General features: G+C 69.8%; 38 protein-coding genes and 1 pseudogene (1 of these 39 running past the window's edge). 13 read left to right on the forward strand and 26 right to left on the reverse strand.

The annotated features are described in order from the left end of the window. Nucleotides 1–141 precede the first annotated feature (141 nt). The 3 genes from AB0D12_RS30615 to ngcE form a co-directional block, all read right to left on the reverse strand. Nucleotides 142–1059: a carbohydrate ABC transporter permease gene (locus tag AB0D12_RS30615; RefSeq protein WP_362689846.1), complete on the reverse strand. Its 918-nt coding sequence runs from the start codon at nucleotides 1057–1059 to the stop codon at nucleotides 142–144. Between the two features lie 91 nt (nucleotides 1060–1150). Then, entirely contained in the window at nucleotides 1151–2074 is a 924-nt protein-coding gene (locus AB0D12_RS30620) for a sugar ABC transporter permease (RefSeq protein WP_362689849.1), read from the reverse strand. 49 nt (nucleotides 2075–2123) lie between these two features. Further along, nucleotides 2124–3572, reverse strand: a complete 1449-nt coding sequence (gene ngcE / locus AB0D12_RS30625; protein ID WP_362689852.1) for an N-acetylglucosamine/diacetylchitobiose ABC transporter substrate-binding protein — start codon at nucleotides 3570–3572, stop codon at nucleotides 2124–2126. A 420-nt stretch (nucleotides 3573–3992) separates the two neighbouring features. On the opposite strand from ngcE, the gene AB0D12_RS30630 reads away from it, so the two are divergent. Both AB0D12_RS30630 and AB0D12_RS30635 read left to right on the forward strand, forming a co-directional pair. Next, nucleotides 3993–7826 (forward strand): GH92 family glycosyl hydrolase, encoded by a 3834-nt coding sequence (locus AB0D12_RS30630; protein ID WP_362689855.1) that lies wholly within the window; start codon nucleotides 3993–3995, stop codon nucleotides 7824–7826. 201 nt (nucleotides 7827–8027) lie between these two features. Further along, nucleotides 8028–8954 carry a VCBS repeat-containing protein gene (locus AB0D12_RS30635; RefSeq protein ID WP_362689858.1) on the forward strand — a complete coding sequence of 309 codons (927 nt, stop codon included), beginning with the start codon at nucleotides 8028–8030 and terminating at the stop codon, nucleotides 8952–8954. 94 nt (nucleotides 8955–9048) lie between these two features. Here AB0D12_RS30635 and acnA read toward each other — a convergent pair whose 3' ends face one another. Then, nucleotides 9049–11763, reverse strand: a complete 2715-nt coding sequence (gene acnA / locus AB0D12_RS30640; protein ID WP_362689861.1) for an aconitate hydratase AcnA — start codon at nucleotides 11761–11763, stop codon at nucleotides 9049–9051. 264 nt (nucleotides 11764–12027) lie between these two features. Here acnA and AB0D12_RS30645 point away from each other — a divergent pair, with 264 nt between their 5' ends. After that, nucleotides 12028–12222, forward strand: coding sequence for a hypothetical protein (locus tag AB0D12_RS30645; RefSeq protein WP_362689864.1), 195 nt, complete (start codon nucleotides 12028–12030; stop codon nucleotides 12220–12222). A gap of 49 nt (nucleotides 12223–12271) precedes the next feature. Next, entirely contained in the window at nucleotides 12272–13801 is a 1530-nt protein-coding gene (locus tag AB0D12_RS30650; protein ID WP_362689866.1) for a UDP-N-acetylglucosamine 1-carboxyvinyltransferase, read from the forward strand. Between the two features lie 237 nt (nucleotides 13802–14038). On the opposite strand, the gene AB0D12_RS30655 is transcribed toward AB0D12_RS30650, so the two are convergent. From AB0D12_RS30655 to AB0D12_RS30680, 6 genes are all read right to left on the reverse strand, one after another. Continuing rightward, nucleotides 14039–15517 carry an alpha/beta fold hydrolase gene (locus AB0D12_RS30655; protein ID WP_362689869.1) on the reverse strand — a complete coding sequence of 493 codons (1479 nt, stop codon included), beginning with the start codon at nucleotides 15515–15517 and terminating at the stop codon, nucleotides 14039–14041. 319 nt (nucleotides 15518–15836) lie between these two features. Next, nucleotides 15837–17201 (reverse strand): carotenoid oxygenase family protein, encoded by a 1365-nt coding sequence (locus AB0D12_RS30660; protein ID WP_362689872.1) that lies wholly within the window; start codon nucleotides 17199–17201, stop codon nucleotides 15837–15839. Between the two features lie 37 nt (nucleotides 17202–17238). Then, nucleotides 17239–17679, reverse strand: a complete 441-nt coding sequence (locus AB0D12_RS30665; RefSeq protein ID WP_362689875.1) for an SRPBCC family protein — start codon at nucleotides 17677–17679, stop codon at nucleotides 17239–17241. 76 nt (nucleotides 17680–17755) lie between these two features. Next, nucleotides 17756–19228: an MFS transporter gene (locus AB0D12_RS30670; RefSeq protein ID WP_362689878.1), complete on the reverse strand. Its 1473-nt coding sequence runs from the start codon at nucleotides 19226–19228 to the stop codon at nucleotides 17756–17758. 115 nt (nucleotides 19229–19343) lie between these two features. Next, a complete protein-coding gene (locus AB0D12_RS30675; RefSeq protein ID WP_362689881.1) occupies nucleotides 19344–21344 on the reverse strand; it encodes an ATP-binding protein in 2001 nt (666 codons plus the stop codon). Nucleotides 21345–21608: 264 nt separating this feature from the next. Beyond that, nucleotides 21609–22850, reverse strand: a complete 1242-nt coding sequence (locus tag AB0D12_RS30680; RefSeq protein ID WP_362689884.1) for a cytochrome P450, cyclodipeptide synthase-associated — start codon at nucleotides 22848–22850, stop codon at nucleotides 21609–21611. A 935-nt stretch (nucleotides 22851–23785) separates the two neighbouring features. Here AB0D12_RS30680 and AB0D12_RS30685 point away from each other — a divergent pair. The 7 genes and pseudogenes from AB0D12_RS30685 to AB0D12_RS30715 all read left to right on the forward strand — a co-directional run bounded on the left by AB0D12_RS30685 (nucleotide 23786) and on the right by AB0D12_RS30715 (nucleotide 29918). Then, nucleotides 23786–24292, forward strand: a complete 507-nt coding sequence (locus AB0D12_RS30685) for a SigE family RNA polymerase sigma factor (protein WP_362689887.1) — start codon at nucleotides 23786–23788, stop codon at nucleotides 24290–24292. Between the two features lie 11 nt (nucleotides 24293–24303). Beyond that, a complete protein-coding gene (locus AB0D12_RS30690) occupies nucleotides 24304–24774 on the forward strand; it encodes a hypothetical protein (protein WP_362689890.1) in 471 nt (156 codons plus the stop codon). A gap of 104 nt (nucleotides 24775–24878) precedes the next feature. Further along, complete coding sequence (locus tag AB0D12_RS30695) at nucleotides 24879–26102, forward strand: glycosyltransferase (RefSeq protein ID WP_362689893.1); 1224 nt, start codon at nucleotides 24879–24881, stop codon at nucleotides 26100–26102. After that, a complete protein-coding gene (locus AB0D12_RS30700; protein WP_362689896.1) occupies nucleotides 26099–27379 on the forward strand; it encodes a glycosyltransferase family 39 protein in 1281 nt (426 codons plus the stop codon). The genes AB0D12_RS30695 and AB0D12_RS30700 overlap by 4 nt, the downstream gene beginning before the upstream one ends. Before the next feature lie 26 nt (nucleotides 27380–27405). Continuing rightward, nucleotides 27406–28659: a glycosyltransferase family 39 protein gene (locus AB0D12_RS30705; RefSeq protein WP_362689899.1), complete on the forward strand. Its 1254-nt coding sequence runs from the start codon at nucleotides 27406–27408 to the stop codon at nucleotides 28657–28659. A 70-nt stretch (nucleotides 28660–28729) separates the two neighbouring features. Beyond that, nucleotides 28730–28936: pseudogene (locus tag AB0D12_RS30710) on the forward strand (IS5/IS1182 family transposase); the annotation flags it as partial. A gap of 166 nt (nucleotides 28937–29102) precedes the next feature. Continuing rightward, nucleotides 29103–29918 (forward strand): VOC family protein, encoded by an 816-nt coding sequence (locus tag AB0D12_RS30715; RefSeq protein ID WP_362689902.1) that lies wholly within the window; start codon nucleotides 29103–29105, stop codon nucleotides 29916–29918. Nucleotides 29919–29921: 3 nt separating this feature from the next. On the opposite strand, the gene AB0D12_RS30720 is transcribed toward AB0D12_RS30715, so the two are convergent. From AB0D12_RS30720 to AB0D12_RS30735, 4 genes are all read right to left on the reverse strand, one after another. Further along, on the reverse strand, nucleotides 29922–31469 hold the full coding sequence (locus AB0D12_RS30720) for an MFS transporter (protein ID WP_362689905.1): 1548 nt from the start codon (nucleotides 31467–31469) through the stop codon (nucleotides 29922–29924). A gap of 87 nt (nucleotides 31470–31556) precedes the next feature. Then, complete coding sequence (locus AB0D12_RS30725) at nucleotides 31557–32402, reverse strand: alpha/beta hydrolase (RefSeq protein WP_362689908.1); 846 nt, start codon at nucleotides 32400–32402, stop codon at nucleotides 31557–31559. A 61-nt stretch (nucleotides 32403–32463) separates the two neighbouring features. Beyond that, complete coding sequence (locus AB0D12_RS30730; RefSeq protein ID WP_362689911.1) at nucleotides 32464–32862, reverse strand: RidA family protein; 399 nt, start codon at nucleotides 32860–32862, stop codon at nucleotides 32464–32466. Next, entirely contained in the window at nucleotides 32859–34133 is a 1275-nt protein-coding gene (locus AB0D12_RS30735) for an acyl-CoA dehydrogenase family protein (protein WP_362689914.1), read from the reverse strand. The genes AB0D12_RS30730 and AB0D12_RS30735 overlap by 4 nt, the downstream gene beginning before the upstream one ends. A gap of 131 nt (nucleotides 34134–34264) precedes the next feature. Between AB0D12_RS30735 and AB0D12_RS30740 the strand changes: the two genes are divergently transcribed. Further along, the gene (locus AB0D12_RS30740; protein ID WP_362689917.1) at nucleotides 34265–35881 is read left to right on the forward strand and encodes an AMP-binding protein; all 1617 of its coding nucleotides are present in this window, start codon (nucleotides 34265–34267) and stop codon (nucleotides 35879–35881) included. Nucleotides 35882–35885: 4 nt separating this feature from the next. After that, on the forward strand, nucleotides 35886–36692 hold the full coding sequence (locus AB0D12_RS30745; RefSeq protein WP_362689920.1) for a PaaX family transcriptional regulator C-terminal domain-containing protein: 807 nt from the start codon (nucleotides 35886–35888) through the stop codon (nucleotides 36690–36692). 28 nt (nucleotides 36693–36720) lie between these two features. On the opposite strand, the gene AB0D12_RS30750 is transcribed toward AB0D12_RS30745, so the two are convergent. The 12 genes from AB0D12_RS30750 to AB0D12_RS30805 form a co-directional block, all read right to left on the reverse strand. Beyond that, nucleotides 36721–39042, reverse strand: coding sequence for a bifunctional salicylyl-CoA 5-hydroxylase/oxidoreductase (locus AB0D12_RS30750; RefSeq protein WP_362690082.1), 2322 nt, complete (start codon nucleotides 39040–39042; stop codon nucleotides 36721–36723). Nucleotides 39043–39173: 131 nt separating this feature from the next. Next, entirely contained in the window at nucleotides 39174–40001 is an 828-nt protein-coding gene (locus AB0D12_RS30755; protein WP_362689923.1) for an enoyl-CoA hydratase family protein, read from the reverse strand. Between the two features lie 423 nt (nucleotides 40002–40424). After that, the gene (gene argF / locus AB0D12_RS30760; RefSeq protein WP_362689926.1) at nucleotides 40425–41432 is read right to left on the reverse strand and encodes an ornithine carbamoyltransferase; all 1008 of its coding nucleotides are present in this window, start codon (nucleotides 41430–41432) and stop codon (nucleotides 40425–40427) included. A gap of 66 nt (nucleotides 41433–41498) precedes the next feature. Further along, nucleotides 41499–42731 carry an arginine deiminase gene (locus AB0D12_RS30765; protein ID WP_362689929.1) on the reverse strand — a complete coding sequence of 411 codons (1233 nt, stop codon included), beginning with the start codon at nucleotides 42729–42731 and terminating at the stop codon, nucleotides 41499–41501. Between the two features lie 53 nt (nucleotides 42732–42784). Next, nucleotides 42785–44818, reverse strand: coding sequence for a hypothetical protein (locus tag AB0D12_RS30770; RefSeq protein WP_362689932.1), 2034 nt, complete (start codon nucleotides 44816–44818; stop codon nucleotides 42785–42787). Continuing rightward, nucleotides 44818–46944 (reverse strand): hypothetical protein, encoded by a 2127-nt coding sequence (locus AB0D12_RS30775; RefSeq protein WP_362689935.1) that lies wholly within the window; start codon nucleotides 46942–46944, stop codon nucleotides 44818–44820. The genes AB0D12_RS30770 and AB0D12_RS30775 overlap by 1 nt, the downstream gene beginning before the upstream one ends. After that, nucleotides 46941–49532 (reverse strand): hypothetical protein, encoded by a 2592-nt coding sequence (locus AB0D12_RS30780; protein ID WP_362689937.1) that lies wholly within the window; start codon nucleotides 49530–49532, stop codon nucleotides 46941–46943. The genes AB0D12_RS30775 and AB0D12_RS30780 overlap by 4 nt, the downstream gene beginning before the upstream one ends. An 8-nt stretch (nucleotides 49533–49540) precedes the next feature. After that, nucleotides 49541–52963 (reverse strand): tubulin-like doman-containing protein, encoded by a 3423-nt coding sequence (locus AB0D12_RS30785; protein WP_362689940.1) that lies wholly within the window; start codon nucleotides 52961–52963, stop codon nucleotides 49541–49543. Between the two features lie 41 nt (nucleotides 52964–53004). Beyond that, nucleotides 53005–55410 carry a vWA domain-containing protein gene (locus AB0D12_RS30790; protein WP_362689943.1) on the reverse strand — a complete coding sequence of 802 codons (2406 nt, stop codon included), beginning with the start codon at nucleotides 55408–55410 and terminating at the stop codon, nucleotides 53005–53007. A gap of 6 nt (nucleotides 55411–55416) precedes the next feature. Then, on the reverse strand, nucleotides 55417–55863 hold the full coding sequence (locus tag AB0D12_RS30795) for a Pycsar system effector family protein (RefSeq protein ID WP_362689945.1): 447 nt from the start codon (nucleotides 55861–55863) through the stop codon (nucleotides 55417–55419). Between the two features lie 56 nt (nucleotides 55864–55919). Continuing rightward, nucleotides 55920–57236 (reverse strand): hypothetical protein, encoded by a 1317-nt coding sequence (locus tag AB0D12_RS30800; RefSeq protein ID WP_362689948.1) that lies wholly within the window; start codon nucleotides 57234–57236, stop codon nucleotides 55920–55922. Further along, nucleotides 57233–57671, reverse strand: the final stretch of a protein-coding gene (locus tag AB0D12_RS30805; RefSeq protein ID WP_362689951.1) for a hypothetical protein. 1859 nt of this gene lie beyond the right edge of the window; 439 of the gene's 2298 nt are visible here — the last part of the coding sequence; its start codon lies beyond the right edge, outside the window; its stop codon occupies nucleotides 57233–57235. The genes AB0D12_RS30800 and AB0D12_RS30805 overlap by 4 nt, the downstream gene beginning before the upstream one ends.

The following is a 57671-nucleotide window of genomic DNA, read 5'->3' on the forward strand; positions in this document are numbered from 1 at the left end:
CTCGCTCGCCACCGAGTCGTGGCTGTCGGCGGCGTCCTTCCAGGAGACGACCAGGGTTCTGTCCCCGTCCGGGACCGGGCCGCGGCATACAGGCTCGGCTGTCGCGGACCGCGAATGCCATTCGCTGCCATTACGTGACCGCTACTTGACCGCGCCCGCCGTCAGGCCCGCCACCACCTGCCGCTGGAAGATGATGTACGCCGCGAGCACCGGCAGCATCGCCATCACCAGACCGGCGAAGAGTCCGGACCAGTCGCCCTTGTAGCCCTGGCTGACGGCCAGCTCCACCAGACCCTGCGAGAGCACCTTCTTGTCCGGGTCGGTGTTCAGCACGGTCGGAAGCATGTACTGATTCCACTGCCCGAGGAAGTTGAAGATGCCGACGCTGATCAGTCCGGGCCTGGCCATCGGCAGCATGACCTGGAAGAAGGTCCGGGTGTGCGAGGCCCCGTCGATCATGGCCGCCTCGGCCACCGAGGTCGGCAGCGTACGGAAGAACGCGGTCAGGAAGAACACCGTGAACGGCAGTGAATACGCAATGTAGACCAGGATCAGGCCGTGCAGCGTGTTCAGCAGTGCGATGTTGTTCAGTACAAAGAAGAGCGGCACCAGCGCCAGCATGATCGGGAAGCTCATTCCTCCGATGAAGAGGAAGTAGATGAAGCGGTTCCCCGGGAAGTCGAAGCGCGCGAGGACATACGCGGCCATCGATCCGAGCAGCAAGGTGCCGACCAGCGAACCGCCCACCACCAGAACGGTGTTGAGGAAGTAGTCGCTCATGTGCGCCTGGCTCCAGGCCCGCGACCAGTTCTCGAAGTGCAGCGAGTCGGGCAGTGACCACGGCGAAGTGAAGATCGCCTTGTCGCTCTTGAAGGAGGTCATCACCGACCAGAGCAGCGGCATGATGACCATGATCGCCCAGACGACGAGCACGCCGTGCGAGAAGAGATTGAGGACACCGCCCTCACTGCTCTTCACCTTGGAGGGCGCAGCGTTCGTCTTCGCCACCGGCGGGCGCTCCTGGGAGGCGCCGGCGGGCGGGGCGTCAGTGGTTTTCACCGGGATTCACCTCGTGCTGTCATGCCGGCCACCGCGACCGAGCTGCTTTTCTGCCGGGGGTCCGGGGGGTGTCCCCCGGGAAGACACAGCATCAGAACTCCAGCCGCTCACGCCTGCCCAGCTTCATCACGAGGGCTGCGAAAGCCAGCGTGACGACGAGCAGGGCGACACCGATCGTGGTCGCATATGCCGCCTGGCCGTCCCGGAAGGCGGTCTGGTAGACGTACAGCGTGAGAACCGTGGTCGAGTAGTCGGGTCCGCCGGGCCCCACGGTCATGATCTGGACGACCGCGAAGGACTCCGCGCCCAGAGCCAGGATTCCCATGTAGACCCAGCCCGACTGCACGGTGTCCCACAGGAGCGGCAGGGTGATACGGAAGAAGGTGGTGAACCGGTTCGCGCCGTCCAGCAGCGCCGCCTCGTAGAAGTCCTTGGGGATGGACGCCATCCCCGCCGAGAACAGGACGACGAAGAAGCCGACCGTGCTCCACACCAGGACCGCCATGACACACCAGAGCGCCAGGTCGGGGTCGCCCAGCCACTGCGGCTGTACGTCGTCGAGGCCGACGGCCTTCAACGCTCCGTTGATCGCACCGTCGTTGGGGTTGTACGCGAATTGGAACAGCAGGGCGACAATCGCGATCGACAGCACCTGCGGGAAGAAGTACGCGATCTTGTAGAAGGACGAACCGCGCACACCGGCGATGGCGGCGCCCTTTCGGCGCCGCCCGCCGACATTGAGCATAAAGGCGAAGAACAGCGCAAGGCCGATCGTCACCAGCGGCAGCAGTAGCGCGAACCACAGGCTGTGCTGCAGCGACTTCCAGAAGACGTCGTCGTCCAGCATTCGACTGTAATTGTCGAAGCCAACCATTTTGAAGTCCGGGCTCAGGCCTGTCCAGTCCGTGAACGAGTAGTAGATGGACTGGATGAACGGCCAGATGACGAAGATTGCGTACAACGCCAAGGGGGTCGCCAAGAACCCCACAATGAACCGGTACTTGCCGTGTTGCATGGTTACCGACCCCGATCTTCCGGCGAGTGCCGCCGCTGGTGACGCCTGCTCACTGGTGCTTGTAGTGCTTGATCGACTGGTCCTTGGCCGCCGCGTCGGCGAAGCCCTGGATCTTCTTGATGGTTTCCGCGGGGGTCGCGCGGCCGGCCATCATCTCGCCGAGACCGGCGACGCCGATCTGCTCCTTCTGGAGCTTCACGTACCAGTCCTGAAGACGCGGGTTGACGACATTGTCACCGGCCTTCTTCAGCGCGTCGACGCCGGACTGCATCGCCGTCGACAGGGTGAGGCCGTCGGTGCCGCCGTTGAATGCGGTCAGCGACTTCACCTGCTGGGTGAAGCTCTTCGACGAGGCCTCGCTGAGCATGATGCGCAGCTGCTCCATGCCACCCTCGGCGTTCTTCGCCTTCGCCGGGACGACGAAGGGCTCACCGCCCGAGGCCCAGATGGTGCCGAACGGCAGCTTGTCGGACTTGTCGAGGCTGGAGGGCGCGGCCACCATCATCTTGAAGTCCTTGGGCGTGGTCTTCGCCGCCTCGTTCTCCACCCAGGAGCCGTTGGGGATGAAGAGCGCCTTGCCCTGGGTCCAGGCCGTCTGGGACTGGATGTGGTCGATGCCGGGCGTGCCCTTGAGGATGTAGCCCTTCTGGTAGAGCTCGTAGTACGCCTCGAACGCGGCCTTGACAGCCGGGTGCTCCCAGGCCTTCGGCTCCAGGTTGTCGATCGCGTCGAGGACCTCACGGCCACCGATCTTGGCGATGAAGGGGTACAGCGAGAACGGCAGGTAGTACGGGTACTTGCCCGCGTAGGTCCAGCCGGCGATGCCCTTCTTCTTCGCCTTCTCGCACAGGGCGAGCATGTCGTCCCAGGTCTCCGGGTACGTGGCGTCGAGCTTCTCCAGCGCGGTCTGGGAGTACCACACGCCGTACACGGTGTAGGCGTAGTAGAGGATCCAGACCGGGTCGCCGTCGAACTGGCCCATCTCGACGATGCCCGGGCGCAGGGTGTCGCGCACCTTCTTGTTCGGGTCGTCGATGGACGGAGCGTCCAGCAGCGGAGTGAGGTCGGCGAGCTGCTTCTTGCCCACCAGGACGCCCATGTCCATCTGCTGGGCGCCGGAGTTGTCGATCAGGTCCGGCGGGGTTCCACCGTTGAAGCGCGGCTGCAGCTCGGACTGGATCTTCTGCGTCGCGCGGTGCTTGACCTTGGGGGCCTTCGGGAAGGCCTCCTGGTACTTCTTCTCGGCGTCCAGGGCGTACTGCTGGCCGAAACCGCCGTCGAAGATGACGACCTCGAGCTGCGCCGTCTCATTGACGCTGAGCGGATTCTTGGCAGTCTTCTTGCCCTTGTCGACCTTCTTGCCGCCGCCGCTGTCGCTGCTCGCACAGGCGGACAGGAAGCTCATCGTCGGAACGGCGATCAGGCCGAGTGCGGCAGACCGCTTGATCAGATCGCGACGGCCAAGGCCCTCATTGTTGTGAGCGGAGGTGGATCCCATGCTCAAGTCCTCGCCTTCTCCAGGACTCAGGCGGTGTACCGGTCACCCGTTCGTATTCGCCTAGGCGAAGGGCCCCGCCACCGCGGTCAGTTGCGCTTGGGTCGTGCAGGGTTGGGCATGAGGGACGGGCGGAATACCGGCAGGTGTAGTACTGAGGCATCCGCCATCCCCCGTCCCCCGTGTCCGCCGCCGAGCGACTGTGCCAAGGCTATGCAGACGCCGACAGGTATAGTCCACTTCCCGCCAGCTGGGCAAGATCGAATGCAGGTTTGAGCGGCAGTCTTTCCCGAGTTGAGACCTCGCGGATATCCCGGATATTCAACACCCTTGACACCACCGCGCACTTGCCTCCCTACTGGATCCTGCGGATCGCGCCTGACAACGTTGTCCAACACTTTTCCACGGGAGGAAAAGATCAGGATGCAGCCCAGAACCGGACCTCGGCACAGACACGCCCATACGGCCGCGGCCGTGGTGGCCGCATCACTTCTCGTGGTGACGGCCCAGTCGGCCGCCATCGCCCGGCCCGCCCAACCCGCCGGACGCGACGGGGAGTTCCGCTCCTCCTTCGAAGCGGACGAACCCCAGCCGGACTGGCGCAATACCGTTGATATCGGAGCGGACGGACAGAAACGGGCAGAAGGAGTCGATGGCGGATTCGCCAGTGGAATTCCGGGCAACGTCACCGACAAGGTAATAGAACTGCGCGCCAGCGACGAAAACTCCGGCGCAGGCGAGACCAAGGAGAATCTGGTCGATCTCCAGCCGGGCACCAAATGGCTGGGATTCGAGCCCACCGCCTGGATCGAGTTCGACGCGGATGCGCCGGTCAAGGTCGTCACCTATGCGCTGACATCCGCGAACGACCACGCCGAGCGCGACCCCAGGGACTGGACCCTGAAGGGCTCCGCCGACGGCAAGGAGTGGAAGGTCCTGGACACCCGCGAGGGCCAGACCTTTGAAAAGCGCTTCGAGACCAAGACGTACGACATCGCCGATCCCGCGAACGTGACGGCGTACGCGCACTATCGCCTGGAGATCACCAAGAACAACGGCGCCTCCGATGCCACCCAGCTCGCCGATGTCCAGTTCTCCAACGGCGACACCAGCACGCCCGTGCCGGTGGATATGCGTACCCAGGTCGACCGCGGTCCCGGCGGCTCCCCCACCGCCAAGGCGAATGCCGGATTCACCGGCAAGCGGGCTCTGAAGTACGCCGGTACCCACAAGCCGGACGGCCGGGCCTACTCGTACAACAAGGTCTTCGACGTCAACACGGCCGTACGCCGTGACACCGAACTCTCGTACCGGATCTTCCCGTCCCTGCCGGAGACGGATCTCAACTACCCGGCCACGAATGTGTCGGTGGATCTTGTCTTCACCGACGGCACCTATCTGAGTGATCTGAAGGCCACCGACTCCCACGGCGGGCTGCTGACCCCCCAGGGCCAGGGCGCCGCCAAGCGGCTCTACGTCAACCAGTGGAACCAGGTCGCGTCCAGGATCGGCACGGTCGCGGCCGGCAAGACGGTCGACCGGATCCTGGTGGCGTACGACTCCCCCAAGGGCCCGGCGAAGTTCCAGGGCTGGATCGACGACATCGCCCTGGCGTCCAAGGCTCCGGAGAAGCGGCTTGCCCACCTTTCGGATTACGCCTCGACCCTCCGCGGCACCAACTCCAGCGGCTCCTTCTCGCGCGGCAACACCTTCCCCGCCACCGCCGTCCCGCATGGCTTCAACTTCTGGACTCCGGCGACGAACTCCGCGTCCAAGAGCTGGCTGTACGAGTACGCGCGCGGCAACAACGCGGACAATCTGCCGACCGTGCAGGCCTTCAGCGCCAGCCATGAGCCGAGCCCGTGGATGGGTGACCGGCAGACCTTCCAGCTGATGCCGTCCGCGGCCGCCGGCACCCCGGACACCGACCGGGCCAAGCGCGCCCTCCCCTTCCGCCACGAGAAGGAGACCGCGCGTCCGCACTACTACGGCGTCACGTTCGAGAACGGCCTCAAGGCGGAGCTGGCCCCGACCGATCACGCGGCGATGATGCGGTTCACCTATCCCGGTGACGATGCGAGCGTCATCTTCGACAACGTCACCAAGGAAGGCGGCCTGACCCTCGATCCGGGCACCAGCTCCTTCACCGGCTTCTCGGACGTCAAGAGCGGGCTGTCCACGGGCGCCACCAGGCTCTTCGTGTACGGCGTCTTCGACGCGCCGGTCACCGCGTCGGGCGCCGACGGCGTCACCGGCCATCTCCGCTTCGCGGCGGGCACGGACCGCACGGTCAATCTGCGCCTGGCCACGTCACTGATCAGTGTCGACCAGGCGAAGAAGAACCTCGCCGACGAGATTCCGGCCGGCACCCGCTTCGATCGGGTGAAGGAGCGCGCGCAGGGCGCCTGGGACGATCTGCTCGGCAGGGTCGAGGTGGAGGGCGCCAACCGGGACCAGCTCACCACGCTCTACTCCAGCCTGTACCGGCTCTACCTCTATCCCAACTCCGGGTTCGAGAACACCGGCACCGCGTCCCGTCCCAAGCAGCAGTACGCGAGCCCGTTCTCGCCGATGACGGGCCCCGACACGCCGACCCGTACCGGCGCGAAGATCGTCGACGGCAGGGTCTATGTCAACAACGGCTTCTGGGACACCTACCGGACGACCTGGCCCGCGTACTCCTTCCTCACTCCGAAGAAGGCGGGCGAGCTGGTGGACGGCTTCGTCCAGCAGTACAAGGACGGCGGCTGGATCTCCCGCTGGTCCTCGCCGGGCTATGCCGACCTGATGACCGGCACCAGCTCGGACGTGGCCTTCGCCGACGCGTACGTCAAGGGCGTGGACTTCGACGCCGAGGCTGCGTACGAGGCGGCGCTGAAGAACGCGACCGTGGTACCGCCCAGCTCGGGCGTCGGCCGCAAGGGCATGGAGACCTCACCGTTCCTCGGCTACGCCTCCACCGACACGCATGAGGGCCTGTCCTGGTCGCTGGAGGGCTACCTCAACGACTACGGCCTGTCGAAGATGGGCCAGGCCCTCTACAAGAAGACCAAGAACGCCCGTTACAAGGAGGAGTCCGAGTACTTCCTCAACCGGGCCCGTAACTACGTCACGCTCTTCGACTCCAAGGCCGGCTTCTTCCAGGGCCGTGATCCCAAGGGCGACTGGCGGGTTCCGTCCGACCAGTACGACCCGCGGGTGTGGGGCTATGACTACACCGAGACAAACGGTTACGGATACGCGTTCACCGCACCTCAGGACTCCCGCGGTCTGGCCAATCTCTACGACGGCCGCTCCGGTCTCGGCAAGAAGCTCGACACCTACTTCTCCACCCCGGAGACGGCCTCGCCCGAGTTCGTCGGCTCCTACGGCAGCGTCATCCATGAGATGACGGAGGCCCGTGACGTACGGATGGGTATGTACGGCCACTCCAACCAGGTCGCGCACCACGTCACGTACATGTACAACGCCGCCTCGCAGCCCTGGAAGACCCAGGAGAAGGTGCGCGAGGTGCTCTCCCGCCTCTACACCGGCAGCGAGATCGGACAGGGCTACCACGGCGACGAGGACAACGGCGAGCAGTCCGCGTGGTATCTCTTCTCCGCGCTCGGCTTCTATCCGCTGGTGATGGGCAGTGGCGAGTACGCGATCGGGTCGCCGCTCTTCACCAAGGCGACCGTCCATCTGGAGAACGGCCGCGACCTGGTGGTCAAGGCCCCGAAGAACAGCGCGCAGAACATCTATGTCCAGGGCCTGAAGGTGAACGGCAGGACCTGGAACTCCACGGCTCTGCCGCACGATCTGATCGCGCGGGGCGGCACGCTGGAGTTCGCGATGGGCCCGGAGCCGTCCTCCTGGGGTACGGGCAAGAACGCCGCCCCGGTCTCCATCACCCAGGACGACAAGGTGCCGTCGCCGCGCCACGATGTGATCGCGGCGGACGGTCCGCTCTTCGACAACTCCTCCGCGACTCAGTCGTCGTTCCAGTCGGCGGAGCTGCCGGTGGCGTCGAGGACCCGCGCGGTGCAGTACACCCTCACCTCGGCCACGAAGGACAAGGCCCCGGCGGGCTGGGTGCTGCAGGGCTCGAATGACGGGACGGCCTGGCAGGACCTGGACAAGCGGACCGGTCAGACCTTCGCATGGGACAGGCAGACCCGCGTCTTCACCGTCGGGAACCCTGGTGCGTACTCGAAGTACCGCCTTGTGGCGGCAGGTACGGCGGCGACGCTCGCGGAGGTCGAGCTGCTCTCCTGACGTATCGAGTTCGTCACACATCACCACAGGCCCGCACCCGGTCCCACCGGGTGCGGGCCCTTTTGTCCCCTACCGGGCCCGCCGCGGACCCACTCATTCCCCTTCAAATCGATTGACTCGTAAGGATGTTGTGCAACGATCACGAAGATCCTGCGATGACCACTGAGGTATATCGCGCCTCATCACACATGGAGTGCATACGTGGCCAATCTTCCCGGCCGTAAGCGCGGACGCGTGCTGTCGCGTCTCGCCGTCGCAGCCATAGCCGCTGCCCTGGTCGGAACCTCAGCCGGGGCAGCCATGGCCGACACCCCGGCTCCTCAGCCGCTGAAGGACGTCGACGTCAGCCGCCTGCTTGCGGCGCCGTCGAACGCGCCCGCCGCGGCACAGGCCGCCGCCGCCCCGGTCTACCTGCTCTGGGCGGTGGACAAGAAGTCCGACGCCTACCTCTACGGCCCCAACGGGAAGGGCAGCTTCGCCGCCCGCAGCTACGTCTCGAGCGGCTGGGGCCCGGTCAAGAACGTGGCCTCGATGGACCTCAATGCGGACGGCAAGTACGACGGCGCCTGGAGCTGGGACACCGCCGGCAACGTCTTCTTTGCCGACGACACGAGCAGCCGCCAGGTGGGCAAGGGTTGGAACATCTACAACCTGGTCCTGTCGCCGGGCAACCTCGGCGGTACGGTGCAGGACGACATCCTCGCCCGGGACAACTCCGGTGTGCTCTGGCTCTACAAGGGCAACAGCAACGGCACGGTCACCGCGCGGGTGAAGGTCGGTCCCGGCTGGAACGCCTACTCACACATCACCGGCAAGGCCGACCTGTCAGGCGACGGCCGCACGGACATCCTCGCCAAGGACAAGACCGGCGCGCTGTGGCTCTACAAGGGCACAGGCAACGCCGCCGCGCCCTTCTCGGCCCGCACCAAGGTCGGCGCCGGCTGGAACATCTACAACAAGGTCATCGCCAACGGTGACCTGAACCTGGACGGCCTGGCGGACGTCGTCGTGCGCGACGCCGCGGGCGCGCTGTGGATGTACAAGGGCAGCGGCAAGGCCACCGCCCCGTTCAACACCCCTCGCGTCAAGGTCGGCTCGGGCTTCAACGTCTACCCCAAGCTGTTCTGATCCGGCAGCTGCCGGCACCGTAGCCCACACAAAAGGGCCGCACCCCCGTCACCGGGGACGCGGCCCTTTTGCTGCCTACGCCGTACTGCCGTGCTTACTTGCGGATCAGGTTCCGCAGCACGTACTGCATGATGCCGCCGTTGCGGTAGTAGTCCGCCTCACCCGGGGTGTCGATACGGACAACCGCGTCGAACTCCACACCCGTGTCGGTGGTCACCTTGACCGTGCGCGGCGTTGTGCCGTTGTTCAGCTCGGTCACACCGGTGAAGGAGAAGGTCTCCTCGCCGGTCAGACCGAGGGCCTGCGCGGAAGCGCCCTCCGGGAACTGCAGCGGCAGGACGCCCATGCCAATGAGGTTCGAGCGGTGGATGCGCTCGTACGACTCGGCGATGACGGCCTTGACGCCGAGCAGCGCGGTGCCCTTGGCGGCCCAGTCGCGGGACGAGCCGGAGCCGTACTCCTTGCCCGCCAGGATCACCAGCGGGGTGCCGGCGGCCTGGTAGTTCTGCGAGGCGTCGTAGATGAACGACACCGGAGCGCCGTCCTGGGTGAAGTCGCGGGTGTAGCCGCCTTCGGTGCCCGGCGCGATCTGGTTGCGCAGCCGGATGTTGGCGAACGTGCCGCGGATCATGACCTCGTGGTTGCCTCGGCGTGAGCCGTAGGAGTTGAAGTCGCGGCGCTCGACGCCGTGCTCCGTGAGGTACTTGCCGGCCGGGGTGTCGGCCTTGATGGCACCGGCCGGGGAGATGTGGTCGGTGGTGACCGAGTCGCCGAGCTTGGCGAGCACCCGGGCGCCGGTGATGTCCTCGACCGGGGTGGTCTCCATCGTCATGCCCTCGAAGTACGGGGGCTTGCGCACGTAGGTGGACTGCGGGTCCCACTCGAAGGTGTTGCCGGTCGGGATCGGCAGAGCCTGCCACTGGGCGTCGCCCGCGAAGACGTCCTGGTAGGACTTGTTGAACATGTCCTCGCCGATGGAGTTGGCGACGACGTCGTTGACCTCGGCCTCGGTCGGCCAGATGTCCTCGAGGAAGACCGGCTTGCCGTCCTGGTCGATGCCGAGCGCGTCCTTGGTGATGTCCACCTTCATGGAGCCGGCGAGGGCGTACGCGACGACCAGCGGCGGGGAAGCCAGGTAGTTCATCTTGACGTCGGGGTTGATCCGGCCCTCGAAGTTGCGGTTGCCGGAGAGCACCGACGTCACGGCCAGGTCGTGGTCGTTGACGGCCTTGGAGACCTCGTCCGGCAGCGGGCCGGAGTTGCCGATGCAGGTGGTGCAGCCGTAGCCGACGAGGTTGAAGCCGACCTTGTCGAGGTACGGGGTCAGACCCGCCTTGTCGAAGTAGTCGGTGACGACCTTGGAGCCCGGGGCGAGGGTGGTCTTGACCCACGGCTTGCGGGTCAGGCCCTTCTCCACGGCCTTCTTCGCGACGAGCGCGGCGGCGACCATGACGTACGGGTTCGAGGTGTTGGTGCAGGAGGTGATCGCGGCGACGGTGACGGCGCCGTGGTCGATCTCGTACGTCGAGCCGTCAGGGGCGGTGACCGTGGTCGGGCGGGTCGGGACGCCGTTGTGCTCGGCCGGCGCGTCGGAGGCCGGGAAGGACTCCTTGCCCGCCTCGTCGTCGTCCTCGACGTAGTTGCGGACGTCCTGGGCGAACTGCTGGGCGGCGTTGGCGAGGACGATACGGTCCTGCGGGCGCTTCGGGCCGGCGATGGAGGGGACGACCGTCGCGAGGTCGAGCTCCAGCTTCTCGGAGAAGTCGGGCTCGGCGGACGGGTCCAGCCAGAGGCCCTGCTCCTTGGCGTACGCCTCGACCAGCGCGACCTGCTGCTCGTCGCGGCCTGTCAGGCGCAGGTACTTCAGGGTCTCGTCGTCGATCGGGAAGATCGCGGCGGTGGAGCCGAACTCCGGCGACATGTTGCCGATGGTGGCGCGGTTGGCGAGCGAGGTGGCGGCGACACCTTCACCGTAGAACTCGACGAACTTGCCGACGACGCCGTGCTTGCGCAGCATCTCGGTGATCGTGAGCACCAGGTCGGTGGCGGTGGTGCCGGGCTTCAGCTCACCGGTCAGCTTGAAGCCGACGACGCGCGGAATGAGCATCGAGACCGGCTGGCCGAGCATCGCGGCCTCGGCCTCGATGCCGCCGACGCCCCAGCCCAGCACACCGAGGCCGTTGACCATGGTGGTGTGCGAGTCGGTGCCGACAAGAGTGTCGGGGTACGCCTGGCCGCCCCGGACCATGACCGTACGCGCAAGGTGCTCGATGTTGACCTGGTGGACGATGCCGGTGCCGGGCGGGACGACCTTGAACTCGTCGAAGGCGGTCTGACCCCAGCGCAGGAACTGGTAACGCTCCTTGTTGCGGCCGTACTCCAGCTCAACGTTCTGCGCGAAGGAGTCCTTCGTACCGAACTTGTCGGCGATCACGGAGTGGTCGATGACCAGCTCGGCGGGCGCGAGCGGGTTGATCCTCGCCGGGTCGCCGCCGAGCTCCTTCACGGCCTCACGCATGGTGGCGAGGTCCACGACACAGGGCACACCGGTGAAGTCCTGCATGATCACGCGGGCCGGCGTGAACTGGATCTCCTGGCTGGGCTGCGCCTGGGAGTCCCAGCCGCCGAGCGCCCGGATGTGGTCGGCGGTGATGTTCGCGCCGTCCTCAGTGCGGAGAAGGTTCTCCAGCAGCACCTTCAGGCTGTAAGGGAGGCGCGCGGAGCCCTCGACCTTGTCCAGCTTGAAGATCTCGTACGACTCGTCGCCCACGCGCAGCGTGCTGCGGGCGTCGAAGCTGTTCGCCGACACGACAGTCTCCTTCATCAATATGCGCGTACCTACCACAATGCTGCCGCCACGGCTCCTCGCCGATCCGCTAAGGTAAGGCTTAGTTAGGTAACCCTTATCGATTGGCGGCCGCGGTACGCCTTCGGCAGATATCTCGATGTCGAGATAACTCTAGTACATGACCGCTGCCGGGTCATGCCCGGACCTCGCCCGAAGACACGGGCCGGGCGCCCGTACGGCGGCGGTGCGCTTGCCGCGCCCCTGCGCCCGACTCAGTATCGGAGCATGTTCGGCGGTGCGCATGTGCTCCTCTACAGCCGGGACGCGGACGCGGACCGCGCCTCCATCAAGGATGCGCCCGGATTCACTCATCTCGACGCCGGACGCGACCGCCTCGTCTTCGAACCGCCACCGGCGGAGATGGCCGAACTCCCGCTGCACGAACCGCGACGCCCGGCTGCCCACCGGCTGCCACCCTGACGGCCTACCCATGCACGATCACATCTCATATCTGAGATAGCGTGCAGCCATGGCAGACGACTACCTCGTACGCATCGGCAAGCTCATCCGTGACGCCCGTCAGCATCGGGGCTGGACACAGACGCAGTTGGCCGAGGCACTCGGCACCAGCCAGAGCGCGGTGAATCGCATCGAACGCGGCAACCAGAACATCAGCCTTGAGATGATCGCGCGCATCGGTGAGGCGCTCGACAGCGAGATCGTCTCGCTCGGCTACGCCGGGCCCATGCACCTTCGGGTGGTCGGCCGACGCCGGCTCTCCGGCGCCATCGATGTCAAGACGAGCAAGAACGCGTGTGTGGCGCTGCTCTGCGGCTCGCTGCTCAACAAGGGCCGTACGGTGCTGCGCCGAGTCGCCCGTATCGAGGAGGTCTTCCGGCTGCTCGAGGTGCTCAACTCCATCGGGGTGCGCACCCGTTGGATCAACGAGGGCGTGGATCTGGAGATTGTGCCGCCCGCGCAGCTCGACATGGACGCCATCGACGCGGAGGCCGCCCGCCGGACCCGGTCGATCATCATGTTCCTCGGTCCGCTGCTGCACCGGATGGACACGTTCAGGCTGCCGTATGCCGGCGGCTGCGACCTCGGTACGCGGACCATCGAGCCGCACATGATCGCGCTGCGCCGCTTCGGTCTCGACATCACCGCGACCGAGGGGCTGTACCACGCGAAGGTGGAGGGCACGACCGTGCCCGACCGCCCGATCGTCCTGACCGAACGCGGCGACACCGTGACCGAGAACGCGCTGCTGGCCGCGGCCCGGCACGACGGTGTGACCGTCATCCGCAACGCCTCCTCCAACTACATGGTCCAGGATCTGTGCTTCTTCCTGGAGGCGCTGGGCGTCAGGGTCGAGGGCATCGGGACGACCACGCTCACGGTGCACGGCGTGCCGACCATCGACGTGGACGTCGACTACTGCCCCTCCGAGGACCCGGTCGAGGCGATGAGCCTGCTCGCCGCCGCGGTCGTCACCGAGTCCGAACTCACCATCCGCCGTGTCCCGATCGAGTTCATGGAGATCGAGCTCGCGGTGCTGGAGGAGATGGGCCTCGACCACGACCGCTCGCCGGAGTACGCGGCGGACAACGGCCGTACCCGGCTGGTGGACCTGACGGTCCGGCCCTCCAAACTGGAGGCCCCGATCGACAAGATCCACCCGATGCCCTTCCCCGGTCTGAACATCGACAATGTCCCGTTCTTCGCGGCGATCGCGGCGGTCGCCGAGGGCAAGACGCTGATCCACGACTGGGTCTACGACAACCGCGCGATCTATCTGACGGACCTCAACCGCCTGGGAGGCCGCCTCCAGCTGCTCGACCCGCACCGCGTCCTGGTCGAGGGCCCGACCCGCTGGCGCGCGGCCGAGATGATGTGCCCGCCCGCACTGCGGCCTGCCGTGGTGGTGCTACTGGCGATGATGGCGGCCGAGGGCACGTCCGTACTGCGCAATGTGTACGTCATCAACCGGGGTTACGAGGATCTGGCGGAGCGCCTCAACTCGGTGGGCGCGCAGATCGAGATCTTCCGGGACATCTGAGGCATCTCCGGGTCAGGAGGTTTTTCTCCGTCTTGGGCGTCTGTGGGCCGTCGACCGTGTCAGCCACTCACGGAAGACATGTGTGCCGTCCCGCACCTGGGTTGCGATGGCTTTGTGGCTCAATCGCCGGCCCGCTCGCTGCCCTCTGAGCGGTGAGGTCACCGCTCAGAGGGCTCCGAAGACCTGGGTGACGTCGGGCGCGCGGCCGGACGGTCACCTTCGGCGAGGCGTTGCTTCTCAGTCGGTGCAGGTGGTGCCGGGTGCGGGCAGCGCGCGGGTGGTCAGGTAGCGGTTGGTGGCCTCCTGGACGCACTTGGAGACCAGGAACATGCTGTAGTCGTCGCCTTCGTGGCCGAGGACGACGCTGCCGGGCAGTTGGGCGGCCATGGCCGCGCCCGCGCGGTAGGGGGCGAGGGCCTGGTGGGTGGACTGGAGGATCAGTGCGGGCGGTGCGCCGTGGACCGGGGCGCCCGCCTTGACGGGCTTGGCCGGGGTGGGCCAGCCGAGGCAGCCGGCGATGGCCTTGTAGGAGCGCACGGCGCCGCCGAGGTGCGGGGACACGTGGGCGAGTTCCTTCCGCAGCTGGGTGAGCTGGGCGAGGGTGTGCACCGGGCGGGCGTTGTCGAGGCAGGCGGGCACCTGTACCTGGACCGGGTCGAGGGTGTCGTCCGGGTCGTGGGTGAAGTCCGTCGCGTCGCCGCCCCGGGCCTTGACGATGGCCTTCGCCAGCTCCGGCCAGGAGAGACCGGACAGGGTCAGGTAGTCCTGGGTGGCCTCGCGGATGTCCTCACCGGTCAGCGGCTGGTGGGCCCTGCTCCCGGTCGGGACCGGATCGCGGTCGGCACGCGCGACGAGGGCGTCGTACTCGGCCGCGGCGTCCTTGCCGTGCAGGGCGCAGTCCTTCGACGCGGCGCACCAGGCGGTGAAGCGGGTGAAGGCCGTCTCGGCGGTGGCCGCCTCCTGGGTGACCCGCGAGAGAGGCGAGCCGGTGTCGTCCAGGGCGGTGTCGAGGACCATGGTGCGCAGCCTGCCGGGGTAGAGCTTGGCGTAGGTGCGTCCGAGGAGCGTGCTGTAGTGGATGCCGTACCAGTTCAGCTGCCGTTCGCCCAGCCCGATCCGGACCGTCTCGAAGTCCCGCGCGGTGCTGGTCTGGTCGACGTGGGCGGTGAGCCGGCCGTTGCGGCGCAGGCAGTCCTCGGCGAAGGCCCGGTTGTGGGACACGAGCGCGTTGAACGCGGCCCGGCCCTGCGGGAAGTGGCTGACTCCGGCGGGCTTGAGCGGTTCGCCGCAGAGGATCGGCGTGCTGTGCCCCACTCCGCGCGGGTCCACCGCGACCAGGTCGAACTTCTGGGTCATGGCGCCGGCGAAGTTCGGCATGCCGATGTGCATCGCCAGTCGCAACTGCTCGATGGAGGAGCCGCCGGCTCCGTCGTTGAGGAGCAGGGTGCCCTGGCGGTGGGCCCGGTCATCCGCCGGGCGGCGGACCAGGGCGAGGGTGGTGCTGCCCTCGTGGGGGTGGGACCAGTCCACTGGTACCTGGATCGATCCGCACTGCATGTGCTTGAAGTCGGTGTCGGCGCAGGCGTGCCAGTCGATGTCGTTGGCGGGGGTCCGGTGGTCGGCGTCCTCGGTCTGCGCGAGCGCCGGTACGGCGATGGTGGCTACGAGCGCGGAGAGGGCGGCGATCCAACCGGCGCTTTTCCGGATTCTTGTCATGTCGACTTCCTTGGTCGTGTGCCTCGGCCTGTGCGGGTTCGAGGCGTTGTCCGGGGTGCTCCGGGAGGAGGCGGGGGCCAGGGGGAACGGCGATGCTTACGGAGCTGTGGGCGGTGCCGGAGCGGTGAGCGTCCCGCGGGCCGGCAGCTGCCTTGGTGGGATGGCGTTTAGGCGGTTGTTCGATGTGCGCCTCGCGAGACGGCGGCGTCGGAGGCGCACGAGCGGCTTCAGGGGGCTGCAGGTCCCGTTGGGGCTCCGGGGGCAGTCAGCCTTGCGTAAACACGCCGCCGGTGTAGCTGAGGTGCGTCCTCGCTGTGGGTCAGCGCTTGATGGCCTCCAGGGCGGTGTCGGGAATCCAGGAGCCGTGGAGTCCGGCGCTCACCCGATGGGGCAGGTGGACGGTGGCGATCCGGTCGAGGCCGGAGGCGTCGAGGACGAGGAGCTGCGAGGCGTCCTGCTTGAGGTCCGAGGTCACGGTGAGGAGGTAGCCGTCGTCCTCGCGGGTGGCTCCGGCGGCGGGGACGAACACCGCTTCGCTGGGCATACGGGCGTCGCCGACCTGGTGGATGCGGCGGGCGCCGGTGGTGCGGTCGTACTTGACGATGCCGTAGCCGCCGAAGCCCTTCTCGTCGGGGAAGGAGATGGCGTACTGGTAGCGGTTCTCAGAGCCCAGGTAGTCCTCGTTGAGGGTCGGGAACTCCACGGTGAGGTCGTCGATGATCTGCTCGTCGACGGTACCGGCCGCCATGTCGACCACCCAGCGGCGCGTGTAGGAGCGGGCGACGGGCTCGGTACCGCGCCCGGGGGCGCCGACCCACCAGTTCCAGGAGAGCTGGAAGCCCTCGCGGTCCACGGTGGGGCCTTCCAGGACGATCCGGCCCTGGCCGTCCTCGTAGGCGTTGGCGACATGCAGCAGGTTGCCGGGCTCGATGGAGAACCAGCGGACCTGCGGGGCGCCGTCGGTGCCACGGGGCATGACGCCGATGCGGGCGGGCTGGGCGTCGCTCCAGCCGTAGGGGATGCCGGAGTGTTCGGCCGGGTCGAAGGTGACATTGCCCTCGATGAAGACCACATGGCGGCGGGTCAGGGCGAAGTCGTGCTTGAGGGAGGCGGTTGCTCCCGGGATCTCGGCGCTGTGGACGATCCCGCCCTTGGCGTCGGCGACGTAGTACGTCAGGAACGGCGGGAAGGGCGAGGAGCCGAAGAAGTGCAACTCCCCGGTGAGCGGGTCCTCCTTGGGGTGCGCGGTCATCGCGCTGCGCAGCGCGCCGTCGAAGTCGTACGCGCCGACGGTCTCCAGGTCCGGGGTGAGTTCGAAGGGGACGTTCGCCTCGCACAGGGCGAGCAGCCGTCCGGCGTGCTCGATGATGTGGGTGCCGGCGGCGCTGGCGGTCAGGTCGGGGCCGTGCTCGGTCATGTAGGGGGCGCCGTCGAGGGCGGGGGTGCGCACCCAGCGGTTGCGGTACCACTCGGCGCGGCCCTCACGGAGGCGGATGCCGTGGACCATGCCGCTGCCCTTGAACCAGTGGGTCGGGGTGACACCGGGCTTGGGGTTGTGGCCGTTGCGGATCAGCCGGCCGTCCAGCTCCGGGGGCAGCGTGCCTTCCACGGTGAGTCCGGTGGCGGTGACCTCGTCGGCGACGGGGGTGTAGTGGCCGGTCAGGTAGGGCTTGGCAGCAGTCATGGCAGGAATCTCTTTCAGTGGATGTGATGCTTTTTTGTCAGGCAGCTTGTTCGGCACGGGCCTTGAGGTGGGAAAGCCAGTTCTCCAGGGAGTCGTGGAGGGCCTTGCCGAGGTGGTCGGCCGCGGCTTCGACCGGGGCGCCGCTCCAGGACTCCTCGGTGCGGACGGTGACGTGGTCGCCGTTCTGCTCGAACGTCCACACGTGAATGCCGGTGATGCCGTCGGCGGGGCCGCCCCACACGATCCGCTCGCCGGGGACCAGTTCGCGCACGGTGGAGGTGATCTCCAGGCCGTGGGTTCGCCAGCCGAAGGAGTTGCCGGGCATCAGGGGGCCGTTGAGTCCGGCCTGGTCGATGTCCGTGTTCCAGGTGGGCCAGGACGCGATGTCGGTGTGCAGCTCCCACACCGTCGCGAGCGGGGCGTTGATCTCGGTGCTCAGGCGGACGATGACGGGGGCGGTCTCGTCGATGGTGACCATGGCTGTGGGTTCCTCTCTCTGGATGACATGTTTCGGTGGCGCGGCTGATCCATTGGTTCAGCCGGATTCAGGAGATTCAGGCGGGTTGCGGGTCGGAGGCCGGGCCGGTGGAGGTGGTTGCGGTCCGCGGGCTGGTGCAGCGGGTGAGGAGCAGCGCGAGGAGGGCTGTTGCGGCCAGGACCGCGGCGGCGACGGTGAAGACGGTGCGGTAGCCGGCGGTGAGGGCTTCCAGATGGGGCTGGTGGGTGGACGCGTGGGCGGTGACGGAGCCGGCCAGGGTGGCCAGGGCGGCGAGGCCGATGGCGCCGCCGACCTGGCGGGTGGTGTTCACCAGGCCGCCGGCCAGGCCCGCGTCCTCCCGTGGGACGCCGTCCACGGCGAGCGCGGTGAGCTGGACGAAGGCGATGCTGAGGCCCAGGCCGATCAGGATGCTCGGGCCGAGGAGGTTGGCGAGGTAGCTGCCGTGGGCGCTGATCTGTGACAGCCACATCAGGCCCGCGGCCTCGGTGAGCAGGGCCGCGGTCACGGTCGCGGAGGCCCCGATGCGCCGGGAGATGCGCGGCACCAGGGCGGCGCCGAGCATGTTGGCGCCGGCGAGCGGGAGTTGTCCCGCTCCGGTGGCCAAGGGGCTGGATCCGAGGACCTGCTGCTGGTAGAGCGGCAGGAAGAAGAACAGGGCGATCCACACCGAGCCCAGCAGCGCCATCAGCAGGTTGCCCGCGGCGACCTGGCCGGTGGTGAACAGACGCGGCGGTATCAGCGCGTTCGGCCTACGGCGCTCGATCACGGCGAATGCCGCGAGCAGCGTGGCGGCGGTCCCGAGGGCTCCCAGCACCCGGCCGTCGGTCCAGCCGGCGCCACGTGCGGTGGTCAGGCCCCAGACCAGGCAGGTCAGGGCGAGGGTGACGGTGGCCGTGCCCAGCAGGTCGAACCGCCCGGCCTTCCGTCCGGCCGCCCGTGGCACGAGCGCAGCCACGGCGGCCAGGACCAGCGCCGCCCCGAGCGCGACCGAGTGGAAGATCCAGGGCCAGCCCCACGCCTGGGTGAGCACACCGCCCAGCAGGACGCCGCCCGCTCCTCCCGCGCCGGAGACAGCCCCCCACACCCCCAGTGCCTTGCCACGCCCCGGGCCGGGCGGGAACTGGTCCATCGTCAGGGCGAGCGCGGCCGGGGCGATGGCGGCGGCGGCAAGGCCCTGAACGGCGCGGGCGGCGATCAGCACGCCCGAAGCGGTGGCCAGTCCCGCCGACAGAGAAGCCGCGGCGAACAGCGCGAGACCGGCGATCAGCACCCGACGGCGGCCGAGGAGGTCGGCCGCCCTCCCGCCCGCCAGGAGCAGTGCCCCGAACGCCAGGCCGTAGGCGTTGACCACCCAGGTGGTTCCGCCGTCCGACAGGCCGACTCCGGCGCGGATCTGAGGAAGCGCCACATTGACGATCGAGGTGGCGAGCATGACGGTGAACTGCGCCGCGGCGAGGGCCGCGAGCACGGCTCCCGGCCGGGAGGCTCGGCGTGCTGCCTGGTTCGTCTGCGTGCGTGCAACGTTCATGGCGCACAGGCTCGTGCCGGACGGTGTCCACTTTCCAGGCCCGACAGGGGCGGGGACTGTCCACTGCTGTCCGCATCCGTCCACCCGCATCTGCCGAGGCATGCGGCTTCGGTTGCTATCGGGGGCCGTGCAGCTCCTGCTGCCACAGGGCTTCGCAGAGCAGGTCCAGGCCCTGGCGCAGGTGGCGACGGTAGGTGCCGTACGGAAGGCCCAGGCGGCGGGCTGCGGCCTCCTGGGTGGGTGCACCGGAGAAGTAGCCTGCCGTCAGGGCCTCGCAGGCGCGCACTCCGCGCGGGTCATGGGCGAGGTCGTCGACGGCCTGGCGCAGCAGGGTGCGCAACTCCCCTACAGGATCACCGAAATCAGCCGCGAGACGGGCGCGCATCAGGGCACAGGCGGCGAAGGCTCCCGCATCGCGCCAGTGCGCCAGCGCCTCACGCACGGCCCCGTCGAACGCGGTACGCGAGATGGGCGACGGTCCGGGTGGAGCCGGCACTTCTGCGGCTGATATGAAGTGGAGAAGCCAGGTCTCCACGGGTATCTGACGCCAGTCGACGCTGAACAGCCCGTAGGTGTGCTCACCGACTCGCGGGCGCGCCCCTGTGTCGCTGAGGGTGCCCTTGACGCGTTCGGCCCAGGTCTCGGCGTCCCGGTAGACGGCGAAGCCATAGGCGCGACCGCGGGCGCGGGCGGCCTCCGCCTGGGCCCGGGAACTGCTCAAGTCGATGACGCGCGAGGGGACCTGGTACCGCTCGGGGTAGATCGAGAAGCGGCTTATGCCGATGTGTTCGCCGGGGCTCACCGGCGCGGTGGCATCGGTGGACTCCCACGCTGCCGCGACGACAGGATCGGTGGCCAGGTCCTGGGGGTCGGGAGGGGCCGGCAGAGCCAGCCGGGCAGTGAATGCCACGATCCGGCCCGTGCTCACGAGACGGTAGACGCTGAAAGCCTGCGGCTGGCGCTGCGCCCAGTAGCGGACCAGTTCCGCGGAGGCGGCTCCCTCGGTCTCCTCGGCCATGCGGAGCACCACATCGATGTCATCCGGGTACAGAGGACGGTCGTGCACCTCGTCCTCGCGGGACCAAGTGCGTAGTCGGGCCAGGGTCTTCCCCTCCCGGAAGAGGTAGAAGAGGTCGTCGGTGACGGTCCACACCCGCTCCTCGGGTGCCTCGCGCAGTATGCGCAGGTACTCTTCCGCCAGGCGCTGGCGCATCGCCTCAAAGGCGTTGGGTGCTCGCCAGCGCAGGTCGGCGGCCAGCGTCTCGCGTGCGGCGTCGTGCGGATAGAGCCCCCGATGCGTGGGCTCCATGAAGGGCAGGTCCCTCAGCCAGGAGAAGAGCAGATGGGCATCCTCCCCGGGCAACACCGCGTCGAGCAGTTCCTCGGACGTCGAGTGAGCCTGTGCCGCCACCTCCAGGGCGCGGCGGTGGGCCGCCGTGGGCACCTCACCGATCAACCCCGCCAACAGGGTGCGCAGGACGTCCGCCGAGGGGGCCCAGATCTCCTCCCTGCTGCAACCCGACGATCCTGCTGCGGCCGCGAGGGACAGAGCCAGCGGGTTGCCTCCGGCGAAGCGGAGCACCCGGTCCCGTAGTTCGTGCCGGATCTGCGCCGCGACCAGCAGGCTGCGGGCCTGTTCCTCGGAGAACGGCTCCAATTCGCTCACGTGCAGGAGCCCGGACCAGGCGGGATCGACGGTCCACTGCGGCTGCGGAGCGCGCCGACCGGCCAGGACGACCAGGGTGTCGTCCGCCGCGCGAGGCAGGAAGTGGTGCCACAGCCAGCTCTCCAGCCACTGGCAGTGCTCGAAGGAGTCCACGAACAGGACCGTGCCCGGAACGTCCAGGAAAGGACCGGCGGCGCGCTCGAAATCGGCCGGGTCCCGGCTCACGAACCGGCCGTCGAGTTCGACGAGCAGCCGGCCCGCCGTACGAGCGTGGTCCGCCAGGCGCCGCAGTAGCGTCGACTTCCCGATGCCGCCCGGCCCGAACACGTAGAACACGAACGGCGCCTGCGGATCGCCGGCCAAAGCCTCCCCGAAGCGCCCGAGTTCCTCGTCCCGGCCTATGAAGGCCCGTACTCGCGCACGGCTCAGTCTCTCTCCCACGGACGCCATGGCGGCTCCCATCCTCCTTTGTCCCAGCACCGGACAGCCATGCCCGGAGACACCCATCAGGCCTCTCGGCGACAGCCACCGGCACGAGGCAGGTGTGGCGGTGCTCCGGCCCGCTTGTGCACCAACCGGCTCCGACCGATCGAGGCTGTGGTGCCACGCATTCGTGTGAAGCGGTGTCGCATCCGGCACTTCGGAGGCCGATTCCGCCTCCAGGACCGCCACTCCGTTAGGGATACTAACAACCGTTAGAGATCCTAACAAGCGTCAGTCACGGCCGGTGCAGCCTGCGTGGACGGAAGTGAAGTCCAGCGACAGGGAGACGGGTCCGCGGGTGTACAGGCCCGTCTCCCGGTAGCGGAAGTCGGGACTGTAGCGGACCTGGTCGAGCACGGGCAGGAGCATCGCGGCGACGGTCTCGATCTCGGCGCGCGCGAAGGCAGCGCCGACGCACTGGTGGAGTCCGGTACCGAAGGCGAGGTGCTGGGCGGCGGCGGTGAAGGAGCGGGCGGTGCCCAGGTCCGGGCGGTGGATGTCGAAGGTGTCCGGGGCGGTGAAGGCGTCGGGGTCGCGGTTGGCCGCGCCGATCATGCAGAAGACGGTGGCACCTGCCGGGACGGTGGTGCCCGCGAACACGGCGTTCTCCTCCGCCTGGCGGGGAATGAGCTGGACCGGCGGGGTGAAGCGCAGGGTCTCGGCGATCGCGGCGGCCAGCAGGTTCGGGTCCTGGCGGACCTGCGCCATCTGCTCGGGGTGGTCGATCAGGTGCTTGAAGAGCAGGGCAAGGGTCTTGTCCGCGGGCTCGGTGGCGGCAGCCAACACATTGATGATCAGCGCGGTGACGTCGCGATTGCTCATGGCGACGCCGTCGAACTCGGCGGTGCACAGCATGGATATCAGGTCCTCGCCGGGGTGGCGGCGCCGCTGTTCGATGACGGGTACGAGATAGGCCTCCAGCTGCTCCGCGCAGTCCATGCAGTGCCGGCGGCGCTCGGGGGTGAGAGTCAGGCTGGTGATGAACTCGGCGACCCCGCTGTGCCAGGCGGCCACCTGCCGCCAGTCCTCTCTGTCCAAACCGAGGACATCGAGGGTCACGTGGACGGCGAAGGGCTTGCCGAAATCGTTGACGAGGTCCATCCGGCCTCGGGAAAGGAAGGGGGCCATGAGCTCGGCGGCGTTGGCGTGGATGGCGCGTATCTGGTTCTGGAGGGCCTGGCCGGTGAAGCCCCGGACGACGATCTTTCGCTTGGCGGTGTGCTCGGCCCCGGTCATCTGGGCGAGGACCGGACCGCGCATCACCGGCTCGGCGCGCACCTGCAGCGTCTGGGTAGTGAACGCCTCGTGGTCCGTCAGTACGCGCTTGACGTCCTGGTAGCGGGAGAGGAAATAGCTGTCGATCGCCGCCTCGTAGTGCACCGGAGTCTGCTCCCTCAGCTGTGCGAAGTAGCGGTAGGGGGCTGCGGCGAAGTCCTCGGTCAGGATGCTGAAACGGGGATTGACCACGGGCATGGTGAAGACCTCTCAAAGTGCGCAGTGCCCGGAAAGAACAAGTACCGGGGAGGCGGGACGTCGACCGTCAGCGGCCGCAGCGAAGCTGGGCAGCAGGCCGCAAGGGAGAACCGGTCGGCGAGGACCTGCTCGCGGGCTCCCGTGGCTGCCCGCGGCGAGGACCGACTCACCGGCGTCCAGGACCGCCGGGTACCGCGGGAAGAAGGAAGTTCGGGCGGCAAGCAGGAGTCGAGTGCCACGGTTGGCAGCAACGCGCGCAACCTGGTCGGGATGCGGGACCTGCCGTGTGATGCGCCCCCACCTCCACCTATTGCGTCCGCGAGAGAGTAAGCAAGCAGGCCTACCCGGGGTACAGGATGAGCGAACGGCGGCACTGGTTCCGGTCGCGGGGAGGGCTTCCCGCAAACCTCCGCCGCCGGTGCGACCGCGCGGGTCGTCTTCGAGGCGCCCGGCGGTCGGACCGACCCCCGCGGCCAACAAGTCCGAGATCGCTCTGACAGCCGGGTTGAAGAAGGCGCGGTGGGTGGCGAGTGTCTCCGAGCCGTTCACCAGTGGCCTGGTGAGCAAGGACGGAACGATCGCCTACGCCCAGGTCACACCGGCGCCCGTGGAGGAGGGGGCCGTCCGGCGGGGGTGGACGACCGGGCCGTCCTCCCACCTGGAGGTACGGAAACCCCCTGCGGCCGAAGGGGTTGGCACCACTGGTCTTCGACGGCGACGCCCTTCCCGTCGGGCGGGTGGCCGTCGGGCGGGGCCGTCGAACCGCGTCCTCCTCGTCGGCGTCTCTGACGGGACGGGACGGGACGGAGGAGCATCTCGCGCGCTCGTCGTCGACATGCCCTGTGATCCAGATCACGGGCCGCAGGTGCATCGTGGGCCGCGTGCCAGTGTCTTCTACAGGGTGTAGGCGACCGGCGAGAACAGGGACAGTGCGGATGGAGCAGAGTCGAGCCCGTGCGTTCGACGAGTTCGTGGCTGCCCGCTGGTCGGCGCTGGTCCACCTGGCCCGTCTGCTCGTCGGAGGCGATCGGCATCGGGCCGAGGACTTGTTGCAGGAGTCCTTGGTCAAGCTCTGGTTCGTCTGGCCCAAGGTCGCGGATGACGCACCGGAGCCGTACGTCCGCAAGGTGATGGTGCGCGCGGCGGCACGCTCGGGACAGCGGCGTTGGTGGGGTGAACGCCCCGTCGAACAGCTGCCCGAGGCGGCGGCGGTCGGCGACGTGTCGGCGGACGTGGTGGAGCGTTCTCGACTGGAGGCCGCGCTGGCCCAGTTGTCGCCGAAGCAGAGGGTGGCGGTGGTGCTGCGCTACTACCAGGACCTGCCCGAGGGGCAGGTGGCGGAGGCGCTCGGGTGCCCGGTGGGCACGGCTCGGTCCCATGCCGCACGCGGAGTGGCGCGGCTGAGGCTGCTCCTGGGCGATGTGAACGAGCCGGTGCGGTGAAGGAGAACCCCATGGATCACTTCGAGCGGCAGCTGGCACAGATGATGCGCGACACCGAGGCGCCCGCACCGTTCGAGCCGAGGCACCAGGAACGTCTCCGGGCAGGGGTGCGTGTCCGCTCTCGCAGACGGGCCGCACAGAGGGCCGCCGGCTCCGCCCTGGCCGTCGTCGGCCTCAGTGTCGGGCTGTTCCTGCTGCCCGGCCATGCGACCTCGTTCGAGCCCAGCCACCCCCGCCCACAGCCCGCGACGAGCCCGTCGCCCTCCGCCCCGCCCGCGACACCCGACGTGTCCCCGAGCGCGCCCTCCTCCTCGGCCACCTCCACTGCCCCCGCGTCCCCGGACGGGACCGCCGCCAACACGCCGCCGGCCACGACCGGGAGTACGACCACGGCCACCGAGACCCCGCCGGGGAGCACGGAGGGCACGTCGCCGCCCTCGACCTCGGCCCCGCCTTCGGGTACGGCGACCGCGGGGAACTAGCCGTCGACCGCCTCGTCCTCGCTCGTCACCCCGTATCGCCCTAGCACCCCCTCGCCCCGAGTGTCTTCGGCCTGCCCCGTGCCAGGTCACAAAAAGGACAAAACATGAAAATCCAAGGGTCACTTGTGCTGAAGGACCTGAGCCGCCTGCCGCACCGCGCACCGGTGGCGACGCACCACCCGGAGCCCGTCCTGGACGTGGTCGTCCCCGTGTTCAATGAGGAGAGAGATGTGGAGCCGAGCGTGCGGCGGCTCCACGCACACCTGTGCGAGACCTTCCCCTATCCGTTCCGTATCACCATCGCCGACAACGCCAGCACGGACAGCACCCCGCGGATCGCCGCTCGGCTGGCAGCCGAACTGCCCGAAGCACAGTGGCTTCGGCTGGCCGAGAAGGGTCGCGGCCGGGCGCTGCGTACCGCCTGGTCGCTCTCGTCGGCCCCCGTACTCGCGTACATGGACGTGGACCTGTCCACGGAACTGACGGCGTTGCTGCCGCTCGTGGCCCCGCTGCTCTCCGGCCACTCCGATATCGCCATCGGCACCCGCCTGGCCCCCGGTTCCCGGGTGGTGCGCGGCCCCAAGCGAGAGATCACCTCTCGCTGCTACAACGCCCTCCTGCGCTCCGTCCTCGCTGTGGGCTTCTCCGACGCGCAGTGCGGATTCAAGGCGGTGCGGCGTGATGTGGCCGAGCGACTACTGCCCCTCGTGCAGGACTCGGAGTGGTTCTTCGACACCGAACTGCTGGTGATCGCCGAGCGTGCCGGGCTGCGCATCCATGAGGTGCCGGTCGACTGGGTGGACGATCCCGACACCCGGGTCGACATCCTCGCCACGGCACTGGCCGACCTGCGCGGCATCGCCAGGATCGGCGGGGCACTGGCGCGGGGCACGCTGCCGCCGGGCGGGTCGCTCCGCGACGGTGGCGCCGACGCACCGGGCAGGCTCGCCGGCCAACTCGTGTGCTTCGCCGCCGTAGGCGCCGTCAGCACCCTCGCATACCTGCTCCTCTACGCGGCGCTGCGCCCGGTGGCCGGATCCCAGGCCGCCAACGCACTCGCGCTGCTGGTCTGCGCCGTCGCCAACACGACCGTGAACAGGCGGCTCACCTTCGGCCTCCGTGGCCGCGGCGGTGTGCTGCGCCACCAGGGCAGGGGCCTGGTCGTCCTCCTGATCGGCCTGGCGCTCACCGGCGGATCGCTCGCCGCCCTGCACCACACGGTGCCCTCGGCCGGGCAGGCCACCGAACTCGCCGTACTCCTCGCCGCCAACCTGGCCGCGACGCTGCTGCGGTTCCTGTTCTTCCGAGCGTGGGTGTTCCGCGCATGATCAGGACCACCGCCCGTACGACCGCGACCGGCACCCTGAGCTGGAACGCGAGGCTGTCACAGCAGCCCGCCGCCACGGGCCCCGACCGCCGGCGCCGGCTGCGCCGCACAGCCGAGCACTACGGCCCCGTACTGGCCGTCTACGGCACGCTCAAGTTCATCGGCTTCGCCGCCTTCATGTGGCTGCTGCACTCCGCCGGCGACTACCGCACGAAGAACCCGCGCTTCGGCGGCGGCGCCCACCCGTGGGACGTCCTGGCCAGCTGGGACGGCTGGTGGTACCAGCAGGTCGCCGCGCACGGGTACGACCCTCAGCTGGTCCCGATCCCCGGCGCCACCGGCCCGATCACACTCGAAGGGAACTCGGCGGCGTTCTTCCCGCTCTACCCGGCGCTGGTGCGGCTGGTCTCCGAGCTCACCGGCCTCGGCCTGTACGGCGCCGGCCTGCTGGTCTCCGTCGTCGCCTCCTTGGCCGCCGCCCTGGGCATCTACGCCATCACCGAACACCTCGGCGGCAGACGGGCCGGGCTGGCCGCAGCCGGACTCTGGGCCGTCTGGCCCGGTTCCGGCGTGGAGTGGGCGGTCTACTCCGACTCCCTCTACGTGGCCCTGGCCGTCTGGGCCTGCCATGCCGTCCTGAGCCGCCGCTGGCTCACCGCCGGTCTCCTCACCTGCGTGGCAGGGCTCAACCGGCCCACCGCCGTGGCGCTGATCGCCGCCGTCGCCGTCGCGGCCCTGCTCGCGCTCCACCGTCACCGCGACGGCATCCTGCGTCCGGTGGCCGCGATGGCCGTCGCCCCGCTCGGTCTCCTCGCCCATCTCGGCTGGGTGGGTCACCAAATGGGCGACTACGGCGGCTACTTCAGGCTTCAGTCCGGTGCCTGGGCCCACGAGTGGGACTACGGCCGGCATACCCTCGACGTCCTCACATCCGTCCCGGTGGGCCACTTCGACTATCTCTCCGCCTGGCCCTTCGCGGACCTGATCGGCGTCGGTGTCGTCCTGCTCGCGCTCGCACTGCTCCCGCTGCTGATCCGGCTGCGTCCCCCGGCCGTCCTGACGGTCTACACCGTCCTCACCCTCGTCCTCGTCCTCGGCAGCCAGCAGATATTCGGCAACGTCTCCCGCTATCTGCTCCCCCTCTTCCCGCTCTTTCTCCCGGTCGCCCTCGCCCTGCGCCGCCTCAGCCTGACCCACCAGCTCATGCTCCTCGGCATCGCGGCCCTGGCTTCCGGCTCGTACGCGGGCTACGCCCTTTTCGAACTCGGCGTCCCGTAACCGACGGACCCAGGAATGGATGCCCGATGACCACGACCCTGCCCACCACCAAGCGGTCGGCCTCGAGGCCGGCACACCGTGCTCCTACACGCGATCCAGGTCCCGTACGGACCGGCGCCCCCGAGCAGCGGCGACTGCTCGACCGACTGCCCCCCACGGACCTCCGGGTGCTCCGGCTCTACCTGTTCACGCGCCTCGGGCTGTGGCTCGTCGCCTACTGCACCGCCTGGCTGTCCCCTGCCGGATCCGACGCCAGGACACCCGCCCCATGGCTGTCCCGCTGGGAGCAATGGGACTGGGTGCACTATCAACACATAGGCCAGTACGGCTACTTCGACCCCTTCCCGGGAGTCGACCCCGCGTCCGACAACCGGGTGGCCTTCTTCCCCGGTTTCCCCCTCCTGCTGCGCGGCGTGCACACCCTCATCACCGACTGGACCGTGGCCGGCCTGCTGATCTCCCTGGTGAGCGGTGCGGTGGCCGTCGTAGCCCTGGCCAGGATCGCCGGACTGGGCCGACCGGACAGCGCTCGGGCCGGCCAACGGGCCACGGGCTTTCTGTTGCTGTCGCCCGCCGCGGTGTTCCTGGCAGCCGGATACACGGAATCCCTCTTCCTCGCGTTTGCGCTGCCGGCCTGGCTCGCGGCGAAGAACCGCAACTGGCCAATCGCGGGCGTTCTCGCCGCCTTGGCCACCACCACCCGGATCAGCGGCCTGTTCCTTGCCACCGCGATCACGGTCGAATGCCTCCTGGCCCGGGACGACCGCCGAGGGCGCCGCCGTTGGCGCTCCCTGCCCTGGTGTGCTTTGCCCGTCTTACCCGCCACCGCCTACACCGTCTACCTGCACGCGAACACCGGCGACTGGACAGCCTGGAAGCACGCGCAGGAACGCGGCTGGTACCGCGACTTCCACACCCCCGCCGAAGCGTTCCGGAACACCTGGCGGAACGCCTTCGACCACCTCCAGACCACCGGCTACGCCTGGGAGTTCCAGCTCGAACTGGCCGCGATGGCGGTCGGTGTCCTGCTGCTCTTCTTCCTTCTGCTCCGCCGCCGCTGGCCGGAAGCCGTGTTCATCGGGCTCAATCTCTGGGCCCTGGGGACGTCGTACTGGTACCTGTCCATCCCCCGCGCAACCCTGCTCTGGTGGCCGCTGTGGACCGGCCTGGCCCACTGGAGCCTGCGGCGCACATGGGTGAAGGAGGCGTACGTCGGCGTAGTGGCTCCGCTGACGGTGGTGCTCGCGGTGACGTTCACCTCGGGCCACTGGGCCGGCTGACACGAACCGAACCGGCGCTCTCGGCTTGGTCGGCCGATGCCGGCAGAGCTGACCGCAGTCCTTCCATCGACGAGTTCGTGCAGGGCCCCGCACCCGGCCCGGCGCGGTAGCCGGGGACAAGGCCCACTCGTCCTGCGGCAACCGCGCCTACCTGCGCAAACGCCACGTCAAAGCAGCCATCCCCGAGAAGAATGACCAGGCCGCCAGCCGGAAGAGCAAAGGCGGCAGGGGAGGCCGACCCGTCAGCCACGACGCCGACCTCTACAAGGAGCGGTCGCCCCCGGCCAGAAACCCGGCGCATCAGTTCCGGGACATCTGACCGGCTCGTCACCGTCCCGGTCCGTCACTGAGAGTACGTGCGCGGTTCGCGAGCCTGCCCTGTTCAGGGGAGGATAAGGGGGCTGGGGGTGCATAGCGCCCCAATCCGACCGGGACGCCGAGTGATGGACAAGCCAACGAGAGCAGCCGGATCCGCAGGAGTGACATCGAGCGCCGCAGTGTTCGGCGCGCCGTGCTGGGTCAGTCTGATGACACGTGACCTGCAGGGCGCGCAGGATTTCTACGGCGCGGTCATGGGGTGGGAATTCCGGAAGGGCGTACTGGGCGACGAGTTCAGTACCGCTTTCCTCGAGGGTGCGCCGGTCGCCGGAATCGGGGCGCTGGCGTCCATGTTGCAGGTCGCCGTCGCCTGGACCCCGTACTTCGCCGTCATCGATACGGATGAGACCGCCGCGCGTATCCGGGAGCGCAGCGGCACCGTCGCGGTCGGCCCGCTCACCTTCACCATGGGACGGGGGGCGCTGGCTGCCGACCGTGACGGCGCCGTCTTCGGCATCTGGGAGGGACTGCTCGTCTCGGACTGGCTGACCGGGCGCAAGAAGGCGCCCGTCTGGCTGCGTCTGCGGACCCGCAACGCCTTCGAAGCGGCGATCTTCTACGGCGAAGTCCTCGAGTGGGCATCCGATCGCCCCGGCTCCTGCCAGGTCGACTACGAAGAGGACGAAGTCGTGCTGCGCAGCAAGGGGCATGTGCTCGCGCGCCTCAGCTCCGGCGCGACGGGGGCGGCACCGGACCCCACGCTCCGGCCCCACTGGCACTGCCACTTCCCGGTCGGCGACGTCGAGGCCACCGTGGAGGCAGCCCGCCGCAATGGAGGTCTCGTCCTGGGACAGAGCTCGATGCCGCAGGGCGAGGAGGCCACGCTGCGCGATCCGGACGGCGCCCTGTTCACCGTCACCAGCAGCACAGTCCCCGAATGAGTCTCAGGGCTGCCCGGGAGTGACCCCTCCCCGGAGGCGTGCCAGGTCCGAGGGGCGGACCTGGATGGCCAGGAGGGCGATCACCGCGGCGATCACCGTGAAGATGGCGGCCACGGTGAACGCGACGGAGACTCCGGAGGTCAGCACCTCGTCGCCCCACGGCGGTGGGAGCTGTCCGGTGCGCCGGAAGCTCAGCCGTTCCACCGGGGTGGCCTGGGCCATGAAGAGCGGTATCTGGTCCTTGGCCTCGTTGCGGCTGGCCGTACCGAAGACCGTCACCAGAATGGACAGGCCGAGCGAACCGCCCACCTGCTGAGTCGCGTTGAGCATGCCGGAGGCCGCGCCCGACTCATGTCTGGGCACACCGGAGACGGCCATCAGGGTCAGCGAGACGAAGTTCATCCCCATGCCGAGGCCGAAGATGAGCACCGGTCCCAGGATGCTGCCCAGATAGGTCGAATGGATATCGGTGAGGGTCAGCCAGGACAGTCCCACCGCGGCCAGGATCGCACCGGTCACCATGAACGGTTTCGGTCCGTACTTCGGCAGAAGTTGGGAGGCGATGCCCGCCCCCACCGCGATGACCGCGCTCACCGGCAGAAAGGCGAGGCCGGCCTGGAGCGGGCTGAAGTCCAGCACGTCCTGTACGAAGAGCGTGAGGAAGAAGAACATGCCGAAGATCGCGGCGGCGAGGCTCAGCATGATTCCGTAGGTGCCTGCCCTATTGCGGTCGGCGAACATGTGCAGTGGCGTGATCGGCTGCTTCGAGCGGCGCTCAATGAGGATGAAGGTCGTGAGGAGCACCACCGCCGCGGCGAACGACGCGAGCGTGAGCCGGTCGCGCCAGCCTTCCTGCGCGGCCCGGATGAAGCCGTAGACCAGCGCGACCATGCCGAGCGTCGAGGTCACCGCACCGGCCAGGTCGAAGTGACCCGGATGGCGCTCGGACTCCTTGATGTGGCGGGGCGTCGCCAGAACGATGAGCAGGGCGATCGGCACATTGACGAAGAACACCCAGCGCCAGTCGAGCCATTCGACGAGGATGCCGCCTGCCAGCAGACCGATCGCGCCGCCGCCCGCGGAGACCGCCGCGAAAGCTCCGAACGCCCGGTTGCGGGCCGGGCCTTCGGTGAAGGTGGTGGTGATCAGTGCGAGCGCGGTCGGCGACGCGATGGCGCCGCCGACGCCCTGCAGGGCGCGAGAGGCAAGGAGCTGGCCGGAGTTCTGGGAGAGGCCGCCGAGCAGAGAGGCGAGCGCGAAGAGCAGGACGCCGAACATGAAGACCCGGCGGCGGCCGAGTATGTCACCGGTGCGGCCGCCGAGAAGGAGCAGGCCGCCGAAGGTGAGCGTATAGGCGCTGACGACCCAGGAAAGGCTCGTGGTCGAGAAGTTCAGCGCGCTCTGGATGTGCGGGAGCGCGATGTTCACGATGGTGACATCGAGTACCACCATCAACTGGCACGAGGCGATGACGAGGAGCGCGATCCCGTTGCCGCCGAGTTTCTTGTCCGACGCGGCGGTCTGCGTGGGTATCGGCTGCGGGGTCGTCATGGCGGATCGTGTCCCTCTTACGAGGGTCAGTAGACGAATCCGTCTACCCATCGACGGTAAACCCGGGGCGGGCACACCACCAATCGATCAAGACCGTTCCGCGGCAGTCTCCGCGATGAAGGCACGCAGCGCTTCCGTCAGGCGCTCCGGCTGGTCCTCGGCGATCAGCGTGCAGCTGTCCTCGATCTCCAGCAGCCGCCCCTTCGGCAGCAGTTCGGCCAGCCGCCGGCCGTGTTCCCCCGGCATCATCCGGTCCTCCGTTGCCCACACCACCAGCGCGGGCCGGTCGAACTTCCGTAGTCCTTCGGCCGCTTCGAGGAGTTCGGTCTTGCGTACACCCGCGTTGTAGCGGCGGAAGTCGTTCCTGATGGCCTTGTCGGTGAGCAGCGGCCGCAGCCAGCCGTCGGCGATCTCGTGCGGTACGGGACGCCTGGTGAGCGCGCCGAGGCCGATGGGCAGTCGGCGCAGCGGCTTCAGCGCCAGGATCCGGGCCATCAGCGCGACGCCGCCGGGCACTTTGCAGACGAGCGAGATCATCTTGCCGGGTGCGCCCGGCGGGTAGTTGTCGAAGGCCTCGCACGAGATGAGCACGAGCCGGGCGAGCCGCTCGGGATGGCGTCCCGCGACGGTCTGCGCGCGTCCGCAGTCGCTCTCGACGAGGGTCACCTCGCGCAGGTCCAGGCGGTCCAGGAACTCCGCGATCAGCTCATTGACGGAGTCGGGGCCGAGCGGGACGTCCGGGCGCATGGGGGTGCGGTGCGAGCCGTAGGGCAGGGTCGGGGCGATACAGCGGTGGTCCCGTCCCAGTCCGGCGACGACCTTGCGCCAGACCGTCGCGTCGTGGACCAGACCGTGCAGCAGGACAACGACGGGGCCGGGGCCTCCCGTGTCCTCGTACGCGATCGTCCCTGCGCCGAGTTCGATCTCCGGCATGACGGCTCCCCTCGGGTCATAACGATGTTATGTACTGAGTCTCCGGGCCGCCGGACCCCGGTCAGGGGAGCACGGCCACACCGTCGAGCTCGACCAGGGCCTCGTCGTCCCAGAGCCGGACAGTGCCGATCACCGCCATCGCGGGGTAGTCACGGCCCGCCAACCGCCGCCAGATACGGCCCAGTTCACCCGCATGAACGCGGTAGTCGGCGACATCGGTGGCGTAGACCGTGACCCGGGCGAGGTCCTGCGGGGCGCCGCCGGAGGCCGCGAGGGCGGTGAGCAGATTCGCCAGTGCCGTCTCGAACTGCTCGGGCAGCGTCTCGCCGACGATCTTCCCGTCGGTGTCCAGCGCGGTCTGCCCGGCCAGGAACACAAGGCGTGAGCCGGTGGCGGTGACAGCGTGCGAGAAGCCGGTGGGCGGCGAGAGCTCGGCCGGATTGTGGCGGTGCAGGCTCATGCGTGCGGCTCCTCTGCGTGCGGCTCCTTCAGGTACTGCTCCTTCGCGCACGGCTCCTTCGCGTACTGCTCCTTCGCGTACGGCCCCTTCGCGTACTGCTCCTTCGCGTACGGCCCCTTCGCGTACTGCTCCTTCGCGTACGGCCCCTTCGCGTACTGCTCCTTGGAGTACAGCTCCTTGGCGATGATCGTGCGCTGGACCTCGGTGGCGCCCTCGTAGATCCGGGGGGCACGGACCTCTCGGTAGAGGTGTTCCAGAAGGTGGCCGCGCTGGAGCGCGCGGGCGCCGTGCAGCTGGACGGCGGCGTCCACGACGTACTGCGCGGTCTCCGTCGCCAGTAGCTTCGCCATCGCGGACCGCTTCGGCACGTCGGCGTCCCCTTCGTCATACGCGGCGGCCGCGGCGTACACGAGAAGCCGGGCGGCCTCGGTCCGTGTCGCCATCTCGGCGACCTGGTGGGCGACGGACTGGAGCTCCTTGAGCGGACCGCCGAAGGCAGTACGGCGGGCGGTGTGCTCGAGGGCCGCGTCCAGGGCGGCCTGGGCCATACCGACTGCGAAAGCGCCGACGCTGGGCCGGAAGAGGTTCAGGGTGTTCATGGCGACACGGAAGCCGCGGTCGGTCTCGCCGAGGACGTCGTCGCCGGTCACCGGCACACCGTTGAAAGCAAGTGCGCCGATGGGGTGCGGCGAGAGCATCTCCAGCGCGGTCCCGGTCAGTCCCGGCCGGTCCGCCGGGACGAGGAACGCGGTGACTCCACGCGCGCCCGCGCCCTCCGTCGTACGGGCGAAGACGGTGTAGAAGTCAGCCTCGGGGGCGTTGGAGATCCAGCGCTTCTCACCGCTCAGCCGCCAGCCTCCTTGATCCGGCACGGCTTTGAGGGCGAGTGCCGCCGCGTCCGAGCCGGCGTCCGGCTCGCTCAGCGCGAAGGCGGCAACGGCACGCCCCGCGATCACCTCGGGCAGCCAGCGCTCCTGCTGGGCGGCCGTACCCGCCTGGACCAGCGGGTAGCTGCCCAGACCCTGGAGGGCGAGCGCGGTCTCGGCCTCCGTACTGCCGTACGCCAGCGATTCGCGCAGCAGGCAGAGCTCGAGCGCACCGGCCCCGAACAGGCTTTGCAGCAAGCCGAGTTCGCCGAGAGCGGCGACCAACGGGCGGTTGACGCGGCCCGGCTCCGCCTTCTCCGCGAGTGGTCGCAGCCGCTCGTCGGCCAGGGTGCGCAGCTGCGCACACCAGGCGGTCTGTGCCGGATCGAGTGAAAATACGGGCATCCGTGCCCCCACTTCGTGCGGCCGGGGGTCCGGGGGGTGCCCCCTGGGAAAGCAGGGTATCGCGGACCGTTGACTGTCGTCACCTTCACGATACGCTCGATTCGCGACCCCACCACGAGAAGGGGCGAACCATGGAGCTGACACCCTCGGCCCACCTCGACACCTTTCCGCGCGACCACCTCCCGCCCACCGGGCAGTGGCCGGAAATCCTCCTCGACCTGCCCGAACTGAACTATCCGCAGCGGCTCAACTGCGGGGCCGAGCTGCTGGACCGTACGATCGAGCGATTCGGCGCCGAGCGGCCCGTCTTCCGTACCGGCGGCGGCGAGGTCTGGACCTACGGAGAGCTGCGCGACCAGGTCGACCGGATCGCGCATGTCCTCACCTCCGGTCTTGGAGTGGTCCCCGGAAATCGCGTCCTGCTGCGCGGCCCGACGAGCCCCTGGCTCGCCGCCTGCTGGCTGGCCGTGATGAAGGCGGGCGCGGTGGCGGTCACCGTTCTGGCCCAGCAGCGGGCCAGGGAACTGGCCACGGTCTGCGAGATCGCCGCCGTCAGTCACGCCCTGTGCGACATCCGGTCGGTCGACGATCTGGCGAAGGCGGAGGTGCCGGGGCTGCGCATCACGGCGTACGGCGGTGACTCCCCCGACGATCTGCTGGGACTGGCCGCCGGCGCGGCGCCGGAGCCGTACCAAGCGGTGGCGACCGCGGCCGACGATGTCGCGCTGATCGCATTCACCTCGGGCACGACCGGCCGCCCCAAAGGATGCATGCACTTCCACCGGGATGTGCTGGCCGTAGCGGACACCTTCTCCGCGCGAGTACTGCGGCCCGAGCCCGACGATGTCTTCGCGGGCAGCCCGCCCCTGGGCTTCACTTTCGGGCTCGGCGGCTTGGTGATCTTCCCGATGCGGGCGGGAGCGTCGGCGCTGCTGCTCGAACAGGCGGGCCCCAGGCAGCTGTTGTCCGCGATCGCCGCGCACCGGGTGTCGGTCCTGTTCACCGCGCCGACCGCGTACCGCGTGATGCTGGACGAGCTCGAGGCGCACGACACCGGTTCGCTGCGGCGCTGTGTGTCCGCCGGTGAGAATCTGCCCGCCGCCACCTGGCGTGCCTGGCAGGAGCGGACCGGGCTGCGCATCATCAACGGCATCGGCGCGACCGAGCTGCTGCACATCTTCATCTCGGCGGCGGACGAGTCGATCAGGCCGGGGACCACCGGGATCCCGGTTCCGGGGTGGCACGCGCGCGTGGTGGACACCGCCGGCCTGCCGGTCCCGGACGGCGAACCGGGGCTGCTGGCCGTACGCGGCCCGGTGGGCTGCCGCTATCTGGCCGACCCTCGCCAGGGGGAGTATGTACATGACGGCTGGAACGTCACAGGCGACACGTATGTACGTGAGCCGGACGGCTATTTCCGCTATGTCGCACGCGCCGACGACATGATCATTTCGGCCGGCTACAACATCGCGGGACCGGAGGTGGAGGACGCGCTGCTGCACCACCCGGATGTGGCGGAGGTTGCGGTGATCGGCCGTACCCACCCGCTGCGGGGCCAGATCGTGGTGGCGTACGTCGTGCTGCGCGACGGGGTCCCGGCCGGCGACGACACCGCCGCCGCGCTGACCGACTCCGTGAAACGGCGGCTGACACCGTACAAATGTCCGCGCGAGATCGTCTTCCTCGACGCGCTTCCGCGCACCCCGACCGGCAAGCTGCAGCGCTACCGGCTGCGGGCCATAGAGTGATCACGTGGCCGAGCAGCACACCCCCCGCTCCCTGATCGTCACCCTGTACGGCGCGTACGGACGCGAACGGTCGGGGTCTCTCCCCGTGGCCGAACTCATCCGTCTGCTGGCGGTCCTCGACGTCGACGCCCCGTCGGTACGTTCCTCGGTCTCCCGGCTCAAACGCCGCGGTCTGCTGATCCCCGAGCGCACCGCGGACGGGGCCGCCGGTTACGCGCTGTCGGCGGATGCGCGCCAGCTGCTCGACGACGGGGACCGGCGTATCTACACCCGGCACTCCCCCTCACTGTCCGACGGCTGGGTGCTCGTCGTCTTCTCGGTGCCGGAGGCCGAGCGCCACAAGCGCCATCTGCTGCGTTCCCGGCTGGCCCGGCTCGGCTTCGGGTCGGCGGCGCCCGGTGTCTGGATCGCGCCGGCGCGGCTGTACGAGGAGACCCGGCACACGCTGCGGCGGCTCCAGCTCGACCCGTATGTCGAGCTGTTCCGCGGCGAGCACCTCGGCTTCGCGCCCACGGCGGAGGCGGTGGCGCGCTGGTGGGATCTGGCGGCGATCGCCAAGCAGCACGAGGAGTTCCTGGATCTGCACGGGCCGGTGCTGCGGGCGTGGGAGGCGCGCGACGAGGTGCCTGCGCAGGGCGCGTACCGGGACTATCTGTCGGCGCTGGACTCCTGGCGGCGGCTGCCGTACGTGGATCCGGGCCTGCCGGTCGAGCTGCTGCCGCAGGGCTGGCCGGGCGGACGGTCGGCGGAGGTCTTCGCCCGGCTGCACGCGCTGCTGCGGGACGCGGGCGCGGCGTTCGTGCAACCGTGACCCCGGATGCTGTGCTGCTGCGTCTGCCTCAGCGCAGGGTGAGCCTCGGTTTCGGTGCGTCCGTGCGGCCGGTCGGGGGTTTGCGGCTGCCCGCGCGGTACGGGAGCGGCCAGGGCGCGCCCTGGCCCGCGTAGTCCTGGTCGGCCGCCGCGTGCAGCGTCCAGTGGGGGTCGTAGAGATGCGGCCTGGCCAGCGCGCAGAGGTCGGCGCGGCCCGCCAGCAGGAGCGAGTTGACATCGTCCCAGGAGGAGATCGCGCCCACGGCGATGACCGGGATGCCGAGGCTGTTACGGATCCGGTCGGCGTACGGAGTCTGGTACGAGCGGCCGTACTCGGGCTGCTCGTCGGGGACGACCTGTCCCGTGGAGACGTCGATCGCGTCGGCGCCGTGGGCGGCGAAGGCGCGGGAGATCCCGACCGCATCATCGGCGGTGGTGCCGCCCTGTGCCCAGTCGGTCGCGGAGATACGGACGGCCATGGGCCGGTCGTCGGGCCAGATGTCGCGCATCATGTCGAAGACTTCGAGGGGGAAGCGGAGGCGGTTCTCCAGGGAGCCGCCGCAGGAGTCGGTGCGCCGGTTGGTGAGCGGAGAGAGGAAACCGGACAGCAAGTAGCCGTGGGCGCAGTGGAGTTCGAGGAGGTCGAAGCCACTGCGGACGGCGCGTCGGGTGGCGGCGGCGAACTGCTCGCGGATGTCGTTCAGTCCGGACCGGTCCAGGGCGTGCGGGACCTGGTTGACCCCGGTCCGGTACGGCAGCGCGGAGGGGGCGGAGAGCGGCCAGTTGCCCTGGTCGAGCGGCTGGTCGATGCCTTCCCACATGAGCTTGGTGGAACCCTTGCGCCCGGAATGGCCGAGCTGGACGCCGATCGCCGTGCCGGGCGAGTGGTGGTGCACAAAGTCGGTGACGCGGCGCCAGGCCGCGCCCTGTTCGTCGGTGTAGAGGCCGGTGCAGCCGGGGGTGATCCGGCCCTCGGCGCTGACACAGACCATCTCGGTCATGACGAGGCCCGCTCCACCGAGGGCGCGTGCGCCGAGGTGGACGAGATGGAAGTCGCCGGGGATGCCGTCGGCGGCGCTGTACATGTCCATGGGCGAGACGACCACGCGGTTGCGCAGGGTCAGTCCGCGCAGCCGGAGTGGCGTGAACATCGGGGGTGTGCCCGGCGGGCAGCCGAAGTCGCGCTCGACGGAGTCGGTGAAGGCCGCATCGCGCAGCCGCAGATTGTCGTGGGTGACTCGGCGGCTGCGGGTGAGCAGGTTGAAGGCGAACTGCCGGGGCGGCTGGTCGAGGTAGGTGGCGAGCTCCTCGAACCAGCGGAGGCTGGCGGCGGCCGCGCGCTGGGTGGACTCGACGACCGGGCGGCGTTCGGTCTCGTACGCGGCGAGGGCCTGGCCGAGGGTCGGCTGCTCCTCGATGCAGGCGGCGAGCGCGAGCGCGTCCTCGACGGCGAGCTTGGTGCCGGAGCCGATGGAGAAGTGGGCGGTGTGGGCGGCGTCGCCGAGCAGCACCGTATTGCCGTGGGACCAGCGGTCGTTGACGACGGTACGGAAGGCGATCCAGGCGGAGTTGTTGCCGCGGAGGGGGCGGCCGCCGAGGGCGTCGGCGAAGATCTTCGCGCACTGGTCCGTGGACTGCGCCTCGTCGCAGGTGTCGAGGCCGGCCGCCCGCCAGACCTCCTCGCGCATCTCGATGATGACGGTGCTGGTGCCGCATTGGTTCTGCGGCCCGGAGGACCTCGTTGAGGGGTGGTCGCCGGGAGACGGGCGGGCGAAGGGGTAGCCGTGGAGCTGCATCACCCCGTGCTCGGTCTCGGCGATCTCGAAGCGGAAGGCGTCGAAGGCGAAGTCGGCGGCGAGCCAGATGTAGCGGCACTGGTGGGAGGTGATGCGCGGCGCGAAGGAGTCGGCGTGCGCCTCTCGGGTGAGGCTGTGCAGGCCGTCGGCGGCGATGACGAGGTCGTACGCCTCGGCGAGCTCGGCGGCCGGCGGGGCGGGGGTGCGGAAACGGAGCCGTACGCCGAGATCGGCGCAGCGCTGGTGCAGGATCTCCAGCAGCCTGCGCCGGCCGAGTGCGGCGAAGCCGTGTCCGCCGGAGGTGAGGGTCCGGCCGCGGTGGACGATGTCGATGTCGTCCCAGCGCACGAACTCGTCCTGGAGCGCTCGGTAGACAGCGGGGTCGGCGTGCTCGATCCCGCCGAGGGTCTCGTCGGAGAGGACGACACCGAATCCGAAGGTGTCCTCGGGGCCGTTCCGCTCCCAGACGGTGATCTCCCGCGCGGGATCGAGCCGCTTGAGCAACACGGCGGCGTACAGCCCGCCGGGCCCGCCACCGATCACGGCGACACGCAGGGCACGGCCGGATCGCGCCGGCGCCAGGACCCGGCCCTCCTGCTCGGCCGGTGAGACGGAGGCCCGGGTCGACTCGGGCGGCGCGGCAGGGGGCGGGTTCGTCGCGGTGCTTGCGGTCGGCCGGGGCATCGTCAGCGCCCCTGCCACTTCGGCGCGCGCTTCTCCGTGAACGCCGCGTGGAACTCCGCGTAGTCCTCGCCGTTCATCAGCAGCGCCTGCGTCGCCGCGTCCAGCTCGACCGAGGCCGCGAGCGGCATGTCGAGCTCAGCGGTGAGCAGTGCCTTGGTCTGGGCGTATGCCAGCGCCGGGCCCTCCGCCAGTCGGCGGGCCAGCTCGGCCGCCCGGGTGTCCGCCTCGCCCTCGTCCGTCAACTCGCTGATCAGGCCGATCCGTTCGGCCTCCGGCGCGCGGACCGGTTCGCCGAGCATCAACAGCCGTGTGGCGTGTCCCAGTCCGACGACCCGCGGCAGCAGATACGCCGCGCCCATGTCGCCGCCCGAGAGCCCCACCTTGGTGAAGAGGAACGCGAACCGGGCCGAGGGGTCCGCGATGCGGAAGTCCGCGGCAAGCGCCAGCACCGCGCCGGCTCCCGCCGCGACACCGTGCACCGCGGCGATCACCGGGAAGGGGCATTCCCGCAGCGCCCGTACGACCTGCCCGGTCATCCGGTTGAAGTCGAGGAGCTGGGCGGTGTCCATGGCGAGCGTGGCGCCGATGATGTCGTCGACGTCGCCGCCGGAACAGAAGCCGCGCCCCTCTCCGCTGAGGACCAGCGCCCGCACGGACCGCTCCCGGGACAGCTCGGCGAGCAGGTCGCGCAGGTCGGCGTAGGCACCGAAGGTGAGCGCGTTGAGCTTCTCGGGCCGGTCGAGCGTGACGGTGGCGACACCGTCCTGCCTGGTCAGCCTGATGTGGCGCCATTGCTCGGTGCGGGGCGCAGGGCTGGAAAAGGGGCTCATGAACGCGGCCTCCCTCAGCGGGCCAACTATTACCTGCCTTACGAAGCTATCACCTATACGTGACTTCCGTCATGAGAACGCGATAACAGACGGGCGCTACCCGATCCTGGAGAAGTTCGGCCTGTCTGCCCAGTCGTTCCACCGAAGACCGGGGGAGCCCGCCTCTGCGCGAACTCCCTGGAACGCACCATGGGCGGCATGGGCCTGTAGCTCAGGACCTGCGTCACTGGAGCCGTCAGCAAAGACCGCGTGTGGGCCGACGCCAACGGCCACTACCCCGAGACCGGTTGCATGCCCCCGGCGTCCACTCACTGAGGCCTCGATGAGCGGCGACGCAGGGCGATCACCCCCGACCGGCTCGCTCCGCAAGAGCCGGTTCCGAGCCGACCGGCCCGGAACCGGCCCGCGCCACCGCGCGTATGACTATCCGGCGTCGCCGAGGGTGGCGACCATGATCGCCTTGATCGTGTGCATACGGTTCTCCGCCTCGTCGAAGACGACCGAGTGCTCCGACTCGAAGACCTCGTCGGTGACTTCGAGCTCGGTCAGTCCATGGCTCTCATGGATCTCCCGGCCGACCTTCGTGCCCAGGTCGTGGAAGGCGGGCAGGCAGTGCAGGAACTTCACGTCCGCGTTGCCGGTGGCGCTCAGTACATCCATGGTCACGGCGTACGGACCGAGCGCCTCGATACGCTCGTCCCAGATCTCCTTGGGCTCACCCATCGAGACCCAGACGTCGGTGGCGACGAAGTCCGCGCCGGCAACACCCTCGGCGATGTCCTCGGTGAGGGTGATCCGCGCGCCGCTGACCTCGGCGGCCTCGCGGGCCCTGGCGACGATGTCCTCGGCCGGCCAGTACGACTTCGGCGCGACGATCCGGACGTCCATGCCCAGCAGAGCGGCCGTGACCAGGTAGGAGTTGCCCATGTTGAAGCGGGCGTCGCCCAGGTAGGCGAAGGCGATCCGCTCGAGCGGCTTGTCACTGTGCTCGCTCATGGTGAGCACATCGGCGAGCATCTGAGTGGGGTGCCAGTCGTTGGTGAGGCCGTTGTAGACCGGGACCCCGGCGAACGCGGCGAGCTCCTCGACAGTGGCCTGCCCATCACCGCGGAACTCAATGGCGTCGAACATCCGGCCGAGCACCCGCGCGGTGTCCTTGGCGGACTCCTTGCTGCCGATGTGCGAGCCTGCCGGGTCGATGTACGTCGTCGATGCGCCCTGGTCCGCGGCCGCGACCTCGAAGGAGCAGCGCGTACGCGTCGACGACTTCTCGAAGATCAGCGCGATGTTCTTGCCGCGCAGCCGCTGGACCTCGGTGCCCGCACGCTTGGCCGCCTTGAGCTCGGCCGCCAGACCGATCAGGCCGCGGAACTCGTCGGCGGTGAAGTCCAGCTCCTTGAGGAAGTGGCGGCCTTCGAGATGTATCGCCATGGTGGCTGCTCCTGGGTCGCGAATGCGATGACGTGACCATGGAAGTATATACGACGGCCTGCATTGCTATACGGCATCGCGTTCGATCGGACAGCTCATGCAGCGGGGCCCTCCCCTGCCCCGGCCCAGTTCACTGCCGGGGATCTCGATCACTTCGATGCCCTGCTTGCGCAGATGGGTGTTGGTGGTGACATTGCGTTCGTACGCGACGACGACGCCCGGCTCGACGGCGAGGACATTGCAGCCGTCGTCCCACTGCTCACGCTCCGCAGAGTGGACGTCCTGGGTCGGCGTGAGGACTCTGATCTCCTTGAGCCCCAGCGCGGCGGCGATCGCGCTGTGCATTTGCTCGGGCGGATGATCGCTGACCCTGAGCCCTTGAGCGCCTTCGGCCGGTTCAATGGTGTACGAGCGGAGCATGCCGAGCCCCGCGTACTGGGTGAAGGTGTCGCGGTCGACCATCGTCATAACGGTGTCGAGGTGCATCAGAGCCCGTCGCTTGGGCATGTCCAGCGCCACGATGGTCCGGGCCGAACCGGCCGCGAACAGCCCGCGGGCCAGCATCTCCACGGCCTGCGGAGTGGTCCGCTCACTCATCCCGATCAGTACCGCGCCATTGCCGATGACCAGGACGTCGCCGCCCTCGATGGTGGAGGGGTAGTCGTCCTGCCCCTCCGACCAGTGGTGGAACTCGCCCGCGCGCGGACCGGTGAAGAGCGGATGGTGCTTGTAGATCGCCTCGAAGTGGACGGTCTCACGCTGCCGGGCCGGCCAGCGCATGGCATTGATGGAGACGCCGTCGTAGATCCAGGCGGAGGTGTCGCGGGTGAAGAGATGGTTCGGCAGGGGCCGGAGGAGAAAGTCGTCGAGATCCATCACATGGAAGCGGACGGACGTCGGCTCGGGATGACCGGCGAGGAACTCCCGCTTGGTCATCCCGCCGACCAGCGCCTCGACCAGGTCGGCCGTGGACAGCTCGTCGAAAGCGGCTCTGAGGTGGCTGGTGGCGAGCGGACCGTACTCCTTCTCGGCGAAGACCCGGTCCAGCACGAGCTTTCTGGCCTCCGGGATCTCCAGCGACTCGCGGAGAAGATCGCCGAAGAGGTGCACCTCCACCCCGCGGTCGCGCAGCACGTCCGCGAACCCATCGTGCTCATGCCGGGCACGGCGCACCCAGAGCACATCGTCGAAGAGCAGGGCGTCCTTGTTACTGGGTGTGAGGCGCTTCAGCTCCAGGTCTGGTCGGTGCAGTATGACCTGGCGCAGCAGCCCGGTCTCGGAGTCGACATGGAATCCCATGCCCCCATCCTCACCGCGCGGAGCGCTGTTCACCCGGCGAACGACCTGACTGCCTACGTGACGCTCATCAGCGTCACGATCAGAACCACAGCGACCACGAGTACGCCGCCGAGAGCGAGGACGACCAGACGGCCGTCCTGTGCCGAGGAACGGGCAGGCTCACGCGCGGCGGCGGCCGACGGCGGCGGGGGCTGATCCGGGAGACTTCGTGGCGTCGCCCGTACATCGTGGGCGCCGACGACGACACTCGGCTCGTACCCTCCGTCTGCCGCCCTGAGCAGTGCCAGCCACGCGGCTTCGGGCAGTCCGGGGCGCTCGCCCGCCACGATCTGCCGGACCGCGGCCCGGCCGGCCCGGTCGGAGCCGGTGCTCAGCCGTGGCAGCAGCTCGGTCAACCGGTCCTTCGGCCGTGGGTCGTCCAGCAGGGGGCGTACCACCCAGCGGTAGAGGGATGCGGCGTTGGCGGCCCGGATCTCGTCGCCGGGACCACCGCCGCCCGGACCGTACTGACCCGTCAGGAAGAGACCCAGGTCGAGGACGGTGTCGCGCAGTCCCCGCCGCAGGCTCTGGTGCCAGTACGGCCACCTCTCGGCGATCTCCGCCATCAGGAGTGTCACCGCCTCGTAGTGGATGGCGGCCCGCAGCGCGCGAATCAAGTCCCGGTCCACGGCGCCCCGCACCAGCTCCCTGGCATCGCTCGGGGGGCCGGCGTAACGCTCGGGGAAGGCGGAGAGCACGGTCAGCAGGTACTGGTAGTCCACCGTCGGCCGCCGACTGCGCCGGCGCAGCCGACGCAGCCGACGCGGCCGACGCGGGCTCACCTGCGGGGCCTTCCACTCCGCCGGGACGACCCGGACGTCGGGCTCGGCAGGGCGCGAGGCGACGGGCGAGCCGGCATGCGGCGGCTGCGCCGGGAGCGGCTGGTGGTGTTGCTGCGTGTGCGGCTGGTGGTGTTGCTGCGTGTGCGGCTGATGCTGGTGCGTCGTATGCGGCTGGGGCTGGGGCTGGTGATACGTATGCGCGTGCGGCTCGCGCCCGTCGTACGGGTCCCGCGTCGACAGCGTCGACGACTCCCGCCCGTCGTAAGGCTCACGCGCCGGCAACTCCCGGCCGGGCGCTTCCTCCCATGGCGGCGGACGATGCTCCTCCGCCCGGCGGCCGCCGTGCCCGCGTTCGGCGCCGTCCAGCACCGACAGCACGCGTTCCACCGCGTCCAGCAGCGTCCGTCCGCCGACGCCGTTCCCCGCCTGCTGCGTCGCCACCGTCCGCAGCGTCCTGTCCACCTCGAACTCCCGCCCGTCCCCCTGCGCCACCCCGCGCAGATGGTGGCGAACCAGCTCGGCCGCGAGTTCCTCCGCGCGGTCCCGGCAGCGCTCCCGCGGATCCGTACGCAGCCGCTGGGTGTCCTGAGCCGCTGAGCCCGGCCAGGTCCGTACGAAAACGAAGCGCAGCGCCGCCGTTTCGGCGGTGTCGTGCGTCGCGAACGTCCAGCCTCGCGGGACGAGTCCGCTGAAGATGCCGGCCATGCCCCAGAGCACCCGGCAGGCGCTGTCCCCGCCCTGACGGTCCAGCAGAGTGAAGCGCTGACGGGGATGGCGCAGGAACTCCGCGACCGCGCCCGTCAGCTCATCCTCCACTCCGGCCAGGGTCGCCGCGAGCCGTCGCTGCCCGTCGAGGGCCGAGGGCAGCAACGCCGCCTCGCGCACCTGGTCCAGAGCGCCGCGGACCTCGCCCAGCGCCAGTTCGCTGCCCTCCCAGGACCAGTCGTGCAGCCCCAGACAGGTGTCGGGGTCCAGTACCTGGGACGATCCGAGCAGCGCATGGCAGACCGTGCTCGTACTCCCGCCCGCATCGCGCCAGGGAGTGCGGTGCAGCAGCAGCGCGCTGCCGTCGCGCTCCAGCCGGACGAGCGCGGGCACCGTGTCCTCGCCGGTCGCCCGCAGCAGCGCGGCCGCACTGCGGAAGACGCCGTCGGCCTGCTCCGGGCCGCAGGACCAGGCCACCGGACCGAAGCCGGTGGTACCCGACGCGTTGTCGGCGTCCCAGCGGAAGACGATCTGGTCCACCGACTCCTCTTGCCGGACCATCAGACGCCCACCTCTCTCGGCTCCGCTCCCGGCAGGAGCCCGCACATGGCAAAGATCGACAGCAGTGGCGCCAGCACCCGGCGGGGTCTGACACCGTGTGGAAACTCGTCGCCCCTCGCCTGGCCGCCTGTCGCCGCGACGAAGTGCAGGGTGCAGCGGGCACAGTCGTCGAACGGTTTCAGCCAGGCGGAGCTGGCGTGGTGCGACACGAAGGCATAGGCGTCACGGCTCTCCGCGCGCACCGCGTCCGCGTCGAATCGCGTCGGTAGTGCGCGGCCCAGCCAGCGGTCCACGGAGGGGTCGAACCGCACCAGGTCGCTCTTGTTCACCGCGACCGCCGCCGGTGCGTCGATGTACGGCCCGCGCCGCGGTATCCGGTTGAGGACGGTGGTGAACGCCTCGTCGCCCAGATCGCGCCGGCGCAGCTTGTTCCGCTCGCGCACCGGGTCGAGGAACGGCAACCGCAGCGCGCGCAGCGGATCCAGTACGAAGATGAAGGCACCGACGCCCATCAGAAACCCGGTCACCTCTCCTTCCTCCGCCAGGTCCTCGCCTGCGAGGTCGAAGAAGACAACCGGCCGGGTCGCCCCGCGCCCGGAGACCAGGAGACCGTCGGCGAAGCGCGCGAAGGTCTGCTGGCCGGTGCTGGCCAGCTGCTTCCCCTGTTGCAGGCCCTGCACCCGCTCCCGCAGGAACGTACGGTGCGAAGCCGGGTTGAGCGGCAGGCACTTGAGTCCGTACGGCTCGAGTCCGCCCTGCTCGATCTCGCCGAGCATCGCGGCCAGCAGATGCGTCTTGCCCACGGCCGAGCTGCCCACCAGGGCGATGGAGAGAGGCTCACCGTTGGTGAGATACGGGACGGGCAGTTCGTGCGACCTGTCCCCGTCGGCGTGCGGGCAGCGGTGGAACGCCTGGCGCAGCGCGTCCTGCCGGTGCGCGGGGCGGTGTTCCTTACTGAGATCGAGCGGGATGCGGTCGCCCTTGGGGGAGATGGTGAGAAGCATGCTCTCGTCGAAGGTGACCGGGAGCAGGCAGTGCGGGCACAGCCGGGGGCGTGGGGACGCCGGCGGCTCCTGCGCGGGCTCTTCGATGGATCGGGGGGCGGCCCCGTTCGGCGGAGGTACGGCTCCCAGCAAGGAGCGCAGCGAGCGGCGAGTGGGCCCGGGCGTCGGTGCGGTCCCCTCCTCCACCGGCCGGTCGAGACCCAGCTCTCGTCTCTTGCGGCCGAGTTGGGCGTCGAAGTCGGCACGCGCCCGGCCGAGCGGATCGTTGACTCCGGGTGCCGAGACAAGCGGGTCGGTGACATTGAGCAGCCGCATCAGTTCCGTCGGTGTGGGCCTGTCGGCCGCCAGCGGAGCGAACACACCGCCGTGGTCGAGCGCGGCCAGCCGACGGAAGTCGGCGAGGTCGGCAGGCGGGCCCGTGCCCTGGTCCGCCCGTCCGGAGAGCAGGAAGTACATCAGCTGGGCGACGGCCCACAGATCGTCCCTGGCGTCGGCCCCTCCCCTGCCTTCGCGCTGCTCCGGCGACGCCCACGGCGCCGCACCGAACGCGCCCCTGGGCTCCCCGGTGCGCAGCGCGCCGTACGGCTCGGTGAGCCGCACATGGGTGCCGTCCCAGCTGACGGTCTCCGGCGCGATGGCCCGGTGCACGAGCCCCACGTCCTCCAGCAGCCGTACCGCCAGGGCGAGTTGGGCGAGCACCTGGTGCTGCTCGTCCACGGTAAGGGCGCCGCGCCGGGCACTGATCGGCTCACCGCCGTGGATCCGGTAGAGGATGAAGGGCTCAGGAGCCTCCAGATCGAAGCCGATCATCCGCGTGAACACTTCGCCGTACCGCTCGGAGCCGTACCTCCGCTCCAGGGCGACGGCCGCGGCCACTTCCCGCTCCAGCGTGCCGTACGCCTGCGGATCCGCCTGGCCCGACGCCGGAAGCCGGTACTGGTGCACCGGCCACCCCGCGCCGAGTGTCACCTTGCGGGCGACCAGGGACGGCCGCCCGGGCAGCCGCCGGTCCGGCCCGAACCGGGCCGCGAACCCGACGGGATCCTCCTTGTGGGTGAGGAATTCCAGCACCTCGGACCACTCCGCCGATGCGGAGTACGCGCCACTTCCCGGTTCGGTCACGGCGCACCGCCCTCCTCTCCCCTGACGGTACGGACGGTCTCGGCACGCAGCGGTACGAGCCGCAGCACCCCGGCGTGCCGGCCGGTCGCCGTCCACACCACGTCCTCGGCCGCACCGCGCCAGCTGTCCTGGTTCTCGTCCTGCTCCGCGCCACGGCGCATCGCCTCCGGCACGAACCGCACCTGCCGTACCGCCACCGGATCCTTGGACAGCATCCGCCGGTGCTCGGCGCCGCACAGCGGCACGGCCTGCTCGCCCGCGCTGCCCGGCCCGAGGAGCCAGGCCACCCGGTCCGCGGAGACGCCGAGCAACTGGGCAGCGCCCGGGCGCCGTTCGGGGTGCGGAGCAAAAGGCGGCGGCGAGGCCGCTCCGTCGCGCTGCAGCCGTGCGTGCACCTCGTCGAGCAGCTCGCCCATCGGCCGGTCCAGCTGCATCCGGCCCGCGCCCGACGGGTCCTGCTCGACGGCTCCCCAGCAGGGCTCGACGATGCGGGCCACTCCGTCCATGAGATCCGAGACGAGCGTGTCGACCAGTGCGGGGCCGCCGTCGCCGCGCTCCCGTTCCAGCCAGGCCGGATCGGCGGCCACCTCGAACTGCCAGGTGTCGTTGGCCGGTTGCTCCTCGCCGGCCGGCGCCTCCGCCGTCTCCGCCGTGTGAGCGCGTTCGAAGGACTCGAAGGAATCGACGGGTTCCACAGGGTCCACAGGGCGGCCGGACGGCTCCGGTGCACCCGTGAGGTCGGGCGCCGGTGCGGCGTCGAGCCATCCGTCACCGGCGGCGCTGTCGCCCCAGCTGTCCCAGCTCCAGTGCTCGGCCGCCGGCTCCGCTTCTGCCGAAGGCACCGGCACCGGCACCGGGCCGGCTCCCGGCGCTTCCTCGCGGCGCGTTCCGGACGGCTGCGAGCCGCCCGGAGTGTGCCGCTCCGCCGTATCGGCGAGACCCCGCAGCAGCAGAGAGACAGCTCTGGCACCGTCCGAGCAGTGGTAGCGGGCATCCGCGAACAGCCAGTCGTGGACGGCCGTTTCGATCAGCAGCTGATCGACGTCCCGCACCAGCTGGGCTGCGAACTCCGCGTCCATCCGGCTCCACCAGGAGTCGACGGCCGCGCTCCAGTGGCGCAGCGCCAACAGCACCAACAGGGCGAGCGAGAGCACCAGGGAGGCCGCACCGGCCCACGAGGGAAGCCCGAGGAACTGCCCGGTTCCCGCCCCGGCCACGCCGCCCGCCAGCCCGCCGAACAGACGAGGCGCCGCCCCCGTGCTCCCCCCTCCGTCGAGCCTGCCGTCGGGTGAACGGCTGGGCCGGCGGCGCAGCATGAATACGGCGAGTGCCGCCCCGGCCGGCCCGGTGGCCGGCCCCAGCACCCAGCCGAGTCCCGGCCACAGGCCGGCGGCGAATGCCAGCAGAAAGGCCACGACGGCCGCGATGCGCCCGGAGCCGCCCGCCGTGAAGGGTACGGGCGAGGTCAGATGCGTCAGATAGTCCCGGTCGCAGATCTCGTCGAGCCGCGCGAGCCTGGCCGCGCTGCCGGCCGGAGCGGACCGGTCCGACAGTGCCGCGAGCCGCGCGGCGACCGAACGCAGCGGAAGCCGCTTGGCGATCAGGCTCTCCGTGAAGCCGCGCAGACCGGGTCCGACACTGCTGCGGGAGACCTCGGGGATCTCCGGCAGGTCGATTCCGCGCTCCACCAGCCGGCCGCGCTGCTCCGGGGTCAGCCGCACTCCGCCGCCGTCCGAGAGCGCCCCGGCAATCGTCTCCTGGTAACCGGCCAGTGCCGCCGAGAGGCGTTCGAGGCGGCCCGGCAGGTCGGCTTCCGCGGCCGTCGTGAACAGCCCGGCCCAGCTCCGTACGTGCTCATAGCCGTCCACCGCGTGGCGCAGCGCCGCCCCGCACTCCCGGTGCCGTGCCTCGGCCCGGCCGCCGGGCAGCAGCCAGGCACGGCCCTCCAGGTTCCGGGGTACGGAGTCGCCGAGCAGGAGCGCCAGTTCGGCGGGGAGAGTGTCGCCCAGGACGGGGGCGGGGACTTCCTGGCCGACCAGACTCTCCAACGCCTGCCGCCAGGACCTGGTCCTGGCGTCATCCGTCAGATCGTGTTCCAGGATCCGCACGGCCGGGACCGCGACGCCGTGGACGACATCCCCGAGCGCCCGCAGAACGGCGTCGAAGACCGCGGGGACGACGAGGAGTTCGACGAGAGGGCGCAGGGCTTCGTCGGCTCCGTGCGCTCCGGGACTCCGGCCGTTGCCCCTGGCGCCGGACCCGCCGGACACGTCGATGAGCCACAGCACACCGGCGGCCGGCGGCCGCAGGGTGAGCGGCCGCCGCAGGGTCCGCTCCTCGCCCGGACCGACGGCCAGGCAGATCACCTGGGCCGGTCCGTACGAGTAGAGCTCTTCGTAGAGCAGTTGATGGGTGATGAGACCGGGCGCGTCGTCGATGACGAGGAAGCGCCGCTCGTCGCCGGCCTGCGGCTCGTCCAGGGCGTCGGCCACGGCGCTGAGCAACGCGTCCCGTCCCGCGGTCGCCGGGGCCGAGGACCTCAGGTCGAGGCAGACCGCGTGGGTGGGAATGCGGTGTTCGGGTGTCACGGTCGGCTTCACTCCTCACCGCCCTCCCGGTCCCAGGGGTACTTCGCCGAAGACGCCGACGTGTCACGCTCCGACCACATGTGCTCCGACGTCTCGCGTGCCGATGTCTCGCGTGCTGACGTCTCGCGTGCTGAGCTCTCGCGTGCTGTGCTCTCGCGCTCCGGCCGCTCCCACTCCGGCTTCTCGGGGTCCGGCCTCTCGAGCTGCGGCCTCTCGTGGTCCCGCTTCTCACGCTCCGGCCACTCCGGTGCCGGTGACCCCGTGGTGCGCCCGCCGTTGGACCGCGCGTCCGGCTCCGCTCCTGCCCCCCGCGCATACCGCTGGTCCAGCGCCCACAGCGAGGGCCTGGTGGGCCGGGACGCACCCGGGAAGCGCATCTCCAGGGCTCCCTTGAGGGTCTTCTCCCAGAAGTGCCGCAGGGGTACGAGCCACTCCTCGTCCTCATCCCCGTACCGCCCGGAGAGCTCGTCCAGGAGCGCGATCTGCTGCGGAGCCACGTCGTGAACGAGCGTCTTGAAGAGCTTCGACGCAGGTACGGGAGTGGTGGCGAGCCCGGTCGGCTGGGTGCGCATCAGCCGGTCGCAGAAGTCCTCGATGATCTGCCCCTCGTCCAGCAGCGCCCACCGCTCGTACGCCGCCAGCAGCCCGGCCCAGCTGGAGACGGAGCCGTCGAAGGCCTCCAGCCGCAGGGTCATGGTGGCCGAGTCGCCCTCCTGGAGCCGGATCCGTATCAACTCGGGCGATGTGGCCGGACCCTCGAAGTCGACGCGCCCGTTCCACATCGCGCAGAGGATCCGGTGCAGAATCCGCTGCCGGTCGTCCTCCGTGCTGGCCAGCCAGTCGTCGCGGTGGCCCAGCCGCTGCCGCCAGTGCAGGAAGTCGTCCACTCCCGCCGCGTCCCGCGCCTCCGACCAGAGCCTGAGCACATGCCGTACCTCGGAGACATCGGTGAGGCTCATCCCGCTGCGGAACAGCACCACCGTGATGGACTCGGTGTCCACGGCCCGGTACTCCTGGGTCGCCTGAGGGTCGCGCGGCAGATTCAGCTCCTGCTTCAGGAACTGTTCGGCACGTCCGTCCGCCTCGCTCGCCGGGTGCACGATGAGGACCTTCAGCGGACCGCTGCCGTCCGGGGTGAAGCCGACCGGCAGCAGTCCCGCCAGCTGCGAGCGGAACTGCTCCAGCCAGCGGCTGTCCACGGTGGCCTCGGCGTCCTCGTCGCCGGCCGCGGCCCGCAGCAGTACTCCCATCGAGGGCAGCAGGGGACGGTCGTTGAGCACACTCGCCTCTCCGAAGAGCCCCTTCACCCGCTGCTCGACGACCTGCTTGATCTCCTTGACGGCGGCGCGCGGAGAGCGGCGTACGGCCTCCAGCGCACGCTGCCAGTCCTCCGGCTGGACCAGTCTTGCCAGCAGCCCGGCGGGATCCGTGTTCTCCGGCAGCCCCTCGTGCTGGACGAGGCGGTCGAAGACTTCGTCGTAGAAGGCCCTGAGGTTGTTCTGTGGCGGCAGCAGATAGGAGACTCCGGTGCGGTCGTCGCGGTAGAGCTCCTTGCGGCGTTCCATGAACAGCTTGCGCTCGTCCTCCTCGTGCGCGCGCAACGCCCTGGCGAGCTCGCCGATCTCCTTGATGGCGCGGGCCATAGGTGGCCGCCACCGGGATTCCTGTTCCTTCCAGCCGCGGTGCCACAGCCGGTTGGCCCGCCAGCGGTACCAGTGGTCCTGCTCGATCACGGCCTCCTGGACGTCCGGGTCCCCCCAGCGGGCCGGCACGAGCCCGCCCACTCCCCCCTTGATCCGCGGGATCTGCGGGGCGGAGGGCTGGACGCCGTCCGGCCGTTCCGGATCGTTCTTCCGGTTCTCCAGCATTCCCGCGAACCCGGCCTCGGCGGCCCGCTGCGGATGGCCGTGCAGCCCGGCCAGTGTCCGTTCGAGCTGGAACGGTCCGATCAGGCCCAGGAGTTCGCGTGCGCCGGTTTGTGGCTTGAAGTCCTCGACCAGCCGCGGGATCTCCCGGTCCAGCTCACGGCCGAGCCGGCCGAGCCGGTCCTCCATGTCACCGATCCGGTCGCGCAGCGCCTGGCCGATCTTGTTGTTCCCCTTGGGCAGCGGATCGGGGACCGGGATCTCCGGGGCCTCCCGGGTCCACAGCCGGCCGATGCCCGATCGCTCGAAGAGCTCCTGGACCCGTTCGGCGCCGTCGTCACGGGGGCGTCTGGCATCCTCGGCCATCCCGTGGACCGCCTGGGCGAGCAGCCGGCCGGCGACGATCTCGGCGAGGTCGTCCACGGGTACCGTCAGTGAGGCGGCCAGGCTGGTGGACATTCCGCGATAGCCGATGCCGGAGCGGGCCGGAGTGGAGCGCTCCACGCTCTTGTTGACGAAGCTGGCCGCGAACGACTGGTAGTCGTCCTCGGTGCGCCCCTGGCCGCTCTCCTCGCCCAGCTCCGTGCCGATGAGCGACATCACCATCGCGGTGATGGAGCGGCGCAGGTCCTCCGGCCTGATGACCGCCGGCCTGCTGAAGAGGAACGCGGTCTGCACGGTCGACGGGCGCAGTGCGACAACCCCGTCCACGGGATAGTGCACGCTGATCGAGCCGCGCTGTTTCACATCGCCGAAGTCGTTCCGGGCATCGGGCACGTTCTGGTCGTCCACCAGCCGGGCGAGGTCCACCAGCGCGCGGGCGGAGTTCAGCTCGGCCTCGCGTCCGCCGCCCGCCTCGGGTGTGAAGGCCGACGGCATGACCACCAGCGGGTAGATCTTCACCCCGGGCACCTTGGACTTGCGGAACTCGTGCCCGATGAGATGGATGAAGTCGTAGTAGATGCCGGCTCCGGTGCCTCCGGCCACCGAGAACGCCACGAACACATCGCAGCCGTGGATCTGCCGTCCGCCCAGGTCGCGGAGATCACCCGCGGAGTTGCTGATGGTGCTGATGGCCGCGCGCAGTTGCCGCAGTACCGGCTCCAGGCCGCTGCGCAGCGTGGCGAAGAGCGCGGCCCGGCCCACCGTCGGAAGCTGCCCGGCACCGTTGTGCAGCGGGGCCACGCGCGGCTGCCGTTCCTGCGGCGGCAGCCAGCCGTGGGTCTCCTCGTGCAGGGCGACCCGCAGCATGCGGGTCACCTCCGGAGAGCTGTCGTAGCCGGTGGGCAGCAGATCGTGGATGACGCGTGAGGTACGGGCATACGCGGCGGCCTCCGTGCCCTTGGCGCTGAACTGCGGAAGCCGGTCGAGCTCCGACTCACTGAAGTCCGCGTAGACGAACTGCAGGTAGTCCGGCAGCTGGAACGGTGCGCGCCGGCCGGCGGCGACCAGTTTGGTGCCGTCGGGGCCGCACAGCTCCCGGCGCAGTCCGCGTTCCAGCTCGGCGCCGATCCGACCGCCGGTTCCGCCCAGGCCGACGAAGAGCATGGGCTGGTAGATCTTCATCTCGTCTCCCTTGAGCCGTCCTACGACGGGCCCGTCGTGACTCAGAAATTGGGGTCGAACCGGCGCGTACCGGCCGTCTGTTCTCCGGTGTCGGCCGGGTCACCGCCCGGGCGGGGGCGGTCGGCCGCATCGTTGCCGCGGTTGGGCCGGGACCAGCGGCCACGCGATCGTGTGCCCGCGTCGTCGCCGGTCCGCCCGCCCCGGGCGCGGCCGGGCCAGGTGCGACCGCGCTCGCCGCGCGACGGCCGGCCGGCCGGGCCGCGCCGGTCGCGTACGACGAGTTCCAGGCCGTCGGCGATGCCGGTCGACTCCCCCGCGCGTACGGCGTGTTCGCGCCCCTGGTGCGGGCGGAGCAGGAGCTCGCCCGCCCCGGTGCGGCGCAGCCGGTGGGAGGCGGGCGCTCCGGGGGTGCTGCGCTGGAGCGAGGGAGCGGCGCCCGTGGCCCGGTCCACGGTGAAGTGGAATTCGCCGCCGGTGCTCTGCCCCGAACGTATGGTGAGCTCGTCGAGCGATCTGCCCTCCGTGCTCAACTCCAGCTGTACGCCGACGAGATCGCGGCGCCGCCTGCGGGCTCCGAGCCGTACGACGGCGAAGGCCGCGAGCAGCAGCACCAGTGCGGCGCCGCCGATCACCGCTCCCCACCAGCGGTCCCACCAGGTGGGCGGCGCCTCGACCCGGAGTTCGAGGAAGGAGGTGTCCAGCACGCGCCCGTCGTCGCCCGTGTCGACGACGGTGATGCTTCCTCCCACCTCGCCGAGCGGAGTGCCGGGACCGAGCGAGAGAGTGAACCTGGCGCGGGTGCGCTCGCCCGGGGCCGCCGTGACGGTGGCAGGGCTGATCCGCAGTGCGGAGCCGGGCGCCTGGTCGTCGAGGGCCAGCCGCAGTGTGTGCGGTCCACTGTCGTTGTTGGTGATGTCCAGGGTGCCGCCGACGGTGGCGCCGGGGTGCACGGTGGCCCGGTCGACCGTCAACCCCGCTGTGACGGGCGGAGTGCCCGAGGTGACTCGGGCGTGCAGGGGACGGTGGTCGGCGGTGACCCCGGGTGCGGCCATCTGCGTGGTGAGTTCGAGGTCTCCCGATGCGCCGGCCGGCACGGTGAGCGTGCCCGTGAAGCGCACGTCCTCGGCCCGCTGGTCCGGTGCCCGGCCGTCGTCCGCCAGCCGCACGGTGACCGGGGCGAATCCGCTTCCTGACAGCCGCGCGGAGACCTTGACACCGGCCAGCTGGCGCGGGTCCGTGAGCACGACACCGCGCCTGGTCTGCATCCGGATCTCGACCACGGCCTGCTCTCCGGCACGCGGCGCGGCGGGGTCCAGGGTCACGACGGAGCGCAGCCGGCCCTGCCAGATGGCGCGGACGGCGACCTCACGGTCCCGGTGGCCCTCCGGTGCCTCGACCCGGACCCGCCAGCGGCCGGGCAGTGGATTCTTCACGCGCAGCGCCTCGACCGGACCGTCCTGGCCGCTGACTTCGAAGGTCGAGCCGTCGAACGCCCCTTGTGTGGGCACCTTGCGGCCACTGGGGTCGTAGTAGGTGACCGACACCTTGGGGTCGTGTTTGCCGACCGTGATCGATCCGTCGGTGGCGATCGGCGGGATCGTCACCGTCAGATCGGCCGGCGGCTTTCCGACCGTGCCGTGTGCGATCTGGGCGCAGCGTGCCGCGGCGAAGGTCTCCTGCAGCGCCTTGTCGATCTGCGCCGAGCTGTCCACCACCCGCATCCGCGGGGTGGCGCCGGGCAGATCGGCGCAGCCGTTGCGGTAGCCGCCCTCGGCCATCTCGGTCAGGGCCGCCCGGTCTATCTCGCTCCCGAAACCGAGCGGCCAGACCTGGACGGATTCGCGGCGGGCGCGGGCGAGCGCCTCGGTCAGCCGTTTGGCGCCGTTGGCCTGGCGGCTGGCGGCGTCGGTGCCGTACTCCGGGCTGTCACGCACATCCAGTTTGCCGTCGGTGAGCAGGAAGACCACCTTCGGGGTGGCTTTGTTGCTCTCGGACAGCCGGTCGACGGCCTGGCTCAGGGCGGCCGGGAAGTCGGTTCCCGGACCGGTCCGCCGCGGATCCCGGCGGGACAGCTCCTGTACGCAGTCGCTCAGGCGCTGCCGTCCCGCGGCGTCGGCCACGGTCAGTCCGCAGACCTCCCGCACCGCTGTCTGTCCCGCCTTCTCGGAGCTGCCGAACCCGATGACGGCGGCGCGGGAGCGCTCCGAGATCTCACCCTGGCTCAGCAGCGCGGCGGCTTCCACCTCGCGTGTCAGATCCTTGTCGGAGAGACTCTTCGACTGGTCGACGACCGCGGCGAAGTCGATCGGGTCCGGGCCCTCGGTGGCGGGCGCCGGGGCGCGGGCGCTCCCCGTCGCCGTCGCCGTCGCGGGCGCCGTGAGCGGCCCGGACAGGGCCAGCAGCGCGCCGGCCATCACCAGGGCGCCCGCCTTGCTTCTCAGGTGCATCGTCTCTCACCACAGTTCGCTGAAGAGGGTCAGTAGCGCGCCGAGCGCGAGGGAACACACGCCCATGCGCAGCCACCGGTATTTCGCGGCGAGCACCGCTCCGTGCACGCTCGCCTGGTCCAGCAGCCAGCCGGTGACGTCCTCGCCCGCTGAGGCGAGGCGGGCCAGCAGTTGTTCCGAAGAGGCGCGGGTCGCCAGGTCGCGCAGCAGGGTGCGGTCGGCGCCGATCCTGGTGCGCGGCAGGATCACGGCGACGAGCATCAGCACTCCGGCACCCCAGAACAGGCCGCCCACAACAAGAAGCGCCGGTGTGGAGCGCGATTCGGGCAGCGGAGTGGATCCCTGGGAGAGGATGACGGCGAGGAAGGCGACGGCGCCGGAGAGCAGGATCGCCGCTTTCGTGTCGGCCCTGCCGATGTCCTCGCGGACCGACATGAGCAGACGCTCCGCCATGAAGCGGACATCCTCCTGTCCGGGCCGGTCCGGTCCTGGCCGTAAGGCGCCGGAGCTCATTCGTCGTCCCAGTCGTCGAATGCCTCACTGGGCCTGGACGTACGGGGCCGGGACGGCCGGCGCTCGTCCGGGTCCCGTTCCGCCGCGGATTCGACCCGGGTCGGTTCGTACACATGCGGCGGGTCGTCGCTCCGGGCCGGGCGGCCGCCCGCGCTCGCTCCCTCCGCGTCCCAGGAGGGCCGGTCCGGCTCCGGTCGCGCGGGCGCTTCCCCGAGCGCGGGTCGCTGCGGCCCGCGCTGGGGCAGCACCCGGTCGACGACGCCACCGAGCACGCCACCGGTGCTTTCCCGCAGGTACTGCAGCACCTCGTACATCGGCTCTCCGATGTCATGGCGCTCCAGGACCCCGGTGTCGATGAGCCGGTTGAACACCGTGAGGAAGTCGGCCTGGCCCTCACGCCGCTCCTGCCGGATCGCGCGACGGATCTCCCACTGCTTGTCCGGGTTCTGCGCCATGTGGTGGGCGATTTCGGCCTCTTCGCCGCTCCGCAGCAGGATCTCCAGTTCACGCGCCCGATCGGCGACCAGCCGCCGTTCATGGGCGTCCTTGCGCCGCTGGGCCTCCGCCATGCGCTCGTCCTTGGCCATGTCCAGATCGACCTCGTGCCGCTGCTGGACCTTCCTCTGGACCACCTTGCTCAGATCGATGAAGACATGGACACGGGTGCGCAGGCCGAGATCGCGGCCCAGGGCCAGCCGGCCCGCGCCCAGTTCGTCGCGCACCGCCTCGTCGGCGCGCTGTGCCTCGGTGAGTGCGAAGCGCCGCGATACCGCGCGCAGCCCGTCGAGGAGTTCGTCGTGCAGCAACTCGGCTACGTCCCAGACCCGTTGGGTGACCACCAGATACGGGTCGGTGACCTCCCAGTGCACCTTCGCCGACGCGTCGAAGAAGACTCCGTCGCCGGCGGCGGGCAGCCGGAGGTCGAATTCGGTGACGTTCCGGCCGAGCAGCACCTCGAACACGGTGTACGCCCGGCTGAGCCACTGTCTCTGGTGGTTCTCGCGGCGCTCCGGCCACACCACGCTGTGCCCGCCGTTTCCGTACATCACCACCGCGGCGATCTGGCCGCTCCGGCGTTTGTACGGCGGCGAGCACTCCCGTACGAGCGGCCCTTTCGGACGCTCCCGGTGCTGTTCCCTTTCCTGCTCCGGGCGCTGCTGTTGGCGAAGTTCCCGTTCCTGCGCCCAGTTCTGCCCAGGCTGCTGCATCTGCCGTTGTTGGCGCTGCTGCCCTTGGTGCTGCTGTCCTTGCCGCTGCTGCCCTTGGCGGTGCTGTGCCGCCTCCGGCCCCTCGTCGGCCCCGGGAGTGGTCATCGATCGGCTCCTTCTCCCACGGCGTCCCACATCCGGCTGGCCGCGGCCTTGTTCAGTGGCCTGTCGCGGTCTCTGACGAGGTCCTCCAGCAGACTTCGCAGCCGGTCGCGGTCCCTGCGCTGTTCGGCGAGCAGCGGCAGAAAGTCACAGACCAGCCGGAGTGCTTCCTCGTTGCGGGAGGCCCGGCGCAGCAGGCTGCCCAGCTCGTCGAGCGCCGTCTCGCCGGCGCGGGCGGTGGCGAGGGTGTGCCGCAGCAGGGCCGCCAGCTCCGGCGCGAGCTGCGGCCGGGTCGCCAGCAGCGCGACGAGCAGCGGCTGTGCGTCGTACGGCTCGAGTTCCGGGACCTCCCTCAGACCCCAGAGGTAGGTGGTGCGCATCGTGAGCGTCCCGATCATGGAGATCAGCACAAGATTGGCAAGCTTCCGGCGCCCGTCC

The sequence above is a fragment of the Streptomyces sp. NPDC048479 genome (assembly GCF_040651435.1).
Lineage (GTDB): Bacteria > Actinomycetota > Actinomycetes > Streptomycetales > Streptomycetaceae > Streptomyces.

Coding starts and splice junctions, on each gene's coding strand:
- AB0D12_RS30645 (WP_362689864.1), top strand. CDS start 12,028: ATGTTCGGCGGTGCGCATGTGCTCCTCTACAGCCGGGACGCGGACGCG.
- AB0D12_RS30770 (WP_362689932.1), bottom strand. CDS start 44,818: ATGGTCCGGCAAGAGGAGTCGGTGGACCAGATCGTCTTCCGCTGGGAC.
- AB0D12_RS30685 (WP_362689887.1), top strand. CDS start 23,786: ATGGAGCAGAGTCGAGCCCGTGCGTTCGACGAGTTCGTGGCTGCCCGC.
- AB0D12_RS30720 (WP_362689905.1), bottom strand. CDS start 31,469: ATGACGACCCCGCAGCCGATACCCACGCAGACCGCCGCGTCGGACAAG.
- AB0D12_RS30650 (WP_362689866.1), top strand. CDS start 12,272: ATGGCAGACGACTACCTCGTACGCATCGGCAAGCTCATCCGTGACGCC.
- argF (WP_362689926.1), bottom strand. CDS start 41,432: ATGGCGATACATCTCGAAGGCCGCCACTTCCTCAAGGAGCTGGACTTC.
- AB0D12_RS30725 (WP_362689908.1), bottom strand. CDS start 32,402: ATGCCGGAGATCGAACTCGGCGCAGGGACGATCGCGTACGAGGACACG.
- AB0D12_RS30715 (WP_362689902.1), top strand. CDS start 29,103: ATGGACAAGCCAACGAGAGCAGCCGGATCCGCAGGAGTGACATCGAGC.
- AB0D12_RS30630 (WP_362689855.1), top strand. CDS start 3,993: ATGCAGCCCAGAACCGGACCTCGGCACAGACACGCCCATACGGCCGCG.
- AB0D12_RS30735 (WP_362689914.1), bottom strand. CDS start 34,133: ATGCCCGTATTTTCACTCGATCCGGCACAGACCGCCTGGTGTGCGCAG.
- AB0D12_RS30765 (WP_362689929.1), bottom strand. CDS start 42,731: ATGGGATTCCATGTCGACTCCGAGACCGGGCTGCTGCGCCAGGTCATA.
- AB0D12_RS30800 (WP_362689948.1), bottom strand. CDS start 57,236: ATGACCACTCCCGGGGCCGACGAGGGGCCGGAGGCGGCACAGCACCGC.
- AB0D12_RS30705 (WP_362689899.1), top strand. CDS start 27,406: ATGACCACGACCCTGCCCACCACCAAGCGGTCGGCCTCGAGGCCGGCA.
- AB0D12_RS30700 (WP_362689896.1), top strand. CDS start 26,099: ATGATCAGGACCACCGCCCGTACGACCGCGACCGGCACCCTGAGCTGG.
- AB0D12_RS30695 (WP_362689893.1), top strand. CDS start 24,879: ATGAAAATCCAAGGGTCACTTGTGCTGAAGGACCTGAGCCGCCTGCCG.
- AB0D12_RS30795 (WP_362689945.1), bottom strand. CDS start 55,863: ATGGCGGAGCGTCTGCTCATGTCGGTCCGCGAGGACATCGGCAGGGCC.
- AB0D12_RS30665 (WP_362689875.1), bottom strand. CDS start 17,679: ATGGTCACCATCGACGAGACCGCCCCCGTCATCGTCCGCCTGAGCACC.
- AB0D12_RS30655 (WP_362689869.1), bottom strand. CDS start 15,517: ATGACAAGAATCCGGAAAAGCGCCGGTTGGATCGCCGCCCTCTCCGCG.
- ngcE (WP_362689852.1), bottom strand. CDS start 3,572: ATGGGATCCACCTCCGCTCACAACAATGAGGGCCTTGGCCGTCGCGAT.
- AB0D12_RS30670 (WP_362689878.1), bottom strand. CDS start 19,228: ATGAACGTTGCACGCACGCAGACGAACCAGGCAGCACGCCGAGCCTCC.
- AB0D12_RS30730 (WP_362689911.1), bottom strand. CDS start 32,862: ATGAGCCTGCACCGCCACAATCCGGCCGAGCTCTCGCCGCCCACCGGC.
- AB0D12_RS30690 (WP_362689890.1), top strand. CDS start 24,304: ATGGATCACTTCGAGCGGCAGCTGGCACAGATGATGCGCGACACCGAG.
- AB0D12_RS30790 (WP_362689943.1), bottom strand. CDS start 55,410: ATGCACCTGAGAAGCAAGGCGGGCGCCCTGGTGATGGCCGGCGCGCTG.
- AB0D12_RS30740 (WP_362689917.1), top strand. CDS start 34,265: ATGGAGCTGACACCCTCGGCCCACCTCGACACCTTTCCGCGCGACCAC.
- AB0D12_RS30680 (WP_362689884.1), bottom strand. CDS start 22,850: ATGCCCGTGGTCAATCCCCGTTTCAGCATCCTGACCGAGGACTTCGCC.
- AB0D12_RS30620 (WP_362689849.1), bottom strand. CDS start 2,074: ATGCAACACGGCAAGTACCGGTTCATTGTGGGGTTCTTGGCGACCCCC.
- AB0D12_RS30755 (WP_362689923.1), bottom strand. CDS start 40,001: ATGAGCCCCTTTTCCAGCCCTGCGCCCCGCACCGAGCAATGGCGCCAC.
- AB0D12_RS30785 (WP_362689940.1), bottom strand. CDS start 52,963: ATGAAGATCTACCAGCCCATGCTCTTCGTCGGCCTGGGCGGAACCGGC.
- AB0D12_RS30675 (WP_362689881.1), bottom strand. CDS start 21,344: ATGGCGTCCGTGGGAGAGAGACTGAGCCGTGCGCGAGTACGGGCCTTC.
- AB0D12_RS30660 (WP_362689872.1), bottom strand. CDS start 17,201: ATGACTGCTGCCAAGCCCTACCTGACCGGCCACTACACCCCCGTCGCC.